Source organism: Pseudoxanthomonas sp. CF385 (assembly GCF_900104255.1).
GTDB lineage: Bacteria > Pseudomonadota > Gammaproteobacteria > Xanthomonadales > Xanthomonadaceae > Pseudoxanthomonas_A.
Map to the genome: position 1 here is coordinate 1,328,106 of NZ_FNKZ01000001.1, position 57,221 is coordinate 1,385,326.

Here is a 57,221-nt window from a genome sequence, read left to right on the forward strand (position 1 = left end):
CGAGCCCGCTGTCCTCCAGCGCACCGACGACGGTGTCGACCAGATCGTCCGTGTCGAAGTTCGCCGCGGCGATGTTGACCGATACCCGGATTGGTGGAAGCCCGGCCTGTTGCCAGATGCGGTTCTGCCGGCAGGCCGCGCGGATCGCCCACTGGTCGATGTCGACAATGAGGTTCGTCTCCTCCGCGATGGGCAGGAATTCGCCGGGCATGACGAGGCGATCGCCGCGCTGCCAGCGCGCGAGCCCTTCGACGCCGACGATGCGGCCGGTGAGGCAGTCGATCTGCGGCTGGTAGTGCAGGAAGAGGTCGCCGTTGCGCAGGCTGCGGCGCAGGCTGTTTTCCAGCTCGATGCGCGCGTCGACGCTGGAGGCGAGTTCGCGCGTGTAGAAGCGGGTGGCGTTGCGGCCGTTGCGCTTGGCCAGGTACATGGCGGCGTCGGCGCGCATCATCAACGTACCGGCGTCGTAACCGTCTTCCGGGAACAGGCTGATGCCGATGCTGAAGGCCTGGTGCAGTTCGTGCGAAGCGACGGTGTACGGCGTGCCGCCGAGCGCCAGCAGGCGGTCGGCGACCTGCAGCACGTGCTCGCGCGTCACCACGTTCGGCAGCAGCACCACGAATTCGTCGCCGCCGGTGCGGTAGACGGTGCCGAGGTTGCCGATGTTGCGCTGGATGCGGCGCGCGACCTGTTGCAGCAGCTCATCGCCGGTATGGTGGCCGAGCGCATCGTTGACGTGCTTGAACAGGTCCAGGTCCAGGAACAGCACCGCGATGCCGTTGCCGTGGTTGGTGGCATGGGTGATCGCCTGGCCCAGGCGTTCGTTGAGCTGCAGGCGGTTCGGCAGACCGGTCAGCGCGTCGTGGTGCGCCAGGTACGTCATGCGCGAACTGAGCGCACGCGGTTCGGTGATGTCGCGCAGGACCATGACGCTGCCCACCAGGCGTTCGTCGCGGTCGTGGATGGACGACAGCGAACGCTCCACCAGTATCCGTGAGCCGTCGCGGCGCGCCAGCTGCAGGTCGCCCGCCTGGGCGAGCGGGTGGGCGGCATCCTCATCGTCGGGCGCGTCCACATGGACCAGCGGCGCGATGCGGTCCAGCGGCTGGCCGAGCGCCTGCTCAAGGCCCCAGCCGCTCAGCGCTTCGGCGGCGGGGTTCATGTACGTGACGCGGCTCTGCACGTCCACCGTGATCACCGCTTCGCTGATCGAGGTCAGCGTCACTTCGGCCAGTTCGTTCGCGTTGTGCAGCGCGTGTTCCAGGCGAGCTTTCTCGGTGATGTCGATCGCCATCACGAAGAACCCGGACACCACGCCGTCCTCGTCGACGTCCGGCGTATAGAAGCTGTGCAGGCGGCGCACGCCGTCCACCATGCCGAAGCTGCTTTCGAAATCGCCGTCGTGCCCGGCGAGCGCGGCCTCGATGTGCGGCAGCCGGCGCGTGTAGGCCTCTTCGCCGAACAAGTCGCGCATGTGCGCGCCGACGCGCAGCGGGGCATGCCACCGGATCTGCTCGGCACAGGCGCGGTTGGTGAACACCAGCCGCTGCTGCGTATCGAACTGCGCGATGAGCGCGGGCAGGCGCTCGGTGACGCGCTTGAGGTGGTCGCGCGCCATCGCCAGTTCGCGGTGCGCCTGACGTTGTTCGCTGATGTCGTTGCCCATCAGGTACCAGCCCGCGATGCGCTGGTTGCGCTCGACATCGGGCACCAGATAGAGATGCACGGGGCGCGCGGGCTTGCCGATCTCGGCATCCCAGGCGATCCAGTGCTCGGATGTGCAGTCGTGCATCGCCTGCTTCAGCGAGGCCAGGAACGCCGGATCGTCCGCATGCACGTCATCCACCGGGCGATCGCTCCAGGCTTCGCGAGCGCCGGACCACGTGCGGCTCGCACGATTGGCGAAGCCGTAGCGGCCTTCCGCGTCGATGTAGGCGATCAGGGCCGGCAGGTGGTCGGCGACGGCGTCCAGCAACGCGCGGCTGCGGCGTTCCGTGCGCGCCAGGCTGCGCAGCAGAAGAAACAGCACCAGGCCCAGCCCGATGCCACACAGCGAGAGCAGTAGGATGGGCAATTGCCCGGGCAGGGCTTCGCGGATCGGCGGGGACTGCAGCACCAGCTGCCATTGGCTCCCCAGCAGGTGCAGGTCGCGTTGTGAGGTGAAGGCGGGCTTCCAGTCTTCGCCATGACCGTCGCGCAGCGCACGCGTCTGGTAGACCGGTTCGCCACCATGGTCGCGGGCGAGCAGTTGCAGGTCGAACTCGCCGCCATCCGTGCGCCCGATCGCGTCATCCATCACCTGCTGCCAGCCGAAGCCGGCCGTCGCGAAACCGCGCAACAGGGAACGCCGTGCTTCCACGCCTTCGCGCGCGGCCACGGAATCGGCATACACCGGTGCGTACAGCAGGAAGCCGGGCAGGCCGGTGCTGCCGCGGGAGGCGTCGCCGAGCGCGACCAGCGGCGCCGCCGCCAGTTCGCCCGTGTCGCGCGCGGATTCGATCGCGCCACGGCGCACGGTTTCCGCCATCACGTCCTTGCCGAGCAGTGGGCGCATGCCCGGCGCATCCGGGTACAGCAGGTCGATCACCACGTACTCGCTGCGGTCGCCGGCAGGGTGGATCGCGAAGGCGTCGCCGTAGCGCACGCGCCGCGCGGCCACATAGGCCTCGCGATCGGCGGCGCGCACGTAGCGCGCGAATCCCAATCCGTGCACGCCCGACTGGCGCGTGGGCACCTGAAGTTTCTCGACGAAGGCGTAGAAACTGTCCTGGTCGATGTCCTGGCGCCCTTCGAGCACCGCGGCGGCGGCGCGCACGGTGTCCTCGTAGGCATTCATGTGGGTCGCGACCGCGGTGGCGATGGCGTCGGCGCGCGCGTCGAACTGGGCATGCGCGTGATCGCGGGCCTGCCGCCAGGCGATCAGGCCGGTCCACAGCGACAGCAGGCAGGCCGCGACCAGGACGCCCCACGCCAGCGAGTTGAGGTTGCGCTCTCTACGGCGCGCCGCGGATCCGGATCCACCGAATGCACGCCGTTCCGCTCCCCGGTCCGCGCCAGACTCCACGCGTGTCGTCCCCACCTGCTGGTTGCCGACTATGACGCCACGAACCCGGGGCGCCTGCAAGCGGTCTCTTGCGCCGGATGACTCACACCGGGAAGGCGGTCAACGGCTTTCGGCGCGCGCCGGCAGGCTGGGCCAGTACTCGGGCGGCTTGCGCGCCCGCGTGCGTTGTTCATAGTCGTAGCCCAGCGCGATGAGGCGCGCCTCGCTCCAAGCCGGTCCCATGAAGGTCAGGCCGAGGGGCAGGCCGTCGCTGTGGCCCATCGGCACGGTGAGGCTGGGGTAGCCCGCGACGGCGGCGGCGCCGTAGCCGGCCCCCGGGAAATGGTCGCCCGCCTTGTGGTCGGTCAGCCACGCGGGGCCGGTGGTGGGCGCGATCAGCGCGTCCAGCTGCTGGGCCTTGAGCGCCGCGTCGATGCCTTCGGGCCCCGCAAGCCGCCGTGCGCGGCTGCGCGCGGTGATGTACTCCGCGTCGCCCAGACCGCCCTTCGCGTTGGCACGCTCGAACAGGTCCTGGCCGAAGTAGGGCATTTCGGACAGGCGGTACTGCTGGTTGTAGCCGATCAGCTGGGTCAGCGTGGTGAGCGGCGCCTTGCGGTCGGACAGGTACCGCTCCAGGCCGTGCTTGAACTCGTAGAGCATCAGGTCCAGCTCATCGGCGTTCCATTGGCCGTCGGTCGGGATTTCCGCATCGACAAGGGTGGCGCCGGCCTCGCGGAGCACGCGCAGGGCTCCTTCCAGGGCGGCAGCGGCATCAGGATGGATGTCCGCCTTGCTGCGCAGCACGCCGATGCGCGCGCCCTTCAGGGCGCCCGGCTTCAGTCGCGCGCCGTAGTCCAGCGTGGTGTTCCAGGCGGCGTTGGTGGTGGCGGCGTCGGCCGGGTCGCGCCCCGCCAGCACGCCCAGCAACAGCGCGGCGTCGGCCACGTTGCGGGTGATCGGGCCCGCGGTGTCCTGGCTGTGCGAGATCGGCAGGATGCCCTGACGGCTGACCAGGCCCACGGTGGGCTTCAGGCCGACCACGCCATTGACCGCGGCCGGGCACAGGATGCTGCCGTCGGTCTCGGTGCCGACGCTGATCGCCGCCAGGTTGGCGGACACCGCCACCGCGCTGCCGGAGCTCGAGCCGCAGGGGTTGCGATCCAGCGCGTACGGGTTGCGGGTCTGGCCGCCGCGCCCGCTCCAGCCGGAGGTCGAATGCATGGAACGGAAGTTGGCCCACTCGCTCAGGTTGGCCTTGCCCAGGATGACCGCACCGGCCTCGCGCAGGCGACGCACCAGGAAGGCGTCCTGGCCCGGGCGGAAGTCCTTCAGCGCCAGCGAGCCGGCGGAGGTGGCCATGGGCACGGCGTCGATGTTGTCCTTCAGCAGCACCGGGATGCCATGCAACGGGCCGCGCACGGCGTTGGCGCGGCGTTCGACGTCGCGCAGCGCCGCTTCCTTCAGAGCGTCGGGGTTCAACTCGATGACGGCGTTGAGCTGCGGTCCGGCCTTGTCGACGGCGGCGATGCGGTCCAGGTACGCCTGGGTCAGCCGCCGGCTGTCCAGTTCGCCCGACTGCATGCGGGCCTGCAGGTCGGCCACGTCGAGTTCGGCATAGATGAAATCCGTGGGCGCGGGCGGGGCAGCCGCCTGCGGCGGCGCCGGCTGGCAGGCCGCCAGGGCGAGCATCAGGCCGAGCAGCAGCAGGGATCGACGCATGCGGATACCTTCGCGGAGTTGCCGCAGGCTACGCAGCGCCCGCCCTGCGCGTCAAATCCGCTTGCGCCGGCGGATGTCGCGCCAGAGCACCCACACGATCACCAGGTTGACGATGAGCAGCGCCCACGTGTGCCAGCCGGGATGGTGGTAAAGCGCGTAGACGTCCAGCGGGAGGTAGGCGGCCGAGCCGATGCAGCCCAGCCACGAGGCCCAGGCGCGGGCCTGCCACAAGCCCCAGGCTTCCAACAGGCGCATGCCGGCGTACACGGCGATGATCAGCACCGCCACGTGGACCGATTCGGGATTGATGCGCTCCATCCACTGGCTGATCGCGCCGGGACCGGCGTCGGGGATGAGGCGCGTCACCACCGCCTGCACGGCGTCGCGCAGGCGATGCGGGCCGACCGCCAGCAGGCCGCCGGCGAAGGCCAGGGCCAGCACGCCCTTGGCGCCCTCGAACAGGGCGATGGCGTGCAGGCCGGGATGCGCCTTGGGGTCCGGGTTGTAGGCGGTCTCGTCCAAGGCGCAGGGCGCGGGGATCAGGCCGCGCGCGAGGCGCGCTTGCGATCGCTTTCGGTCAGGAACTTCTTGCGCAGGCGGATTTCCTTCGGCGTGATCTCGACCAGCTCGTCGTCGTCGATGAAGTCCAGCGCCTGTTCCAGCGAGAACTTGATCGCCGGCGTCAGCTGGATCGCATCGTCCTTGCCCGAAGCGCGCATGTTGGTCAGCGGCTTGGTCTTGATCGCGTTGACGGTCAGATCGTTGTCCTTGGAGTGGATGCCGATCAGCTGGCCTTCGTACACGTTGTCGCCTTCGGCGGCGAACAGCTTGCCGCGCTCCTGCAACGGGCCGAGCGAGTAGGCCGGCGTGGCGCCCGGCGCATTGGCGATCATCACGCCGTTGAGGCGCTTGGCGATGGCGCCCTGTTCCTTCGGACCGTAGTGGTCGAACACGTGGAACAGCAGGCCCGAACCCTGGGTCAGCGTCTTGAACTCGTTCTGGAAGCCGATCAGGCCCCGCGCCGGGATCTGGTAGTCCAGGCGCACGCGGCCCTTGCCGTCCGGCTCCATGTTCTTCAGCTGGCCCTTGCGGACGCCGAGCTTCTCCATCACGCCGCCCTGGTGGTTCTCTTCCACGTCGACGACGAGCTGCTCGATCGGCTCCATCTGCTGGCCGTCGATTTCCTTGATGATCACTTCAGGACGCGAAACGGCCAGCTCGTAGCCCTCGCGGCGCATGTTCTCGATCAGCACCGACAGGTGCAGCTCGCCACGGCCGGAGACCAGGAACTTGTCCGCGTCTTCCAGCTGCTCGACCTTCAGCGCCACGTTGTGCACGGTCTCGCGTTCCAGGCGTTCCTTCAGCTGGCGGCTGGTCAGGAACTTGCCGCCCGAAAGATCCTTGTTGCCGGCGAACGGCGAGTTGTTGACCTGGAAGGTCATCGAGATCGTCGGCTCGTCGACGGTCAGCGCCGGCAGCGCTTCCGGGGTGTCCAGCGCGCAGACGGTGTCGGAGATCGTCAGGTCCTGGATGCCGGAGATGGCGACGATGTCGCCGGCCTCGGCGCTGTCCTGCTCGATGCGCTCCAGGCCCAGGAAGCCCAGCACCTGCAGCACCTTGCCCTGGCGCTTCTTGCCTTCGCGGTCGATGACGGCGACCGGCATGTTCTTCTTCAGCGTGCCGCGCTGGATGCGGCCGATGCCGATGACGCCGACGAAGTTGTTGTAGTCCAGCTGGCTGATGCGCATCTGGAAGGCGCCTTCCGGATCGACTTCCGGCTTCGGCGCGTGCTTCATGATCGCTTCGTACAGCGGGGTCATGTCGCCGCCGCGCACGCTGTCTTCCAGGCCGGCATAACCGTTCAGCGCCGAGGCGTAGACGATCGGGAAATCCATCTGCTCGGGCGTGGCGCCCAGGCGGTCGAACAGGTCCCACACCTGCTCCACGACCCACTCCGGACGCGAGCCGGGGCGGTCGACCTTGTTGATCACCACGATCGGCTTGAAGCCCATCGCGAAGGCCTTCTGGGTGACGAAGCGCGTCTGCGGCATCGGGCCGTCCATCGCGTCGACCAAGATCAGCACGGTGTCCACCATCGACAGCACGCGCTCCACCTCGCCACCGAAGTCGGCGTGGCCGGGGGTGTCGACGATGTTGATGCGGTTGTCCTGCCAGGTGATGGCCGTGTTCTTGGCCAGGATCGTGATGCCACGTTCCTTTTCCTGGTCGTTGCTGTCCATCACGCGCTCGGCCAGCACGGTGCGCTCGGAGAGGGTGCCGGACTGCTTCAGCAGCTGGTCGACGAGGGTGGTCTTGCCATGGTCGACGTGCGCGACGATCGCGATATTGCGGAGGTTTTGGATGGACATGCCGAAGGGGCGCGAGCGGGCGCGCACAAAGTGGGGAAAGGAAGCGGCGTATTATAGCGGGCTCTTGTGCCCTAAGCACCTGATTTGGCGGAAAACGTCCAAGATGAACACGGCGAGCGCCGGCGTCCCCTTGAAATCCGTGGCCGGCGCCGTGATCTGGCAGCTGGCATGGACCTGCGTCCTCGGTTTCGGCCTGTTCCTGCACTACAACCCCGGTCACCCCCTGGCCGGGACGGTGGGGCCCTCCCTGGGCCTGCCCCTGGCGCTCGTGGCCGGCCTGATGCTCGGGCTGGGCATGGCCTGGGTGGTCTGGCTGGCGTGGCGCATCACCCGTTTCCTCATTTCACCCCGGAGAACCATCCCATGAGTCAGCTGACCGCCACCTTCGACACCTCCCGCGGCCCGATCACGATCGAGCTGTATCCCGACAAGGCCCCGCTGACGGTGGCCAACTTCGTCAACCTGGCCAAGCGGGGCTTCTACGACGGCCTGAACTTCCACCGCGTGATCGCCGACTTCATGGTCCAGGGCGGCTGCCCGGAAGGCTCCGGCCGCGGCGGCCCGGGCTACCGGTTCGAGGACGAGACCACCAACGGCGTGCGCCATGAGCGCGGCGTGCTGTCGATGGCCAACGCCGGCCCGAACACCAACGGCAGCCAGTTCTTCATCACCCACGTGCCCACCCCTTGGCTGGACGGCAAGCACACCGTGTTCGGCAAGGTCACCGAAGGCCTGGACGTGGTCGACGCGGTCAAGCAGGGCGACCTGATCACCAAGGTCACCATCGACGGCGACGCGGACGCCGTGCTGGCCGCGAAGGCCGAGCGCGTGGCCGAGTGGAACCGCTTCCTGTCGGCGTGATGGAATGAAGGGCCGGCCCACAGGGGTCGGCCCTTTCCCCGTCAGGAGCTCCAGATGAAGGATCGCCGCCGGCGCGCAACGCGCATGGCTCTGCTGCTCGCCACCGTCCTGGTGCTGAGCGCCTGCAAGAAAGACGACACCGTCCCGCTCACTGATCCGGCTGCAGCGACCGCCGTCGACGCATCGGCGGAGAGCTTCCAGCAGAGCCTGGAAGGCCTCTGGAGCACGGACCACAGTGAAGGCGACGATGCCGAGACCCTGTACGCCATCGCGTGGCAGCCCGACACGGGCCTGCGGATCGCGCGCGACGGTGCGTGGCTGAACGGCCAGGTCGAGGATGTCGACCTGGACAACGGCACGCTGGCCCTGCACCTGACGTCCGATACCGGGCCCAGCGAGACGGTGACCCTGCGCAAGGTGGCGGACCCCGGCGGAAATGGCTTCACCCTGCGCATCACCTGGGGCGCGGGTCAGACCGATGACCTGGGCTTCGTGCGCCGGCTGACCGGGCGCGATCGCAGCGAGCTCGCCGCGGCCGTGGAGGCCGCCCACGCGCCGGCCGCCGCGTGCGATACCGACGCCCCGGCGGGCAGCGTCCGCGCCGCGCTGGTCTGCGGGCACGAGGAGTTCGGTGCCCTAGACGCGGGCATGCGCCGGCAGTTCAAGGAACTGGCGGATCGCTACCCGGACGGTGACCGTACGGTCCAGGCCGCCACCCGCCAACTCGACGCCTGCCAGACCCCCGCCTGCCTGCGCGGCGCCTACGCGCAGTGGCAGGCCTATTTCGACGAGAACTACGACCTGGGCGACGTGGTCGATTATCAGTGACGCCACGGCGCTGACCGCGCCGACGTAGACCATGGGCTAGTCGGTCGAAGTGGGGTGGCGTGATACCATTTTGCGCCGCAAAAAAACGGCGGCGACGCTCCCTAACCGTTTCCACGCGAGGTTGTGCAATGCCCCTGCTTGCCCGGCGCATCGGTCGCGCCAAGCCAAGTGCGATCATGGCGGTGGCCGAGAAGGCCAAGAAGCTCAAGGCCGAAGGCCGCGACATCATCAGCTTCTCGATCGGCGTTCCCAATTTCCTGCCCGGCGACCATGTCTACCAGGCCGCGCGCGACGCGCTGGCTAAAGACTCCGGCCAGTACGGCAGCAACCGCGGCACCGACGCGCTGCTGGACGCCTTCCTGCAGCACATCGAGGCGCTGGGCCTGACCGGCTACACGCGCGCCAACGTGTCCACCGGCATCGGCGCCAAGCACATCCTGTACAACCTGGCCGAGTCGCTGCTGGACGAGGGCGACACCATCGTCTATCCGTCGCCGTACTGGACCACCTACGCCGACATCGCCGACATCGTCAACGCGAAGGCGGTGCCGCTGCCGTGCCCGGCCAGCCAGGACTACAAGCTCACGCCCGCGCAGCTCGACAAAGCCTTGGCGACGCACGCGCCGAAAGTCTTCCTGTTCAACAACCCGTCCAACCCGACGGGCATGGTCTACACCCGCGAGGAAGTCGCTGCGTTGGCCGACGTGCTGGTGAAGTATCCGGACACCTGGATCGTCACCGACGACATCTACAACCGCATGCTGTTCGACGGCCTGGCGTACACCAATTTCGTGCAGGCACGACCTGAGCTGCGCGACCGCACCGTGTTCGTCGATTCGTTGTCCAAGACCTACGGCATGCCGGGTTGGCGGGTGGGCTTCATGGCCGGTCCCGAGGTCGTCGCCAAGGCGCTGACCACGATGAACTCCAACCACATCACCAACGTGCCCGAAGTCGTCACCGCTGCGGCGATCGCCGCGCTGACCGGCCCGCAGGACGTGCCCGTCGCCAAGAACGCCGAGTTCCAGGCCAAGCGCGACCAGGTGCTGGCGGCGATGGAAGCGATCCCCGGCGTGATCTGCCCGCGTCCGCAGGGTGCGTTCTACGTGTTCCCGGACATCAGCTGCGCGTTCGGCAAATCGCACGACGGCACGACGATCGCCAACGATGTCGACTTCTGCAACGCGCTGCTCGACGCCAAGGGCGTGGCCTGCGTGCCTGGCTCGGCCTTCGGCGAGCCGCGCGCGCTGCGCATCAGCTACACCTGCCCGACGCCGCAACTGGCGCCGGGCCTGCAACGCTTTCAGGAATTTTTCTCCGAGTTGAAGTAAACGCACTGTGGGCCGCGGCCCACGCTGTCCCCACGCGGCGGGCCAAGGCCCGCCCTACGAAACCTTGAGGATCCGCACCATGAAAACCCCCGTCCGTGTAGCCGTCACCGGCGCTGCAGGCCAGATCGGCTACGCGCTGCTGTTCCGCATCGCCTCCGGCGAAATGCTGGGCAAGGACCAGCCGGTCATCCTGCAGCTGCTCGAGCTGCCACTGGAGAAGGCCCAGGCCGCGCTGAAGGGCGTGATCATGGAGCTGGAAGACTGCGCGTTCCCGCTGCTGGCCGGCATCGTCGGCACCGATGACCCGGAAGTGGCGTTCAAGGACGTCGACGTGGCCCTGCTGGTCGGCGCGCGTCCGCGCGGCCCGGGCATGGAGCGCAAGGACCTGCTGCTGGAGAACGCCAAGATCTTCACCGCCCAGGGCGCCGCGCTGAACAAGGTCGCTTCGCGCAACGTCAAGGTACTGGTGGTCGGCAACCCGGCCAACACCAACGCCTACATCGCGATGAAGTCCGCGCCGGACCTGCCGTCGAAGAACTTCACCGCCATGCTGCGCCTGGACCACAACCGCGCGCTGTCGCAGCTGGCCAACAAGGCCGGCGTGGCCGTGGGCGACATCGAGAAGCTGGTGGTGTGGGGCAACCACAGCCCGACGATGTACCCGGACTACCGCTTCGCCACCGTCAACGGCCAGTCGCTGAAGGACACCATCGGCGACGCCGACTGGAACGCCAATACCTTCATCCCGCAGGTCGGCAAGCGCGGTGCCGCGATCATCGAAGCACGTGGCCTGTCGTCGGCCGCCTCTGCCGCCAACGCCGCCATCGACCACGTGCGCGACTGGGTGCTGGGCAGCAACGGCAAGTGGGTGACGATGGGCATCCCATCCGACGGCAGCTACGGCATCCCGGAAGGCGTGATGTTCGGTTTTGCCGTCACCACCGAGAACGGCGAGTACACGATGGTGAAGGACCTGCCGGTCGACGACTTCAGCCAGAAGGCCATCGACAAGACCCTGGCCGAGCTGGAAGAAGAGCGCAGCGGCGTGGCGCACCTGCTCTGATACGGGCACTGCGCATGCGATGAAGAAGGGGTGGCGCGAGCCGCCCCTTTTTTTGTCGTGTTACTTTCCGGTTTTCCACACACAGGGGGTGCAGGATGCGGACAGGAAGATTGTTGTGGGCGATGGGGTTGGCCATGGCGATGCCGACGCTGGCCATGGCGCAGGAGGCGAAGTACCTGCAGCCACCGGAGCCGCTGTTGCAGGTGTTTCGCGCGCCGCTCAATCCGTCGCCGTCGCTGGATCCCACGGGCACGCGCGCGATCCTGATCCGGCAGTCGCAGTACCCGCCGATCGCCCGCGTTGCGGAGCCTTATCTGAAGCTGGCGGGCGTACGCGTCGAGCCGCGCAACCACAGCCGCCACGACCGTTCCAATGGCTACGGTATCCGCACGTGCCTGGAGAGCTTCAGCGTGCTGGAACTGGCCACCGGCAAGGAAACCGCTGTCGCGCTGCCTGCGGGCGCCTGCCCGGGCACGCCGTCGTGGTCGCCGGACGGCACCCGCTTCTCCTTCGACAATACGACCGATGCCGGCGTCGAACTGTGGGTGGGCCGCGCCGCCGACGGCCAGGTGCGCCGCGTGGAAGGCGTGAAGCTCAACACCATTCTCGGCGGCGCCGTGCAGTGGCTGGGCGACAGGCCCGCGCTGCTGGTGAAGCAGGTGCCCGTCGATCTCGGCGCCGCGCCGGCCCGTTCGGCCGTGCCCCCGGGCCCCGAGATCAAGGAGGCGATCGCCGGCAAGGGCGAGAGCAGCACGTACGAAGCGCGCGACACCCTGTCCGGGCCTGAGGACGAGGCCTTGTTCGACCACTACGCCACCTCGCAGCTGGCCGTGGTGGATGCCGACACGGGCGCGGTCTCGCCCGTAGGCGGCAAGGCCGTCTACGGCATGGTCGACGCCGCCCCGGATGGGCGCCACGTGCTGGTGGAGGCGCTGGCGCGTCCTTACTCGTACGTCACCACCTGGCAGCGCTTCGCCAAGGATCTGGGCGTCCTCGACCTGGGCAACGGGCGCGTGACCCCGCTGGCGAAACTGCCGGTGGCCGACCGCGTGCCCGTACGCGGCGTGCCCACTGGCCCGCGCAGCCATGCCTGGCGCGCGAACCAACCCGCGACGCTGGTATGGGCCGACGCGCTCGACGGCGGCGACTGGAAGAACGAGGTGCCGGCGCGCGACCGCCTGCTGATGCTGGCGGCGCCCTTCACCGGCAAGCCGAAGGAGATCGCGCGCCTGAAGCAGCGCTACGCCGGCATGGCCTGGTTCCGCGACGGTGGCCGTGCGCTGACGCACGAGTACGACGCGAACCGGAACTGGCAGACCACGACGCTGGTCGACGTGGACAAGCGCGTGCCCGCACGCGTGCTGTGGGACCTGTCCAGCGATGAGCTGTACGCCGACCCGGGCAATCCGGAATACGACCGCCTTCCCAATGGTGCGTGGGTGTTGCGCGAGGAAGCCGGCGCGCTGTTCCTGAGCGGGATGGGCGCCACGCCGCAGGGCAACCGGCCCTTCCTGGACCGCTACACGATCAAGGACGGCAGCACGCGCCGCCTGTTCCGCAGCGATGCGGCGGCGTACGAGGCGTTCGTCGGTTTCGAGGGAGACGACACCCGCCGCCTGCTCACCTGGTACCAGTCGCCCAAGGATCCGCCCAACCTGCAGCGCCGCGCGCTGGGCGATGCCATCGAAGGTGCGGGCCCGGCGGAAGCGACGGTGCGTTCGGAACCCGCACCGCTGACCCACTTTCCGGATCCCACGCCGCAGGTGCGCGACATCAAGAAGCGCCTGGTGACCTACAAGCGCAAGGATGGCGTGGACTTGTCCTTCACCCTGTACACGCCCCCGGGATACCAGGAAGGCCAGCGCGTGCCGGCGATCCTGTATGCGTATCCGATGGACTACGCCGATCCCTCGAAGGCCGGACAGGTGAGCGGTTCCGAACAGACGTTCACGCGCCTGTCGAACTACCGCCTGCTGCTGCTGGCCGGCTACGCGATCATCGACAACGCATCGTTCCCGATCGTCGGCGACCCGAAGACGGCCTACGACACCTACCTGGAACAGCTGGTGGCGAACGCGGAGGCCGCGGTCGATAAGGCGGTCGAGCTGGGCGTGGTCGACCGCGACCGCATCGGCGTCACCGGGCACAGCCACGGTGCGCTGATGGCGGCGAACCTGCTGGCGCACTCGGACCTGTTCCGCGCGGGCGTGGCCTCCAGCGGCGGCTACAACAAGACGCTGACGCCGTTCGGGTTCCAGAACGAACGCCGTTCGTTCTGGGCGGCGCCGAAGGTCTACGACCAGGCATCGACGTTCTTCCACGCCGACAAGGTCAACGAACCGCTGTTGATCGTGCATGGCAGCGACGATGCCAATCCGGGCACCGAGTCCCTGCAGTCGCCCCGTCTGTTCCAGGCCATCCGCGGCACGGGCGGCACGACCCGGCTGGTGATGCTGCCGTTCGAACCGCACTGGTACACGGCGCAGGAGTCCAACGAGCATTTCATCGCCGAGATGCTGGCCTGGTTCGACCGCTACGTGAAGCCGGCGCCGGCGGCGCGCAAGTAATCGCATCCGCGTGCGCGACACGGAACGCCGGGCGATGCCCGGCGTTCTTTTTTCGGGTGCGACCGACTGACCGATGCGACCAAGGTAGGAAGGTTGCGGAAGCAGCGAGGGACTATGCTGGTCGCGGCTGTCGGACCTGGGAGGATCGCATGGCATACGAAGACGTCTACCGGCGCTCGATCGAGCAGCCTGAGGCCTTCTGGGGCGAGGAAGCCAAGGCCATCCACTGGCATGTACCGCCGCGGCAGGTGCTGGAATACGCCCAACCGCCGTTCCGCCGCTGGTTCGTCGGCGGACAGACCAACCTCTGCTACAACGCGGTGGACCGCCATCTCGCCGAACGCGGCGACCAGCTGGCGCTGGTGGCGGTGTCGACCGAGACCGACGTCACTCGCGAGATCACCTACCGCGAGCTGTACCGCGAAGTGAACGCTTTCGCCGCCGTGCTCAAGCGGCTCGATGTCGGCCGCGGCGACCGCGTGGTCATCTACATGCCGAACATGGCCGAAGCGGTCTTCGCGATGCTCGCCTGCGCGCGCATCGGCGCCGTGCATTCGGTGGTGTTCGGCGGTTTCGCCGCGCACAACCTGGCGCTGCGCATCGACGATGCACAACCGAAGCTGTTGATTGCCGCCGATGCGGGCAGTCGCGGCGGCAAGGTCATTCCTTACAAGGCGCTGGTCGACGAGGCCTGCATGAAGGCCGCGACGCCGCCGGCCAAGGTGCTGATCGTCTCGCGCGGCCTGGATCCGGCCGAACCGAAGGTGCCCGGTCGCGACGAAGACTACGCCGCGCTGCGTGCGCAGGTGGGTGAGGCCGAGGTGCCGGTCGAATGGCTGGAATCGAACGAGCCCAGCTACCTGCTCTACACCTCCGGCACCACCGGCAAACCGAAGGGCGTGCAGCGCGACGTCGGCGGTTATGCGGTAGCGCTCGCGCTGTCGATGCGTACGGTGTTCGACGTGAGGCCGGGGCAGGTGATGTTCTCCACGTCCGACGTCGGCTGGGCGGTGGGGCACTCGTACAACGTCTACGGGCCGCTGATCGTCGGTGCCGTCTCGGTGCTCTACGAAGGACTGCCGACCGCACCGGACGCCGGTATCTGGTGGGCGCTGTGCGAGCAGTACGGCGTGCGAACGATGTTCTCCTCGCCCACGGCGGTGCGCGTGCTGAAGAAGCACGACATCGATTTCATCAGGCGCCACGACCTGTCCGAGCTGAAGTACCTGTTCCTCGCCGGCGAACCGCTGGACGAACCCACCGCCCACTGGATCACCGATGCGATCGGCAAGCCGGTCATCGACAACTACTGGCAGACCGAGACCGGCTGGCCCGCGTTGACGTTGTTGCCGGGCCTGGACATGAAGCCGGTACGTTTCGGTTCGCCGGGCTTCCCGAACCTCGGCTATCGCATGAAGGTGATCGACGAGAGCACCGGCGAGGAAGTCGGCCCCGGGCAGAAGGGCGTGCTGGTGATGCAGCCGCCGCTGCCGCCGGGCTGCATGACGACGATCTGGAAGGACGACGCGCGCTTTCTCTCCAGCTACTTCAGCCACTTCAAGGAGTTGCTCTACAGCTCGCTGGACTGGGCGATCCGCGACGAGGACGGCTATACCTTCATCCTCGGCCGCACCGACGACGTCATCAACGTCGCCGGACACCGCTTGGGCACGCGCGAGATCGAGGAGTCCGTCTCCGGGTTCCCGGCGGTCGCGGAAGCGGCCGTGATCGGCGTGGCGGACGAACTGAAAGGGCAGGTGCCGGTGGTGTTCGCCACGTTGCGCCAGGCCACCGACGAGCCGCACGAGCGCGTGCAGGCGGCCGACGGCATGCGCCGCACGGTGGAGCAGAGCCTGGGCGCGGTCGCGCGTCCGGCGCGCGTCTACATCGTCAACGCCTTGCCGAAGACGCGCTCGGGCAAGTTGCTGCGGCGCTCGCTGCAGGCGCTGGCGCAGGGCGCCGATCCCGGCGATCTCTCCACCCTGGACGATCCCAACGCGCTGGAAGAAGTGAAGCGCGCGCTGCTGCGCGGCCCTGAAGTCGGCAGCTGAGGGTCAGCGCGTCGGCGGCGAGGGGGTCGATGGATCCACGCTGCCGTCCAGCGTCCACACGATGTCGCGGCCCTGCGGATCGCGGCTCAGCACGAAGCGCGCGCTCGCGCCCGGCGTGAGCGGCAGTGGCGAGCGCGGCTCGTCGTTGTCGCCCTCTTCGTTGGCTTCGATCACCGTGCGCTCGCCTGCGTGTCCCGGCAGCGGGACGATGAAGAGTCCCTGTGCATCGATGCGGCGCCGCGCCTTCGTGCCGCCCAGGTCGCCGACGCCTGCGATCGCACCGTCGGTCTCCGCCAGCGGATCGCGGAAGTTGACCAGCAGGTCCGCCTTCATCGGCGGACGGTCGGGTACGGCCAGCGTGCCGCCACGCAGCAGCAGGTCCGGCCACACATCGCCGTTCTCGGGCAACTCGCGGTAGAGCGCGGGCGACACGCCCGCGTGGCTGCCCGTGGCGATGCTGTCCAGGGCGGCCACCAAGCCGAGGAAATAGAGCTTGCGCAGGCGCTGCTTCTGCACGTCGCCTTCGATGCCGCCGGCTTCGATCAACACGGTGCTGGCGCCCCATTGCGTGGTGAGGTCGCCGAATGCGCGCGGGTCGAAGGTCTCGTCCCAGCGGGCGATGTGGCCGGCGAGGTAGGGCTCCAGCGCGGTGCGGATGACACCGGCCACCTCGATGGCGCGCGTGCGCACGTCGTTGACGTCGGCGGCATGGTTGTACGGCGGCGACAGCAGTGCGATGGCGGTGCCGCGATCGGAGTCGCCGGCGCGGTAACCGACCCTCTGGTCGTGCAGGTTGAAGCCGTACTTGGGCTTCACCCGGTCGTACAACGCTTTCAGGGTGCGCGCTTCGGGGGTCGCCAGCATCCGCGCGTCGCGGTTGATGTCGATGCCCTGCACGTTGCGGCGCTGGAAACGCGCAGCGCCGTCCGGATTGAGGATGGGCAGGATGTGCAGCGTGGTGGCCGCGCGCAGCGCCTTCACCCGCGGATCGTCCGGGTGTTCGCCCAGAAAGCGGAACAGATCCGCCAGCACCATCGAAGCGGTGCTCTCGTCGCCATGCATCTGCGACCACAGCAGCACCCGGGTCGGGCCTTCGCCCCAACGCACGTGGCGCAGCGGACGGTCTTCCACGCTGCGTCCGATCTCCTCCACCTGGAAACCGTGCGCACGCGTCAGCAGCGGCGTGGCCACCGTCCACCAGTGCTCCGCGGTGAAGGCGCGGTCTTCCAGCCCCGGTGCGCGCAACTCGGCGTCGTACAGCGCATCAAGCGCAGGCAGCCACGCGGGCGGGGGTGGCACCGGCGTGGAGGCGACGGCCCGCGGGTGCGGGTTCGCGGCGTTTTGGGCGATGGTGGTGGGCGTCATCATCGTCAGCAGCAGGCACAGGACCAGAACGGGGCGCATTGCGGGCGAGGCGTTGGACGGGCGTCCGCAGGGTCCCCGCATGGGCGCGCGATGTCAAACCCGCGCGCGCTTCACGCCGGTGGCGTGATGCCGGTGTAGCTGGCGCGCGGGCGGATCAGGCGGCCCTGCGCCTGCTGTTCGAGCGCATGCGCCAGCCAGCCGGCCAGGCGGCCGGCGGCGAACATCACCTGCGCCGGCGTCGCCGGCAGGGCATTGAGATGGCAGATCGCGGCGAGCATGAAGTCGATGTTCGGGCGCAGGCCGCTGACGTCTTCGGTGGCGGCCACCAGCGTTTCCAGCGCGGCCATCTCGCGCTGGCCCGCATGGCGCGCGCGCGCGCGCGACAGCAGTTCCGCGCCGCGCGGATCGCCTTGCGGATACAGCGCATGACCGAAGCCGGGCAGGTCGTCGCCGCGCTGCCAGCGCTCGCTGATGAAGCGGCGCGCGCTGCCGGCTTCGCGCGCATCGGCGATCAGCGCATATGCGCGCGCTGTCGCGCCGCCGTGGCGGGGCCCCGACAGCGCGGCGAGGCCGCTGCAGACGGTGGCGTGCAGGTGGGCGCCGGTGGAGGCGACCACGCGTGCGGCAAACGCCGACACGTTGAGCTCGTGATCCGCACAGACCAGCAGCGCAGCGCGCACGAGATCGGCGAATCCGTCGTCGTCCGGATGCCAGGCCTGCGCGAGCACGCGATGCACCGGCGCGCCGGACGGCGGTCGCGCGACCAGCAGCGCCGCGTTGTGGCGCAGCAGCCCGGCGGCGATCTCGTGGCGCACGCGCGGCGCGGAATTGAAGGAGTGGCGCACGTCCAGCGCGAGCAGGGGGATGGCCGCCATCGCGCGCTCCAGCGGCGGCAAGGACGCATCGGACGCGAGCGGCGCGACCACGGCCGGCCAGTGGGCCAGCGAAGGCGCGGCGAACGGATCCTCTTCACCGCAGTCCCAGAGCTGCCGGGCGACGTCTTCCAGCGTCGCGCCGTCATGGACCATCCCGATCGCCGAACGGCCCCGGTAGTACGGGCCATCCGGGCGGATCAGGGAGATCTGCGTCTCCAGCACGGGCAGGCCGCGGTCCAGGCTCTGCGCCGCGCCCCGGGCCGCTCCGCGTCCCACCTGCTTGCGCTGGGCCAGCCGCTCGACGTCCTGGCGCAGGTACAGGCGGCTGCGGTGGTCCTTGCCCGGACGCGACTCCAGCAGGCCGCGGCTGACGTAGGCGTACAGCGTGGCCTGGCTGATGCCCAGCAGGCGGCAGGTATCGCGGGCGGAGAGCAGATCGGTCGCGGAAGCCACGGAGAAATATTGATTCGTTCGATCAAGATTGATCAACCCTGCGGATGGTGCCAGATTTGCGTCCCGAAGAGGGGCGTACCCTTCACGCACCTCCGGCACCCGGCCCCATGCCGGGTCCGCTCGCTGACCGAGAGGAGTCACGTCGCATGAGTACCCCGTCCGCAGGCGCGCAGTTCCGCGCCGCGCTCGCCGCCGAATCGCCGCTGCAGGTGATCGGCGCCATCAACGCCAACCACGCGCTGCTCGCCAAGCGCGCCGGCTACAAGGCGATCTACCTGTCCGGCGGCGGCGTCGCCGCGGGGTCGCTGGGCCTGCCCGACCTGGGCATCAACACGCTGGAAGACGTGCTGATCGACGTGCGCCGCATCACCGATGTCTGCGATCTGCCGCTGATGGTCGACATCGATACCGGCTTCGGCCCCAGCGCGTTCAACATCGAGCGCACGGTGAAGTCGCTGATCAAGGCCGGCGCCGCCGCCTGCCACATCGAGGACCAGGTCGGCGCCAAGCGCTGCGGCCATCGTCCGGGCAAGGAAATCGTTTCTGCCGGTGAGATGACCGACCGCGTGAAGGCCGCCGCCGATGCGAAGACCGACGCGGACTTCTTCCTGATCGCGCGCACCGACGCCATCCAGGTCGAAGGCGTGGACGCCGCCATCGAGCGCGCGATCGCCTGCGTCGAGGCCGGCGCCGACGGCATCTTCGCCGAGGCCGCCTACGACCTGCCCACCTACCGGCGCTTCGTCGACGCGGTGAAGGTGCCGGTGCTGGCCAACATCACCGAGTTCGGCAAGACGCCGCTGTTCACCCGCGAGGAACTCGCCTCGGTCGGCGTGGCGATCCAGCTGTATCCGCTCTCGGCGTTCCGTGCCATGAACAAGGCCGCCGAGAACGTGTACGAAGCGATCCGCCGCGACGGCCACCAGAAGAACGTGGTCGACAGCATGCAGACCCGCGAGGAGCTGTACGACCGCATCGGTTACCACGCCTTCGAGCAGAAGCTCGATACCCTGTTTTCCGCAAAGAAGTGACGTAGGGAGTCCACCATGAGCGAATCCACACCTGCCCCCGGCTTCAAGCCCAAGAAATCCGTCGCCCTGTCGGGCACTGCCGCCGGCAACACCGCGCTGTGCACGGTCGGCCGCAGCGGCAACGACCTGCACTACCGCGGCTACGACATCCTCGACATCGCCACCACCAGCGAGTTCGAAGAGATCGCGCACCTGCTGGTGCATGGCAAGCTGCCCAACCGCGCCGAACTGGCCGCGTACAAGGCGAAACTGAAGGCGCTGCGCGGCATTCCGGCCGCGGTGAAGGCCGCGCTGGAGGAGCTGCCGCCGTCCGCGCACCCGATGGACGTGATGCGCACCGCCGTATCCGTGCTGGGCTGCGTGTCGCCGGAGAAGGACGACCACAATCACCCCGGCGCGCGCGACATCGCCGACAAGCTGATGGCCTCGCTGGGTTCGATGCTGCTGTACTGGTACCACTGGAGCCACAACGGCCGCGCCATCGACGTGGAGACCGACGACGACTCCATCGGCGGTCATTTCCTGCACCTGCTGCACGGCGAGGCGCCGCGCGAGTCGTGGGTGCGGGCGATGCACACCTCGCTGATCCTGTACGCCGAGCACGAATTCAACGCGTCGACCTTCACCTGCCGCGTCATCGCCGGCACCGGCAGCGACATGCATTCGGCCATCGCCGGCGGCATCGGCGCGCTGCGCGGCCCGAAGCACGGCGGCGCGAACGAAGTGGCGTTCGAAGTGCAGAAGCGCTACGAGTCGCCGGACGAAGCGGAAGCCGATATCAAGGCGCGCGTGGAGCGCAAGGAAGTGGTGATCGGCTTCGGACATCCCGTGTACACCGTCGGCGATCCGCGCAACGAGGTCATCAAGCAGGTGGCGAAGGACCTGTCGGCCGAGCAGTCGAACATGAAGATGTACGATATCGCCGAGCGCCTGGAGTCGGTGATGTGGGACATCAAGAAGATGTTCCCGAACCTCGACTGGTTCAGCGCCGTGAGCTACCACATGATGGGCGTGCCGACGGCGATGTTCACCCCGTTGTTCGTGATCGCCCGCACCAGTGGCTGGAGCGCGCACGTCATCGAGCAGCGGATCGACGGCAAGATCATCCGGCCGAGCGCCAATTACACGGGGCCAGAGGATCTGGAATTCGTGCCGATCGACCAGCGCTGAGGTCGCTGCACCGTCCCGCGGGGCCGTTTCGACGAAGGTCGGGCGGCCCCGTGTCGTTTGTGTGACCCGCGTGGCAGCCGCGGGTGGCCGCGGCGGGGTACTACTGGCGGTCAGGGGAACGCCGTAGCCGTGGGAGGGGCCCACCGCGCGGCGTGGGGGGATGCCATGCAGACCAGATGGTGCAAGACCGAAGCCGGCCGCAACGAGATCCAGCAGCGCACGCGCAAGCTGCCCGCGGGGTTGCGTTCGATCCTGTTGCTGGTGGACGGACAGCGCAGCGACGACGAACTGCAGGCGATGATGAGCGGGCTGCATGCACCCGACGACGCCCTGGGCCAACTGGCCACGGACGGCTTGATCGAACGCCGTTCCGGCGCGGCCTCGATGCTGGCCGCGGTGGCCGCCACGAAATCGGGCGAGGGCGCGTCCGTCCTGGCGATGACCTCCGCCGAGCGCTACAACCTGCTGTACTCGCGCATCACCGACGACATCCGCGCGCACATCGGCTTGAAGGGCTACTTCCTGCAGCTCAAGGTCGAGCGGTGCGCCAATGCGGACGACCTGGAGGCCTTGCTGCCCGATGTCGCCACCGCGATGACGAAGGCGCGCGACCACACCTTCGCCACGCGCTGGCTGGAGGACGTGCGCGCGTCGTTGGCCTGACGCGCGCGGTTCGCGATCAGCTCAGGCCTTCGGCCTTCAGTGCGGCCCGCACGCCGGCATCGGCGTCCATGCGCTGCTTGAACGCGGCGATGTTCGCCAGGCCCGAGAGATCCACGCCGGTGCGGTTGGCCCAGCGCAGGGTGATGTAGAAGTAGGGATCGGCGAAGCTGCGGAAGCCGGCCAGCCAGTCGCGGCCCTGGAGCTGCCTGTCCGCCTGTTCGAACAAACCGCGGAGGCGCTTCCGCGCGGCATCCTTGACGGCATCGAACTGCGCTTCGTCGCCGATGAAGCGCGCCGGCCCGAACAGCGGATGGAACGCCGGGTGCACGTCGGAATTGACGAAGGACAACCACTTCGCCGCCTGCGCGCGTTGCTGCGGAGAGCCGTCGCCGGCGAGATGCGCCTGCGGATGCGTGTCGGCGATGTAGCCCATGATCGCGGCGTTCTGGGTCAGCACGAAGTCGCCGTCGACGATGGCGGGCACCGCACCGGTGGGATTGATCGCCAGGTACGCCGGCTCCTTCATCTCGGCGGCGGTCATCACCTGCACGTCGAAGGGCTCGCCGGTCCACTGCAGCGCGATGTGGTCGGCGGTCGAGCACGCGCCGGGCTTGGTGTAGAGCTTCATGGTGTCCCCGTGGAAAAAGAAAGGCCCGCGATTATCGCGGGCCTCGAATGTTTCCGGCGTGATGCGCGGCGCAACGGATCGTGTCATGCACGAGCGCAGGCATCGCGGTGGTGTGCCCCTCACCCCTTGCCCTCTCCCGGTAGGAGAGGGGGAGTAGGCGCCATGCGGGTTCGGCTTCGGCGAGCGGATCGCCGCATTGGCTTTAGGCGCTTAGAGAGCGCCTGTTTTCTTAGGAACGCGGCTTGAGCTTCTGCACGCGCAGGAACGTGTGATCGCCGATCGTCGCCACGTGGTAGGCGTTGCGCCAGCTCGGGCTGGCGATCTGGTGCGCCATAAAGTGGCTCGCGCCCGGGACAATCTCCTTGCGCTGGCCGGGCGGGAGGGCCCAGTTGCGTTCGGCGTTCAGGGCGACGCTCACCGACTTGGCCCAGGCGTCCGGGTTCTTCAGGCGGGTGTTCGGTCCGACGATGGTCGGGGCGAACTGCTTGCGGGCGGTGACCACGGAGCAGACGGAGTCGCCCCACAGGCCGCTGTCACGGCGACGCAGGGCCACTTCGGCGACGGCCTGCTGGCCGCGGAGAGTCTGGTCGCGGGCTTCCAGGTAAACGGTGGTGCTGAGGCAAAGCGAATCGGCGGCCGGCTGCGGCAACATCTGCGACAGCCATAGGATCCAGGCCAGTTTCATGGGAACTCCTTGCTCCGTCTTTCCCGCGCCCCTGCCTCTCCCAATACGCAGGGAAGGACATCGATGGGACGCGGCAGGGCGTTATGGGGAGGCAGCCGTCACACGGGCTGCCCGGGGACCGGCAAGGCCGGATCGAGAAGGGATCCGAGCGCCGGGCTCAGCCCGCCTGAACTGGGCGGCGGGCCGGAAAGTGCGCGCAAGGTAGGGGGGGGCGGCCCAACTCGGCCTGAACGGGTCGGCTTGACGCGGGACCCTCGGGTCTGGCTGGAAATTGTGAAGGATGTCGCAGGATGCGGCATCGTAGAGCGGAGCTTGCTCCGCTGCTCTTGCCGGGATTTCCCGGATTCCAGGCGTTCGGAGTCGAGCAAGCTCGACTCTACGGCGGGAGGACTTACAGGCTGGCCGCGAGCCGGCTGCCCTGGTCGATGGCGCGCTTGGCGTCCAGTTCGGCGGCCACGTCGGCGCCGCCGATCAGGTGCGGGGTGCGACCGGCGGCAAGCAGGTCGGCCTGCAGGTCGCGGCGCGGTTCCTGGCCGGCGCAGACCACCACGTGGTCGACCGGCAGCAGCTGCTCGGCCCCGTCCACGCGGATGCGAAGCCCGGCATCGTCGACGCCCAGGTAGTCCACGCCTCCGAGCATCTTCACCTGCTTGGCCTTCAGCGTGGCCCGGTGCACCCAACCGCTGGTCTTGCCGAGGCGGGCGCCGGGCTTGCCGGGGCTGCGCTGCAGCAGCCAGACCTCGCGGGCCGGTGGCTCCGGCTGCGGCCGGGCCAGGCTGCCGCGGGCCTCGAAGGTCGGGTCCACGCCCCATTCCGCCATCCAGCGGGCCGGGTCCAGCGAGGGCGAATGGCCTTGATGGGTCAGGTACTCGGCCACGTCGAAGCCGATGCCGCCGGCGCCGATCAGGGCCGCGCGGGCGCCAACGGTCACCCGGCCCGAGAGCACGTCCACGTAGCTGACGACCTTGGCGTGGTCGGCGCCGGGGAAAGCGACCTTGCGCGGGGAAATGCCGGTGGCTAGCACCACCTCGTCGAAGCCGGCCAGGTCGGCCGCCGCGACGGGCGAGGCGAGTTTCACCTCCACCCGCGTTTCCTCCAGCCGATGGCGGAAGTAGCGCAGGGTCTCGTGGAACTCCTCCTTGCCCGGGATCCGCTTGGCGTAGTTGAACTGGCCGCCGATCTCCTCCGCCGCGTCGAACAGGGTGACGCGGTGGCCGCGCTCGGCCGCGACCGTCGCGCAGGCCAGGCCCGCCGGGCCCGCGCCGACCACCGCGACGGTCTTCGGCGAGAAGGTCTTCTTATAGGTGAGGTCGGTCTCGTGGCAGGCGCGCGGGTTGACCAGGCAGCTGGCCAGCTTGTTCTCGAACACGTGATCCAGGCAGGCCTGGTTGCAGGCGATGCAGGTGTTGATGGCCTGCGGCGTGCCGCGGCGAGCCTTGTCCGCCCACTGCGGATCGGCCAGCAGCGGGCGTGCCAGCGAGACCATGTCCGCCTTGCCGGCCGCGAGGATGCCTTCGGCCACCTCCGGCATGTTGATGCGGTTGGTCGCCACCAGCGGCACGCGCACGTGCGGCTTGAGCTTGGCGGTCACGTCCACGAAGGCTGCGCGCGGCACCGAGGTGACGATGGTCGGCACGCGCGCTTCGTGCCAGCCGATGCCGGAATTGATGATCGTGGCGCCGGCCGCTTCGACGGCCCGGGCCTGCTGGACGATCTCCTCCCACTGGTTGCCGTCCTCGACCAGGTCCAGCAGCGACAGGCGGTAGATGATGATGAAGTCGGGTCCCACCGCTTCCCGTACGCGCCGCACGATCTCCACCGCGAAGCGCATGCGCTTCTCCGGCGTGCCGCCCCAGGCGTCGTTGCGCTTGTTGGTCCGCGGTGCGGTGAATTCGTTGATGAAATAGCCTTCCGAACCCATGATTTCCACGCCGTCGTAGCCGGCGTCGCGCGCCAGCTTGGCCGCGTTGGCATAGGCGCTGACCTGGCGCTCGACGCCCCGTGCCGACAGGGCGCGGGGGGTGAACGGATTGATCGGCGCCTTCAGCTTCGACGGCGCCACCGTCAGCGGGTGGTAGCCGTAGCGGCCGGCATGCAGCAACTGGGCGCAGATCTTCGCGCCGTGCTCGTGCACGGCTTTCGTCACGAACTTGTGCGGCCGCGCCTCCCACGGCCAGGACAGCTTGCCGCCGAACGGCTTCAGCCAGCCCACCAGGTTGGGCGAGAAGCCGCCGGTGACGATCAGGCCTACGCCGCCGGCGGCGCGCTCGGCGAAATACGCGGCCAGGCGCGGGAAATCCCTCGCCCGGTCCTCCAGTCCGGTGTGCATCGACCCCATCAGCACGCGGTTGCGGACCGTGGTGAACCCCAGGTCCAGCGGGGTGAACAGATGGGGGTAGGGCGTGGAGTCGGTGGCGGCGGCGGTCGACGTCATGCGGGCGATGGATACGCGTGCGTATGGAAGGAGCGAACGATGCCGCGCCAGCGCGTCCGGCGCAAGCGGCATCCGCGGCGCGAAGCAGGGCACAGACCCGGCCGGCTTGCAAGAGTTGTCCGCCGTCGGCGGCTCGGGGACCATGGGCTACCCAGGTTCCCGGCCCTTCATGGATACCGCCTCACCGCCCCTGCACGACTACCTGCGCGCCGGCATCGCCGCCGCGGACCTGCCGGACCTCCACCCCCTGCTCAACGCCCGCGACTTGCTGCGGGCCTTCTCGACGCTGTTCCACGGCGGCGAGGAGAGCGTCATGGTCCGCCTGCTGGTCCTGCGCACCATCGGCGAGCGCGGACAGGCCCCGGACTGGTCGCCGCAGGAACTGCGCGAGCAGTTCGCCTACCTGGATGCGGTCAAATTCGACACCGTGCTCGGCCGCCTGCGTGAGAACGGCCTGCTGCTGTGGGACGCCCCCAGCCAGCGTTACCGCATCAGCCCGGTGGGCCGCCAGGCGCTGGCGTCGATCGGCCTGCTGCTGCAGTTCAACCGCGAAGGCGATGAATTGGCCTACGTCACCGCCCAGCTCGCCGCGGGCCAGGCGATGGGCCGCGTCGGTGCCGACGATCTGCAGCATCTGCTGTCGCGCCTCAACGAACTGCGCGAAGACTTCGACCAGGCCGTGCTCAGCGGATCCGAACACCGCATCCAGCGCGCCGCCGACACCCTGCAGTCGGTCTGGCAATGGGTGGAGAAGGGCACGGCGTTGATCCGCGACATCGCCGCCGATGGCGAGCTCGACACCGCAACCCACCGGGTCGCCCAGCAGATCGGGCGCGCGCAGAGCGCGCTGCTGCGGCAGGCGTCGGTGTTCCAGCGCGCCCTCAACCAGCTCGATCGCCATCGCGTCCATCTCGGCGCGAGCGGCCTGTCGTCCTCCGACGTCAACCGCTACCTGCGTGCGCTCGATGCGTCCGCCCTGGCGGATCTGGCGGACGACGTGCTCGCGCGGCTGCCGCAACCCGCGTTCGCGCTGGGCCCGATCGCACTGGACGTGGCCGAGTACGAACTGGTCGAGCGCGAACGCGCGGCGCAGGACGATGCCTCGCTGCCGCCGGCCCAGGTAGCACCCGTCGATACGCAGGCGCCGGTGGTGCAGAACGACTACGGCCACGCCGAGCAATGGTTCGACCAGCTGGCGGCGCTGGACGCCGAAGCGCCGCTGTCGGACTGGGTGCCGCAGGACGGCTTCGCGCTCAGTGCCTACCGCCTGTCGTTGCTCGGCCTGATCGGCGATGCCGGTGCCGAGAACCGGCACGGCGTCGCGGCCTCGCTGGCGCAGCTGCCGATGCAGTGGCATGTCGATGCCGAATTCGAGCCCGTGCAGCGCGCCGGCGTGGCCTATATGAGCCGCGGCCGCCTGTTGCCGCAAAGCCCCGAGGCGCCGGCCGAGCCGGCGCCCTCCCGCAAGAAGAAAACCCGTACCGCATGAACGATTCCATCGCTTCCCTGATCGCCCGGCTGTTGGCCGAACGCTGGCTGCCGCGCGAAGACCGCGCCGTGCGCCAGGTGCTCGTCGATGCCGACCTGCGCGACGACCTGGATCGTCGCCTCGCCGCCGCCGGCTTGCGCCTGCTCGAACATCCTTACGCCGCGCATGTCGCCGTCGGCATCGCGCGCCCGCAGGAGAGCGACGTCTTCGGCCATGGCGATGCGTGGGCGGCCAGCAACCTCTCGCTCGGCCGCGACGCCATCGCGCTGCTGGTGGTGCTGTGGGCCCTGCTGGTGCTGCCCAAGCGCCAGCGCCAGATCGCGCGGCAGGAAGGCGAGCGCCAGCACGAGCAGGAACAGATGTTCGCCGAACTGAAGCCGGTGCCGGTCGGCGGCGACATGGTCGAGCCGCTCAACGAGCGCACGCTGCTGGCGGATTTCGCCGACCGCCTGGGCGGCAAGGGCCGCCTGCAGATGAGCCTGGGCACCCTGCAGCGGCACGGCTTCATCGTGCGCCGTCGCGAGCGCATCCACGAAGGCCCGCTGCTGGACCTGGCGTTCGACTACGAGCGCATCGCCAGCCGCGTGATGGACGGCGCGCTCGCGCACGTGATCGAGGAAGCGCGCGCCTCGCAGGCGAATGCGCCGGAGACTCCAATCGACGAAAGCATGGATGAAGTGAACGAGGAGCAGGCCGATGTTTGAGTTCCGCAGCCTGGAAGTCGTGCACTGGGACTACTGGCAGCGCTACACGCTGCCGCTGGACGCATCGATCATCACCGTCGTGGGGCCGAACGGCTCCGGCAAGACCACGCTGCTCGATGCGTTGCGCACGTTGCTGGCCATCGACGATCGCGACATGGCGCGCGACTACAAGACCTACCTGCGCCACAACGGCAAGCCGTATGCCTGGCTGCGCGCGGTGGTCAGCAATCCGGTCGATCGCCGCGGCAAGCGCGCGTTCTTCCCCCACATGGACGAACAGGTGACCATCGCCTGCCGCATCCGCAAGCGGGGCGGCGACTGGTCGCGCGACTACCAGATCGTCGCCGGCGACGTGCCGGTGGAGACGCTGGACCAGGGCGGCGACTGGCTGGGCGTGCGCGACTACCGCGTGCGCCTGGCGGGTGCCGGCCTGAGCCGCGCGATCTGCCGCGTGCTGACCCTGGAGCAGGGTGCCACCGACAAGCTATGCCAGCTGTCGCCGCGCGAACTGCTGCAACTGGTCTTCGACGTGTTCGAAGACAAGGCGGTGCTCGACGACTATCAGCGCGCCCGCAACGAGCAGTTCGACGTGGAGAAGGAGATCGCCCAGCTCCAGCAAGGGCTGGCCGAACTGCACGTCAGGCTGGAATCGTCGCGCGCCGACGTGCGCTCGTTCGAGGACGGCCTGTCGTTGCGGTCGCAGCGCAATCGGCTGCAGACCGAGATCGCGCCGAAGGTGGAACTGGCCGACCAGCGCGCCACCATCGAGGGCGCACGCCCGCGCCTGACCGGCCTGCGGCGCGCGCTGCGCGAGCGGCAGCGCACGCATGCGGCCCTGCTGGCGCTGGAAGTGAGCGCGCAGCTGCAGCGCGATCGCGCCGGTTCCGATCTGGCCGACACGCGCGCCCAGCTCAAGCAGGCGGAAGCCGCCTTCACCCAGGCCCGCGACCACGCGCGCGATGCCGAGTCGCTGGTCCGTCGCCATGACGAACTGGCCAGGCTGCAGGCCGAACGCGGCGGTGCCGATGTCGATGCCCTGAGCCGCGAACTGGAAGACGGTCGGCGACGTCAGGCCGAATTGAAGCTGGAAGCCGAGCGCGACCGCCAGCGGACCGGCGAGATCGCCGCGCAGGTGGCGGCTATCAGCGGCGGTGGCCGGGTGGTCGAACCGTTCGAGCGCGACTTCCGCGCCGCACTGGATCGCCAGGGCATCGCCCACCGCGTGCTGACCGAACTGATCGACGTCGTCGATCCCGAGTGGGCGACGGCGGTCGAGGCCGTGCTGGCGCCCTATCGGCACCTGGTGCTGCTGGAGCAGCCGAAGGATGCGCGCGAGGCCTGGCGCCTGGGCGAACAGCTGCAGTACCGGCACTTCGTCGTCGCCGACCGCACGCCGGTGGAGCAGGCAACGAAGGGCTCGTTGCTGGAAGTCGTGCGCTTCTCCGACGATCCGCCTGCTTGGTTGCCGCGCCATCTCGACCGCCTGCAGCGCGTGGCCGATGTCGAAGCCGGCCATCGCCTGCCGAAGGGGCAGGACTGGATCACCGCCAAGGGCTACCTGCGCGAACAGCGCGGCGGCCGCCACATCGGCGGCGGTGCGCATCACTTCGGTACCGGTGCGCGCCAGGCGCAGCTGGTGTCGTTGCGCGCGGAGCACGCCGCGTTGCAGGACCGCGCGCAGGTGCGCGAGGACGCACTGGCATCGCTGCGCCGCCAGCTCGATGCCGCCCAGTCGCGCCTACTCGGCCTCGATGCCGGACAGGAGCTGGTGACGCGCGCGGCCGAGTTCGCCGACGCGGCAGAGCGGTTGCCGGCTTTGGCCGAGGCCGCCGCCGGGGCCGGCGCCGCATTGGCGGAGGCACGCCAGCAACTCGACGCACTCGAAGCGCAGGACAAGGCCGAAGGCATCGCAGCGGCCAGCCGCGCCGGCGAGATCAAGGCCCTCACGGGCGAGTTGCACGAGCGTGGCCAGCAGATCGGCCAGGAACGCCTGGCGCTCGCGCAGCGGATCGTCGACTTCCGCAAGCGCCGCGCGCAGATGCCGGCGGCCTGGCGTAGCGCATCGGTGCTGCGGGCGACACGCGAGGACTACGAAAGCGCCAGCGCGGTGCGGCGTGAGCTCGAACGCATCGACGAGCGCATCGCGCGCGGCGGCTACGTCGAGGACGACGGCTGCGTCGCGCTGCGGGACAAATTCGCGGCCGATCACGCGGGGCTGGAAGCCGCCATCGGCAAGCGCGAAACCCACCTGCACCGGGCGCGCCGGCTGACCGAAGAGGCACGCGGCGCCTATATCAACGTGTTGCGTGCCACCGTGCGTCGCTACAAGCGGAACCTGGCCTCGCTCGGCGAACTGGCGGGCATCGGCGTGGATGCCGAACTGCCCGACCTGGTGAACGAGGACACCGCGCTGGCGCAGGCCGGCCTGACCGTGCGTTTCGATTTCGACCGCAAGGGCTGGATCGGCCTGGACGACGGCGAAGCGTCGGGCGGCCAGCAGGTGATGAAATCGTTGCTGCTGCTGGTGGCGTTGCTGCGCGACGAAGAACAGCCGGGCGGCTTCGTCTTCATCGACGAACCGTTCGCGCACCTGGACGTGGCCAACATCGAGAAGGTCGGCCGTTTCCTGCGCTCGACCGATGCGCAGTACATCCTGACCACGCCGATCACGCACAACGTCAACGTGTTCGAACCGTCCGACCTGGTGCTGGCGACGAGCAAGCGGCGCACCGCGAGCACTTGGGCCGAGCCGGTCGCCGTGCTCAAGCGCGACCGCAGCGGAGACGCCGCGGCCGCGTAAGAAGCATCATCCTGTGGGAGCGACGTAAGTCGCGATGGGGCTGTCAGGAGATGCAGGTATCTCCATCCTCCAGTCGCGACTTACGTCGCTCCCACAGGCCGGCCTTCTTTACCAGCCGGCGACCACCAGCTTGCCGATGGTGGCGCCCGATTCCAGCCGGCGATGCGCCTCGCGCAGGTTCGCGGCATTGATCGGTGAGAGCGTGTCGGTCAGCGTGCCGCGCAGCGCGCCGGCGTCGATCAGGTCGGCGACGCGATCCAGCAACGCGCCCTGTTCGCCGATGTCGGCGGTGCGGAAACGCGGCCGCGCGAACATCATTTCCCAGTGGATGCCGAGGCTCTTGGCCTTGTAGGGGTCGCCGATGCGCAGCTCGCCGCGCGGTTCGACGATCAGGCCGACATGCCCCAGCGGCGCGAGCAGTTCGCCCAGTTCGGTCCAATAGCGGTCGGTGTCCGCGAGGTTCAGCGCGGCATCTACGGTATCGAAGCCCAGTGCCTTCAGCTGCGGGCCGAGCGGCTCGCGATGGTTGATCACGTGGTCGGCACCCAGCGCCTTGCACCAGTCGATCGTGTCCTGGCGTGATGCCGTCGCGATGACGGTGAAGCCGGCGCGCTTGGCGAGCTGGATGGCGATCGAGCCGACGCCGCCGGCTCCGGCGATCACCAGCAGCGTCTTTCCGTTGCCACCGCCGTCGATGGCGTACGGCATGCGGTCGAACAACAACTCCCACGCGGTGATCGTGGTCAGCGGCAATGCCGCGGCCTGCGCGAAATCCAGCGACGCGGGTTTGCGGCCAACGATGCGCTCGTCGACCAGCTGGAACTGGGCGTTGCTGCCGGAGCGGGTGATGTCGCCGGCGTAGTAGACGGTGTCGCCGGGCTTGAAGCGCGTCACCGCCTCGCCGACGGCTTCGACCACGCCCGCAGCGTCGTAGCCCAGCACTTTCGGCTGCGCTTCGACCTGCGACTTGGGCGAGCGCACTTTCGTATCGACGGGATTCACCGACACGGCCTCCACGCGCACGAGGAGGTCGTGGCCGGTGGCGGTGGGGGTCTCGAGTTCGACGTCCAGCAGCGATTGCGGATCGTCGATAGGCAGGTAACGGGTCAGGGCGACGGCTTTCATGGCGGGTCCTCGTGGGGAATCAGGGCGCGTGCCACGATGATGCGGCGCGCGGGACAAAGAGGCGATGCGACAAAGGGAGGATCAGGCGCAGTCAGCGGCGAGCGCGAAGCGCTGGCGGCGCTCCAGCGCGAGCGCCCACAGGGCGACCGCGAAGGCGGAGGCCGGCACCAGGGCAGCGACCCAGGGCAGTGCGGACAGGCCCAGGCCCTGCGAGATCACCACGCCGCCGAGCCACGCGCCGAGCGCGTTGCCCAGATTGAAGGCACCGATGTTGAGGCTGGACGCCAGGCTCTGCGCATCGCTGGCCTTCTGCAGCACCCACAGTTGCAGCGGCGAGACGGTCGCGAAGGCGGCAGCGCCCAGCAGGCCGGTGAAGAGGATCATCGCCCAGCGGCTGTGCAGCGCGAAGCTCATCACGCCCATCACCAGCGCCAGCAACGCCAGCGTGCCGAGCAGGGCCGTCGCCAGCCGGCGATCGGCGAAGCGCCCGCCCAGCAGGTTGCCGACGATCATGCCCACGCCGAAGACCAACAGGATCGGCGACACCGCGGCATCGGCGAAGCCCGTCACCTGGGTCAGCAGCGGCTGGATGTAGGTGTAGACGGTGAACATGCCGCCGAAGCCGAGCACGGTCATTAGCAGGCCCAGCAACACCTGCGGACGCGTCACCACGCGCAGTTCCTCACGGAACGACAGCGGCGTCGGCGCGCTGTGGTCGGCCGGCACCAGCGTGGCGATGATGACGGTGGCGAACACGCCGATCGCGGTCACCGCCCAGAACGTGGCGCGCCAGCCGTACTCGAGGCCCAGCCAGGCACCCGCGGGCACGCCGAGCAGCGTGGCCACGGTCAGGCCGGTGAACATGATGGAGATGGCGGACGCCTTGCGGTCTTCGCTGACCAGCCCGGTCGCCACGACCGCACCCACACCGAAGAACGTGCCGTGCGCCAGCGAGGTGACCACGCGCGCCGCCATCAGCAGCTCATAGCTGGGCGCCAGCGCACAGGCCAGGTTGCCGAGCGTGAACACGATCATCAGCGCGACGAGCACCGCCTTGCGCGGCATCCGGTTGGTGGCGGCGGTCAGCAGCGGTGCGCCAACGAACACGCCCAGCGCGTAGCCGGAAATCAGCAGGCCAGCCGCGGCGATGGAGACATGAAGGTCGGCGGCGACCTGCATTAGCAGGCCCATGATGACGAACTCGGTGGTGCCGATGCCGAACGCGCCGGCCGTCAGCGCGTACAGGCCGAGTGGCAGCCGGGAGGGAGAGGGAGTGGGGGTCATGGCAGCGACGGGCAGGGGAACGTGGCGCGCAGCTTGCGCCTTCCCTTCCTGACGAGAAACGGTGAATATGTCGAATCACTATCAATGGATTATTGATAATGGACCGTGTCGGCGACTTGGCCCTGTTCCTGCGCGTGCTCGACCTCGGGTCGATCACGGCGGCGGCCCACAGTCTGGACCTCTCGGTCGCGGTGGCCAGTCAGCGCCTGAAGCGACTGGAGAAGGAGCTGGGGGTGCGCCTGCTGCACCGGACCACCCGTCGGCTGCATCCCACGCCGGAAGGCGCTGCACTCGCCGAGCAGGGTCGCGTGCTGGTGGAGGAACTCGAGACGCTCGGCACCGGCTTGCGCGAGGCGGCCCGCGAAGTCGCCGGCACCTTGCGGGTGACGACCTCCGCGTCGTTCGGACGCCAGTACGTTTCGCCGCTGCTGCCGGCCTTCCTCGCACGCCACCCGAAGCTGCGCCTGAGCATCCACCTCAGCGACAACGTGGTGGACCTGGTCAGCGAAGGCTTCGACCTGGCGATCCGCATCGGGGCACTGGACGACTCGCGCCTGGTGGCGCGGCGGATCGCGCCCAACCGGCGCGTGCTGTGCGCCTCGCCCGATTATCTGCGCCGACGCGGTCGCCCGCGTGCCCCCGAGGATCTCACCCAACACGACTGCCTGCTGCTGTTCGGTAGCGGCGGTCGCCAGGATGTGTGGCGCCTGGGCACGCCGGCGGGTGGCGAGGTCGCCGTGCGCGTGCAGGGCCGCTTCGAAAGCAATTTCGGCGAAGTCCTGCGCGATGCGTCGCTGGCGGGCGAGGGCATCGTCATCCACTCGCTGTGGCACGTGGCCGACGATCTGCGCGCCGGGCGGCTGGAGGTGGTGTTGCCGGACTACCCGCTGGCCACGACGGCGATCAGCGCGGTGATGCCGCAACGCCGCCTCGTACCGCCGCGCGTGCGGGCGTTCACCGACTTCCTGATCGAGCAGTTCGGCGACCACCCGCCCTGGGAGCGCGGGCTGCAGGCCTGATCAGGCGGGCTCGAACGCGAAGGCGTCCAGGGCCAGGCCGCCCATCTCGACGTCGCGGTGGAGCAGCCGGCCCCTGGCGCCATCGCCGCCAGCGCCGAGGGCGACGTACAGCGGAAACAGGTGTTCGGTGGTGGGATGGTTGCGATGGGCGTCCGGCAGGGCGGTCCAGTCCAGCGCGCCCGCGATGTCGCCGGCCAGCAGCCGCTCGCGCAAGGCATCGGTGAACGCCGCGACCCAGTCGTACGGGGCCGCCTGCGCGTGTTGCCAGTCCAGGGCACGCAGGTTGTGCGAAAACCCGCCGGACCCGACCACCAGCACGCCCTGCGCGCGCAGTGGCGCCAGCGCCTGTCCCAGTCGGTAATGCCACTCCGCCGTCTGCGCCGGGTTCACCGACAGCGCGATTACCGGGATGTCGGCGTCGGGATACATCCTTCGCAGCGGCACCCACACCCCATGATCGAGTCCGTGCCGCGCATCGACCTGGGCCGGGAAACCAGCGTCCTGGAGATGCGCGGCGACCTGTTCCGCCAGCGCAGGCGCACCCATGGCGGGGTACTGGATGCGGTAGAGCGCCTCGGGGAAACCGCCGAAATCGTGGATCGTGCCGGGCGAGGGCGTCGCCGTGACGGTGGGGCGCGCATGGATGAAGTGGGCGGACGCCACGACGATGGCCCGCGGTCGCGGCAGTCGCTCGCCGAGGTGGTCCAGGAAGCGGCCGGTAGGCGAATCCTCCACCGCCAGCATCGGCGAGCCATGCGAAAGGAAGAGGCTGGGCAGGGAGTGGGAAGGCAGTGCGTCCATGTCGCCAGCATTGCGGCAGGCCGGGTGCTTACCAAGCCATGCCGGTGCATCAGTGTGTTGCCCTGTTGGCGCTGGGTGCTTCGATCAGGCCCCGGGCGGCGGTTGGAGGCACGTTCTGGTGCCGGTTCTCGGGAAGAGTGTTAACCTTGCCCAACTTGTTATGGTACCGTTAACACAGTCTTCACGTGTCGACGCATAATCTGTTCAGCAAGGCGACGGGAGTCTGTCGCCTCGAATAACAAAAAGAATCACCGGAACCACGAACACAGTATTTCGGTTTCTCTACACCTGACCTTTCCAAGGAGCTGCAAATGAACAAGAAGATTCTCTGCGCCGCGCTGCTGGGCGGCCTGAGCCTCGCAAACACCGCGATGGCGCAGGAATTCGACGACCGTTGGTACCTGACGGGTTCGGTGGGCTGGAACCTGCAGGATACGGATCGCCGCACCGATGACACCCAGTTCGGTACGCTGGGCCTGGGTAAGTTCATCAGCCCGAACTGGTCGATCGACGGTGAGCTGAACTACCAGAACCCGAGCTTCAACTTCAACGACGACCTCAACTGGAGCCAGTACGGCATCTCGCTGGATCTGCGTCGCCACTTCATCCAGGACGGCCGTAGCTGGAACCCGTACATCGTGACGGGCCTGGGCATGCAGCGCTCGGAAGAAGAGTACGTGATCAACAGCCCGGACTCGCCGGCGCAGCGTCGTGACAACAACCTGGCCGCCAAGCTGGGTATCGGTCTGCAGGGTACCTTCGACAAGCGCGTCGCCGTGCGTGCCGAAGTGGCCTACCGCGCCGACTTCGACGACCAGAGCTACACCGCCGAAGGCGGCATCCACCAGCAGGAAGAGAGCTGGTTCGGTGACGTGCTGGCGTCGGTCGGCGTCGTGATCCCGCTGGGCCCGAAGGCGGAAGCCGCCCCGGCGCCGGCCCCGGCTCCGACCACCACCTGTGCGGACCTGGACGACGACGGTGACGGCGTCAACAACTGCGACGACAAGTGCCCCGGTTCGCAGGCTGGCCAGACCATCGGTCCGGACGGCTGCCCGGTGCAGGTCTCGATCGACCTGAAGGGCGTGAACTTCGACTTCGACAAGTCGACCCTGCGTCCGGACGCGATCGCGATCCTGAGCGAAGCCGCCGAGATCCTGAAGCGCTACCCCGACCTGCGCGTCGAAGTGGCCGGCCACACCGACCTGTGCGGTGCGGACGCCTACAACCAGTCGCTGTCGCAGCGTCGTTCGCAGACCGTGTACGACTACCTGACGAAGAACGGCGTCGACGCTTCGCGTCTGGTGGGCCCGGTCGGTTACGGCGAAAGCCGTCCGCTGGAGCCGACCGCGCAGACCCTGCCGGGCTGCAAGAGCGAGCGTAACCGTCGTACGGAACTGAACGTCCAGAACTGATCGGACGCTCTTCCCGCAGTACCGAAGCCCGGCCTTGTGCCGGGCTTCTTTTTGGGTGCGGTTCGCGCGGCTTGCGTGATCCAGCGCCGTCTTTTCGCATCGCTGCGCGTTGCGACCTGCATTTTCTTGCCATGCCCGTATGCGCTGCCTACACTCGCGGCACGTAGAAGACTCAGGAGTTGCCGATGCGCCGTCATGTCCTCGCCAGCCTGCTGTGCGTCGCCGCCGTTCCTGCGGCTCACGCGGCGCCGGATTGCACGAGCGGCCTGGCACCGGCACCGCTCAAGGCGCCCGCCACGGTGATCGCGCCGGTGGCGCCGGAGTTCGCCGCCACCGCCACGCAACTCGGCGCGCCGTCGGGGGTGCTCGCTTCGCATGCATTCGATGAAGCCCAGTCGGTCGACCGCGTCCTGTTGCGCCTGCGCATCGAAGGGTGCCGCAACGTCGCCAAGGCGCTGCCCGCGCCGACCGGTGCACCCGCCGCCGCGGTCGCCAACAGCCCGGCCGCGTACCAGCCGAAGACCGCGCACGACAACACGCCGTGGCGCTTCGACATGAGCCAGAACGGCAAGCGCATGACCGCCGACGAATTCGATGCCTGGATGAAGTCCCGCGGCGTGCGCGTCGTGAAGGCGCCGGGCACGCCGGCGGCCGCGCCCGCACCGGCGCCGGCCGAACCGGCGAAGAAGAACTGATCCCCAACGGCCGGTATCCCGGCCGTTTCTTTCTGCAGCCACGCAATGCCTGCGCCGCGACTGCCCCGTGACCCGCGAGGGCGCGTTCGTGCGCGCGCCCGCGCCGATGCGACGCCCGCCGTGCGCCATGGCCTGGCGCGCGTCCTGTCCAAGCAGGGCGTGTGCTCGCGCAGCGAAGCCGCGCGCTGGATCGGGGAAGGGCGCGTTTCCGTCGACGGACGCATCGTCCGCGATCCCGAGTTTCCCGTCGTCGCCGGCCGCCATGTCGTGCGGGTGGATGGCAGCGCGCCTGCGGCCACGCCCCGTCACTACCTGATGCTCAACAAGCCGCGCGGCCTGGTCACGACCACCCGCGACGAACAGGGGCGCGACACGGTCTATCGCTGCCTGGAAGATGCGGGCCTGCCGTGGCTCGCGCCGGTCGGGCGCCTGGACAAGGCCAGCGAAGGGCTGCTGTTGTTCACCAACGATCCGGAGTGGGCCGCGCGCATCACCGATCCGGCGCACGGTCCCGACAAGACCTACCACGTGCAGGTTGATCGGGTGCCGGATGCCATGCTGATCGAGGCCCTGCAGGCCGGCGTGGACGTGGGCGGCGAGCGCCTGGCGGCACGGCATGCACGGTTGCTGCGCGCGGGCGAGCGCAATGCGTGGCTGGAGATCGTCCTCGACGAAGGACGCAACCGGCAGATCCGCCGGCTGCTCGAGGCGTTCGATGTCCGCGTGCTGCGCCTGGTGCGGGTGGCGATCGGTTCCATCGAACTGGGTCCGCTCGCCAAGGGTGCCTGGCGTCTGCTCGATGCGCAGGAGCGCGAGACGCTCGCGCCGACGACCGGACATTGATTGCGCGACCACCGTCCGGGTTCCGCGCCCGGCGGCTGCCTACACTCGCTCTCGCCAGACCAATGGGGAAAAGACATGTTGAACCTGATTGCGCGCCCGTCGGCGCGCTATGCGCTGCTGCTTGCTTTCGGCCTGCTGGCGGGGTGCGCCAGCCACGCGCCGGGCACCGCCGGCAAGAGCGCGCCCAAGGATGACGTCGTGACCGTCGCGCCTGGGCCGCATGGCCACCGCTTCGACATGCAGCAGAACGGCCGCAGCATGACGGCTGAAGAATTCGACGCCTGGATGAAGGCGCGCGGCATCCGTGTCGCCAAGGGTGCGCCGGCCAAGCCGAAAGGCTCGACCGGCTCGAGCAAGCGCGCCCGTTGAAACGGGACGGGGGTGCCGGTTACGCCGGCACCACGCCCAGTTCGCGCCCGATCCGGATGAAGGCATCGATGGCGCGGTCCAGGTGCTCACGCGTGTGCGCGGCGCTGATCTGCGTGCGGATGCGCGCCTGGCCCTTCGGCACGACGGGGAAGAAGAAGCCGATCGCGTAGATGCCTTCTTCGAGCAGGCGTTCGGCGAAGCGTTGCGCGAGCGGCGCGTCGTACAGCATCACCGGACTGATCGGATGCACGCCTGGCTTGATGTCGAAGCCCGCAGCCGTCATGCGCTCGCGGAAGTACGCCGTGTTCTCGCGCAGTCGCTCGCGCAGGTCGCCGGCCGAAGCCAGCATCTCGAACGCCTTGATGCCGGCCGCCACGACGTGCGGCGGCAATGAGTTGGAGAACAAATAGGGGCGCGAGCGCTGGCGCAGCAGCTCGATGACTTCGCGGCGCGCCGTGGTGAAGCCGCCGAGCGCGCCTCCCATCGCCTTGCCCAGTGTGCCGGTGACGATGTCGATCTTGTCCAGCACGCCCTTCACCTCCGCCGAGCCGCGTCCCGTCGCGCCGAGGAAGCCGGTCGCATGGCACTCGTCGATGTGGACCAGCGCGCCGTACTTCTTCGCCAGCGCGGTGATCTCGTCCAGTGGCGCGATGAAGCCATCCATCGAGAACACGCCATCGGTGGTGATCAGCTTGGTCTTGCAGCCGGCCGCATCGGCCGCCTGCAGCTGCGCTTCCAGATCGGCCATGTCGCAGTTGGCGTAGCGGAAGCGCTTGGCCTTGCACAAACGCACGCCGTCGATGATCGAGGCGTGGTTCAGCGCATCGGAGATGATCGCGTCGTCTTCGCCGAGCAGGGGTTCGAACAACCCGCCGTTCGCATCGAAGCAGGCCGCGTAGAGGATGGTGTCCTCGGTGCCGAAGAAGTCGGCGATCGTCTTCTCGAGCTGCTTGTGCAGGTCTTGCGTGCCGCAGATGAACCGCACCGACGCCATCCCGAACCCGTGCGTGTCCAGTGCCTCCTTCGCCGCCTGGATGATGTCCGGATGGTCGGCCAGGCCCAGGTAGTTGTTGGCGCAGAAGTTCAGCACCGTGCGGCCGTCTTCCAGGGTGATCTCGGCCGACTGCGGCCCGGTGATGATGCGTTCGGACTTGAACAGGCCCTGGGCGCGGATCTCGTCCAGGGTGGCGGCGTAGTGGGCGGTCAGCGGATTGGACATGGGGCAGGGAGGGAATGGGCAGGCCACCATTCTACCCGGGCCCTTCCGCCACCCCGGTCGCGTCATGCGGTTACGGCATAAGCGGTCGCCCTTTCGTCATTTCCCCGGTGGCATGTGCACACGCAGCATCGCATTTCCGGCCGATCAAGGCCTTCACGCGGGGACAAGCAGACATGCGGACACACTCGGGCTCAGGCAGGCACGCAGGCAAGGGCACTACCCTCCTGGGCGCGCTGGCCTGTTGCCTCGCCCTGCCCGTGTCCGCACAGAGCCAGCCCACCGTGGAACAGCTGCTGCAACGCCTGCAAGCCCTGGAACGACGCGTCGGCGAGGCGCCGCCCGCCGTCGCGGACGAACAGGGCGAAAGCGCACCCTCGACGCTGGGCGAACTCGATCAGCGCCTGCGGGTACTGGAGCGCCGGCTGGAACTGCAGCAGGAAGAAGCCGCGGCCAAGGCGAAAGAGGCTCCCGTGGTCGCCGTGAACGACAAGGGCGCGTCGCTGAAGTCGGCCAACGGCGACTACGAGATCAAGATCCGTGGCCTGCTGCAGGGCGACGGCCGGTTCTTCAGCAGCGGCGTGCCGTCGGGTACGTACGACACGTTCCTGCTGCGCACCGCGCGGCCGACCATCGAAGGCACGTTGGGCAAGTGGGTCGGGTTCCGGTTCACGCCGGAGTTCGCGGGCGACAGCGCCAGCATCGTCGATGCGTACGCCGACCTGAAGTTCTCGCCCGCCGCGACGGTGCGCCTCGGCAAGTTCACGTCGCCGGTCGGGCTGGAGCGCCTGCAGTCGTCGTCGGCGCTGTCGGACATCGAACGCGCGCTGCCCAGCGAACTGGCGCCGAACCGCGACATCGGTGTGCAGCTGCAGGGCGAACTGGCGGGCAGCAAGGTCAGCTATGCCATCGGCGTGTTCAATGGCACGGTCGACGGCCGCGACGCGGTGACGACCAATCCCGATGACGAATTCGAATTCGCCGGCCGGGTGTTCGTCGAACCTTTCAAGGATGGCGCCGGGTTCTGGTCCGGGCTGGGCTTCGGCCTCGGCGGCAGCGTCGGCGACACGGTGGGCACCGGCAACAACATCCTGCCGCGCTACCGCACGCCGGGGCAGGTGCAATTCTTCAACTACCGCAGCGCCGTGGCGGCCGACGGACGCCGTACGCGCTGGTCGCCGCAGGGCTACTTCTACCGCAACCGATTCGGGCTGCTTGCCGAATACATCGCGTCCAAGCAGGAACTGCAGGTCGGCGCGACCGCGGCCGAGCTGGAGAACACCGCCTGGCAGGCCACCGCCAGCTACGTGCTCACCGGTGAGGACGCAAGCTATCGCGGCGTCGTGAAGCCCTCGCATCCCTTCAGCCCCGGCAAGGGCGGATGGGGTGCTTGGGAACTGGTGGGCCGCTACGGCGTCCTGGAGATCGACGACCGTGCGTTCCCGGTGTTCGCCGACGCCGCGGTGTCCGCGCGTCGCGCGAAGTCCTGGACGGTGGGCGTGAACTGGTACCTCAACAGTAACCTGAAGCTGGTACTCAACTACCTCGACACGCAGTTCGAAGGCGGCGCCGTCGCTGGCGCCGACCGCGAGGACGAGAAAGCCGTGTTCTCGCGACTGCAGGTCGCATTCTGATTCCGGAGACGACGCCATGACGCAATCCTTCCTCCGCCGCCATGCCCGCACCGCGCTGCTGGCGTTCGGCTTCACCCTCGCCGTCGCGGCAAGTGCCAAGGACGTCGAGCTGCTCAATGTCTCGTACGATCCCACGCGTGAGTTCTATCGTGAATTCAACGCGGCCTTCGCCGCGGAATGGCAGAAGACCAAGCAGCAGAAGGTCAGCATCGAGACCTCGCACGGCGGTTCCGGCAAGCAGGCCCGTTCGGTGATCGACGGCCTGGAGGCCGACGTCGTCACGCTGGCGCTGGCCTACGACGTGGATTCGATCTCCCAGCGCGCCAAGCTGTTCCCGGCGAACTGGCAGTCGCGCCTGCCCGAGAACAGTGCCCCCTATACCTCGACCATCGTGTTCCTGGTGCGCAAGGGCAACCCGAAGAAGATCCGCGACTGGCACGACCTGCTGAAGCCCGGTGTGGCGGTGATCACGCCGAATCCGAAGACCTCGGGCGGCGCGCGCTGGAACTACCTCGCGGCGTGGGCCTACGGCCTGAAGATCTTCAAGGGCGACGAGGCCAAGACGCGCAACTTCGTGCGCGCGCTGTTCCGCAACGTGCCGGTGCTGGATACCGGTGCGCGCGGATCGACCACCACCTTCGTGCAGCGCGGCATCGGCGACGTGCTGCTGGCCTGGGAGAACGAGGCGTTCCTGTCGATCGAGGAACTCGGCCCCGACAAGTTCGACATCGTCGTGCCGTCGCTGTCGATCCTGGCCGAGCCGCCGGTGGCGCTGGTGGACCGCAACGTGGACAAGCACGGCACCCGTGACGTCGCGCAGGCCTACCTGAAGTACCTGTACTCGCCGACCGGCCAGCGGCTCGCCGCCAAGCACTACTACCGTCCGCGCTATCCGCAGTACGCCGCGCCCGAGGACGTGGCCCGTTTCCCGAAGCTGGAGCTGGTCACCATCGACGGCGTGTTCGGTTCCTGGGCCAAGGCGCAGGCGACGCATTTCGCTGATGGCGGCGTGTTCGACCAGATCCAGGCGAAGTAGGCATGGCGGTAGCGCCCTCCGCATGGCCGGGAAGGACGCGCACGCGACGCGTCATTCCCGGTTTCGGCCTCAGCCTCGGCTACACGTTGTTGTGGCTGGGGCTGATCGTGCTTGTTCCGCTGGTAGGGGTGTTCGTCAAGGCCAGCGGTCTGGGGATCGCGGGATTGTGGTCGATCTGGACCGAGCCCCGCGTGCTGGCCGCGTTGCGCATCAGCTTCGGGACCGCGCTCGCGGCGGCCGCGTTCAATGCGGTGATGGGTACGCTGGTGGCGTGGGTATTCGTGCGCTACCGGTTTCCGGGTAAGCGCCTGTTCGACGCGATGATCGACCTGCCGTTCGCGCTGCCGACCGCAGTGGCGGGCATCGCATTGACCGCGCTGTACGGTCCGACCGGCTGGATCGGGCAATGGCTGGAGGCGGCGGGCATCAAGGTGGCCTACACGCCGCTGGGCATCACGGTGGCACTGGTCTTCATCGGCCTGCCGTTCGTCGTGCGCGTGGTGCAGCCGGTGCTGGCGGAAGTGGAAGTGGAGCTCGAGGAAGCGGCGGCGACGCTCGGTGCCAGCCGCTGGCAGACCGTGCGGCGCGTGGTGCTGCCGACCCTGTGGCCCGCCGTGCTGGCGGGCTTCGCATTGGCATTCGCGCGCGGCGTGGGCGAGTACGGCTCGGTGATCTTCATCGCCGGCAACCTGCCTGGCGTGTCCGAGATCGCGCCGCTGCTGATCACGATCAAACTGGAGGAATTCGACTACGAAGGCGCGACGGCGATCGCCGCCGCGATGCTGCTGTTGTCCTTCGCGCTGCTGCTGGTGATCAACACGCTGCAGGCGCGGCTGCAGCGCACCGGCAAGCGGGCAGGGGGGTAACATGGGCGACACGATCTCGGCCGTGATCGCCTTGCCACCGGAGTCCTTATCCGTGGAGCCCCGCGCGTCCGCCCCATCGCGCCATCGCGCCGCGACCAGCGAGCCCGTCTGGGTGCAGGTGCTGCTGGTCCTGGGGGCGTTGGGCTTCCTGCTGTCCTTCCTGGTGCTGCCGCTGGCGCTGGTGTTCGTGGAAGCGTTGCGCGGCGGCCTGGCGGCCTTCGTCGCGGCGGTCAGCGAGGCCGACGCACTGGCCGCCGTGAAGCTGACGTTGCTGGTGACCTCGATCGTCGTGCCGCTGAACCTGCTGTTCGGCGTGGCGGCGGCGTGGGCGGTCAGCAAGCACGAATTCCGCGGCAAGCGCTGGCTGGTGACCCTGATCGACCTGCCGTTCGCGGTATCGCCCGTGGTGGCCGGCCTGATCTACGTGCTGATCTTCGGCGCGCAGGGCTGGGCGTACGCGCTGGTGGACGAGGGCTGGCGCCTGTCGTTGCCGCTGCTGGGCGAGCTGCACCTGCAACTGCCGAAGATCATCTTCGCGCTACCGGGCATCGTGCTGGCCACGATCTTCGTGACCTTCCCGTTCATCGCCCGCGAGCTGATGCCGCTGATGGAACAGCAGGGCACGGACGAAGAGCTCGCCGCGCTCAGCCTGGGCGCCAGCGGATGGCAGACGTTCTGGCGCGTCACCGTGCCCAACATCCGATGGGCGCTCCTGTACGGCGTGTTGTTGTGCAGCGCGCGCGCGCTCGGCGAGTTCGGCGCGGTCTCCGTGGTGTCCGGCCATATCCGCGGGCGCACCAACACGCTGCCGCTTCACGTCGAGATCCTCTACAACGAATACGCCTACAGCGCGGCCTTCGCGGCGGCTTCGCTGCTGGCGCTCACCGCGCTGGTGACGCTGGCGCTGAAGACCTGGCTCGAATGGCGGCACGGCGAAGCGCTCGCCGCCAACCACCGGCACTGAGACGACACATGAGCATCAAGATCGAGCACCTGCAGAAGCGGTTCGGCACCTTCACCGCGCTGGACGATGTCACCCTCGACATCCGCCAAGGCGAACTGTTGGCGCTGCTGGGCCCTTCCGGTTCCGGCAAGACCACGTTGTTGCGCGTGATCGCGGGGCTGGAGCAGGCCGATGGCGGACGCGTGCTGTTCGACGGCGAGGATGCCGGCTCACTGAGCGTGCAGGCCCGTCGCGCGGGCTTCGTCTTCCAGCATTACGCGCTGTTCCGCCACCTCACCGTGGAAGAGAACATCGGCTTCGGCCTGCGCGTGCGTCGCGGCAAGCAGCGGGTGGCCGATGCGGCGATCCGCGCCCGCGTCGCCGAACTGCTGTCGCTGGTGCAACTCGATGGACTGGGCGGCCGCTATCCGTCGCAGTTGTCCGGCGGGCAGCGCCAGCGTGTCGCACTCGCCCGGGCGCTCGCCATCGAGCCGCGGGTGCTGCTGCTTGACGAGCCGTTCGGCGCGCTCGATGCGCAGGTGCGCCGCGATCTGCGCCGCTGGCTGCGCGAACTGCACGACCGCACCGGACTGACCACCATCTTCGTGACCCACGACCAGGAAGAGGCGCTGGAACTGGCGGATCGCGTCGCCATCCTCAATCGCGGCCGGATTGAGCAGCTGGGCAGTCCGGCGGATGCGTACGACGCGCCCGCATCAGCGTTCGTCTATTCCTTCGTGGGCGCCGTCAACCGCTTGCCGGCACGCTGGGAGGCGGGGGCGCTGCATGCCGCAGGCCTGCCGCTGGCGGTCCGGGATGCAGGCGGGCAGGGCGATGCGGAGGTGTTCGTGCGGCCGGAGGATCTGCGCATGGTCGATGACGGGACGGGATGGCCGGCGACGATCGTCGCGGCGCAACGCAACGGGCCCCGGCTCCGCCTGCGCGCGCGGCTGGAGGCGGGCGATGAAGTGGATATCGAACTGGCATCGGACCAGGAAGGCACGACGACCCGTCCGGGGCAGGCTATCCACTTGGCACCAAAGCGGTACGGCTGGTTTCCCCTCGGTGGTGCAACGGCACCAGTGTGATGCGGCGTAAGCTGCTGAATTAATTAGAAAAGAAACCAATTCTCCGCTCATCCGGCGGGCACTTGACGTGAGCGATTGCTGCGGCGCACTATCGGGGCGTAGTTAAAAAATAGTGAAGCCGTGATGACGGTTGTACGACGTTCCACGGCTCGCTGACCCGCCACGATCCACACCGCCACAGGAGAATCCGGATGAAGCCCGTCAAGCTCTGCACCGCCCTCGCCACCGCCCTGCTGTTGGCGCTGCCGATGTCCGCCTTCGCGCAGGAGGCCGAGGAAGAAGAATCCCCGATCAGCTGGTCACTGGCCGTGACGTCCGACTATGTGTTCCGCGGCGTGTCGCAGAACGATGAGAAGCCGGCGGGCCAGGCAGGCGTTACCTACACGGCCCCGTTCGGTCTATACGCGGGCACGTGGGCGTCGCAGGTGGACTTCAACACCAGCAAGCCCGACTTCGAAGTCGACTTCTTCGTGGGTTACAACGTCGATATCACCGATTCGGTCAACTTCGACGTGATGGTCAACCGCTACGTGTATCCCGAAGCCGCCGCGAGCAGCTACACCGAGTTGATCACCAAGACCAGCTTCCTGGAAAACTACAGCGCGACGATCGCCTATACCGATGACGTGTACGGCCTCGACGAAGAGAGCTGGTACTACGCGCTCGGCGCAAGCTACGACCTGCCGAAGGATTTCTCGATCGCTTTCAACGTGGGCCACACCACGTTCGATAGCACGTTGCCGTACGACGATTACACCGACTATGGTGTCAGCCTCAGCAAGTCGTTTGGTGCTGTCACGACGTCGCTCGGCTACGTCGGTACGGACAGTCATGGCAACGTGAACTCCGGCGAGTGGGCCGATGATCGCTTGGTGTTCACGGTCAGCGTCGGCAACTGAGCCTCGCAGGAACGACAGAAAAGGGCGCCGCGAGGCGCCCTTTTTCTTTGCCTTGTAGACGCCGAGCCGTCAGTTCCAGCTCAGCACGACCTTGCCGGCCTTGCCCTGTTCCATCAGGTCGAAGCCCTTCTGGAACTCGTCGATCGGCAACTGGTGCGTCAGCACCTTGCCCAGCGGGAAACCGCTCAGCACGAGCTGCGTCATCTTGTACCAGGTCTCGTACATCTTGCGGCCGTAGATGCCCTGCACGGTGAGGCCCTTGAAGATGATGCGGTCCCAGTCCACGCCGGCGCCCTTGGGCAGGATGCCGAGCAGCGCGATCTTGCCACCGTGGTACATGCAGTCGAGCATGTCGTTGAAGGCGCGCGGATTGCCGCTCATCTCCAGGCCCACGTCGAAGCCTTCCATGTGCAGGTCGGCCATCACGTCCTTGAGCGACTGGTTGGCCACGTTGACGACGCGGGTGGCGCCCATGTCGGCGGCCAGCTTCAGGCGGAAGTCGTTGACGTCGGTGACCACCACGTTGCGCGCGCCGATGTGCTTGCAGATGCCGGCGGCGATGATGCCGATGGGGCCCGCGCCGGTGATCAGCACGTCCTCGCCGACCACGTCGAATTCCAGCGCGCAGTGCGCCGCGTTGCCGTAGGGGTCGAAGAACGCGGCCAGCTCGCTGGGGATCTGGTCCGGGATCGGCCACAGGTTGCTGGCCGGCATCACCATGTATTCGGCGAAGGCGCCATTGCGGTTGACGCCGATGCCCACGGTGTTCGGGCACAGGTGCTGGCGGCCGCCACGGCAGTTGCGGCAGTGGCCGCAGACGATGTGGCCCTCGGCCGATACGCGCTGGCCGACCTCGTAACCGGTGACGGCGGAGCCAAGCTGGGCGATGCGGCCGACGAACTCATGACCGATGGTCAGGCCGGGCTTGATCGTGCGCTGGCTCCACTCGTCCCACAGGTAAATGTGCAGGTCGGTACCGCAGATGGCGGTCTTCTCCAGCTTGATCAGCACCTCGTTGGGGCCGGGCTGCGGGACGGGGAGTTCCTCCATCCAGATGCCCTTGCCGGCCTCGCGCTTCACCAGCGCCTTCATCGTCTGTGCCATCGGACGTCGATCCAGGTAAATGAGGGCGCGGATTATACGCCCCGGCTGCGTGCCGCCCTGTTGCAGGGCGCCTTGACAGCCCGGGGCGCCCGGGAGGCAGGGGTGCCGTAGGACGAAAGTCATGGGACGGCCGCGGTGACAGGTTCATTACAATCGGAACTTTCCTGCCAGTCCCGGGGTTTCCATGCGTCCGAACCTGCTCGCCACCGCCATCGCGGTCCCGCTGTCCCTGCTCGCCGCCCAGGTCGCCCAGGCGGGCGAGGGCATGTGGGTGCCGCAGCAACTGCCCGAAATCGCCGGGCCGCTGAAGAAGGCCGGGCTGAAACTGTCGCCCAAGCAGATCTCCGACCTGACCGGCGACCCGATGGGCGCGGTGGTGGCACTGGGCGGCTGCACCGCCAGCTTCGTGTCGCCGAACGGGCTGGTGGTCACCAACCACCACTGCGCGTACGGTGCCATCCAGCTGAACTCCACGGCCGAGAACAACCTGATCAAGAACGGCTTCAACGCTCCGGCCACGAGCGATGAGGTCAGCGCGGGACCGAACGCACGGGTGTTCGTGCTGGATGAGATCACCGACGTGACCAAGGACGCGAAGGCGGCCATCGCCGCCGCCGGGGATGACGCGCTGGCGCGCACCAAGGCGCTGGAGACCTTCGAGAAGAAGCTGATCGCCGACTGCGAGGCCGACGCCGGCTTCCGCTGCCGCCTCTACAGCTTCTCCGGCGGCAACACCTACCGCCTGTTCAAGAACCTGGAGATCAAGGACGTGCGCCTGGCGTACGCGCCTCCGGGCAGCGTGGGCAAGTACGGCGGCGACATCGACAACTGGATGTGGCCGCGCCACACCGGCGACTTCGCCTTCTACCGCGCCTACGTGGGCAAGGACGGCAAGCCGGCGGCGTTCTCCAAGGACAACGTGCCGTACCGGCCCAAGCACTGGCTGAAGTTCGCCGACAAGCCGCTGGGCGCGGGCGACTTCGTCATGGTCGCCGGCTATCCGGGCTCGACCAACCGTTATGCGCTGGCCGCCGAGTTCGACAACACGGCCGCGTGGACGTACCCGACCATCGCGCGCCACTACAAGAACCAGATCGCGATGGTGCAGGACGCCGGCAAGAAGAACGCCGACATCCAGGTGAAGTACGCCGCCACGATGGCGGGCTGGAACAACACCAGCAAGAACTACGACGGCCAGCTGGAAGGCTTCAAGCGCATCGATGCCGCCGGCCAGAAGCAGCATGAGGAAGCCGCCGTGCTCGCCTGGCTGAAGGGCCAGGGCGCCAAGGGCCAGCCGGCGCTGGAGGCGCACGCCCGGCTGCTCGCCCTGCTGGAGCAGAACAAGGCCACGCGCGAACGCGACCTCACCCTGTCGATGTTCAACAACACGGCGATGGTCGGTTCCGCCACCCAGCTGTATCGCCTGTCGCTGGAACGCGAGAAGCCCAATGCCGAGCGCGAATCCGGTTACCAGGAGCGCGACCTGCCCTCCATCGAAGGGGCGCAGAAGCAGCTCGAGCGCCGCTACGTCGCGGCGATGGACCGCCGGCTGCAGGAGTACTGGCTGGGCGAATACCTGAAGCTGCCGGCCGACCAGCGCGTCGCCGCCGTGGACGCGTGGCTCGGCGGCAACAACGCCGCGGCCGTGAAGCGCGCGCTCGACCGTCTGGCCGGCACGAAGCTGGGCACCACCGAGGAGCGCCTGAAGTGGTTCGCCGCCGATCGCAAGGCGTTCGAGGCCAGCAAGGATCCGGCCATCCAGTACGCGGTGGCGGTGATGCCGACGCTGTTGAAACTGGAACAGGAGCGCAAGACGCGTGCCGGCGAAAACCTTGCGGCGCGCCCGGTCTATCTGCAGGCGCTGGCCGACTACAAGAAGAGCCAGGGCGAGTTCGTCTATCCGGACGCCAATCTGTCGCTGCGCATCACCTTCGGCAACGTGATGGGCTACACGCCGAAGGATGGCGTGGCGTACACCCCGTTCACCACGCTGGAAGGCGTGGTGGCCAAGGAGACCGGCCAGGATCCGTTCGATTCGCCGAAGGCGCTGCTCGATGCCGTGGCCGCCAAGCGTTACGGCGGGCTGGAAGACAAGCGCCTCGGCTCGGTGCCGGTGAACTACCTGTCCGACCTGGACATCACCGGCGGCAATTCCGGCTCGCCGGTGCTGGATGCGCACGGCAAGCTGATCGGCCTGGCCTTCGACGGCAACTGGGAGTCGGTGAGCTCCAACTGGGTGTTCGATCCGAAGATGACCCGCATGATCGCCGTGGACGGCCGCTACCTGCGCTGGATCATGCAGGAGGTCTACCCTGCGCCGCAGTTGCTGAAGGAAATGGGCGTCGGCAAGTAACACCTGCAACTTAGCGGCAGGCGCGGGACGGGAGCGGGTATGATCCGCTCCCGTCTTCGCTTCCGCTTCCGGAAGCGGGACCGCTTTCCTCGAATGGACACACCGACGCATGCGCATCCTGCTTGCCCGCCACGGCGAAACGCCGTGGAACGCCGAAGGCCGTTATCAGGGCCAGATCGATATCCCGCTGTCGCCGGTCGGCGAAGGCCAGGCCACGGCATTGGGCCAGCGCCTGAAGGACGTACGCATCGATCGCGCGGTCGCCTCGCCGCTGTCGCGCGCGCAGCTCACCGCGAAGCTCGCCTTGGGCGATGCACGCGCCGAGCTGCTGCAGACCGATGCGGATCTGCAGGAAATCGCCCACGGCGAGTGGGAGGGCCTGCTGGCCAGTGAGATCCAGGACAAGGACCCGGCGCGCCTGCTGGCGTGGCGCGAGGAGCCCGACACCGTGCTGATGCCGGGCGGCGAATCGCTGCGCCAGGTGCTGGATCGTTCGTGGCGGGGCCTCGCACGCGCCGCCGAGGGGCTGGGCGACGACGACACCCTGTTGATCGTGGCGCACGACGCCGTCAACCGCGTCCTGCTGTGCCGGATCCTCGGCCTGCCGATCGCCAAGCTGTGGACCTTCCGCCAGGCGCCGACCACGCTCAATCTGCTGGAGGGTCCGAGCGTCGATCAGCTGGAAGTCGTGCGCCTCAACGACTGTGCGCACCACACGCCGTTCTTCGGCGAAGCGAAGCACCGCGCGCTCTGACGCATCCGCAGGCCTGCATGGCGCGTACCGATCTCCCGCAGTGGCTCGCCTACATCGAGCAACAACACCCCAAGTCGATCGACATGGGCCTGGAGCGCGTGCGCGAGGTCGCCACGCGGATGGCGCTCGGCAAGCCCGCCGCGCGCGTCATCACGGTGGGCGGTACCAACGGCAAGGGTTCCACCGTGGCCTTCGTCGAGGCCATCGCGCGTGCCGCGGGATGGCGCGTGGGCGCCTACACGTCGCCACACCTGCTGCGCTACAACGAGCGCGTGCGGATCGATGGCGTCGACGCCGATGACGCGTCGCTGGTCGCCGCGTTCGAGGTCGTCGACGCCGCGCGCGGTGATACGCCGCTGACCTATTTCGAATTCGGCACGCTGGCCGCGTTGTGGTTGTTCGAGCGCGCCGGCCTGGATCTGGTGGTGCTGGAAGTCGGCCTGGGCGGTCGCCTGGATGCGGTGAACCTCGTCGATCCCGACGTCGCGGTGATCACCACGGTCGATATCGACCATACCGACTGGCTCGGCGAGGATCGCGAGGCCATCGGCCGCGAGAAGGCCGGCATCGCCCGCGCCTGGAAGCCGCTGGTGCTGGGCGAAGTCGATTCGCCCGCCAGCGTGCTGCGCCATGCGTACGCCATCGGTGCGAACGCCTTGCGGCTGGGCAGCGACTTCTTCCACGAACCCGTCGACAGCCGGCAGTGGCGCTGGCGGGAAGTGGGGGCCGAGCTGGTATTGCCCGTGCCCGCGCTGACGGCGCCGGCCCAGCGGGCGAATGCCGCCAGTGCGATCGCCGCGCTTCGCGCGCTGCCGGGCGAGGCGATCCCCGACGCGGCCTTCGCGCAAGGCGTGGCGAACGCCGCGCTGCCCGGACGCCTGCAGCGCATGCCGCAGGGCGACGTGGACGTGGCGCTCGACGTCGGCCACAACCCGCAGGCGGCACGCGAACTGGCGGCGTGGTTGCAGGCGCATCCTGTCGCGGGCGAAACCCATGCCGTGTTCGCGGCGCTGGCCGACAAGGACGTGAAGTCCGTGGTGGAGGCTTTCGCGGGCGCGTCGCTGCGGTGGCACCTGGCAGGGCTCGATGCCGGGCCGCGCGCGCAGTCCGCCGACCAGCTTGCTGCGCGGCTCACCGATACCGCAGCGGCGGAGGCGACCCGACATGCGCGCGTCGCCGATGCGCTGCAGACCGTCCTGGCCGTCGCGCATCCCGGCGACCGCGTGCTGGTGTTCGGTTCCTTCCATACCGTCGCCGACGCGATGCAGGCGCTGCATTCAGGTCGATGACGGGGAGCGGCCGGAACCGCGCCGTATAATCGCCTCGGCATTCCCGCCGCTGCTGCCCTGGACCTGGATGGATACCGCCCTGAAACAGCGCCTGATCGGCGCCGTCGTGCTGGTCGCACTGGCCGTCATCTTCCTTCCCATGCTGGTCAAGGGGCCGGCGCCCGACAGCGGCGTGTCGGACGTGCCGCTGGAGGTGCCCGCCGCGCCCGATGGCGAGTACGAAACGCGCGAACTTCCGCTGGTCACCCCCGGCAACGCACCGGCCAACGGCGCCGTGGGGCTGGACGGGCAAGTGGCCGCGCCCGCCGCCGAGCCGGCGCCCGCCGAAGGCGCGCTGCAGCCTCCGGCCACCGCAGGCGGTGATTTCGCGGTCAGCTTCGGCGCCTACGCCACGCAGGCCGACGCCGACGCGGTGCTGGTCCGCGTGAAGCAGGCCAAGCTGCCGGGCTTCGTGGAGCCGGCCACCATCAATGGCAAGCAGGCCTTCCGCGTGCGTGTCGGACCGTACGCCGAACGCGCGCAGGCCGAAGCCGCACGCTTGGATGCGATCAAGGTGCGCGGTGACGTCAACGCCCAGGTGGTGACGTTGGACGCCGTGCCTGCCCCGGCGCCCGCCGCGCCCGCGCCTGCGCCTTCGGTCGCCAGCGCCGCGCCCTCGACTTCGGCCGTGACCACACAGGCCCTGCCGCCCGAGCCGGCCAAGCCGGTCGCCAAGCCCGTGCCGGCGGAGACCAAGCCGGTCGCGACCGAGACCAAGCCCGCGCCCGCACCCGTCGCCAAGCCTGCCGCACCGGCGCCCAAGCCGGCAGAACCGGCCAAGCCCGCCGCGTCCGGCGTCGGCTACGCCGTGCAGCTTGGTGCGTTCTCCAACGCCGCCGATGCGAACAAGCTGCGCGACCGCGTGCGCGCCGCCGGTTTCAGTGCCTTCGTCGAACAGGTGCGCACCGACAAGGGCGCGCTGAGCCGCGTGCGCGTGGGCCCGGTGGCCGACCGCGCCGAAGCCGACCGCCTGAAGGCGCAGGTCGCCGCGAAGGTGGGCATCGACGGCATGGTGCGCCCGCACCCCTGATGCCGACACGCCTCTTCGCGACCGCAGGGCGCGCCGCGTGAGCGTGCTCGACCTGACCTTGGTCGCCATCATCGGCGTGTCGACGCTGTTCGGCGCGATGCGCGGCTTCATCGGCGTGCTCGCCTCGGTGATCGCCTGGGTGCTGGCAGGGTGGGTCGCGTTCCATCACGGTGCCGATGTGGCGACTTGGTTGTCAGACGACGGTCCGCCAGGGTCCGCCGACCTGCTGGGGGGCTACGCACTCAGCTTCATCGGGGTGATGGTGGTGGTCGGCCTGACCAGTTGGTGCGTCAGGAAGATGGTCAAGTCGGTCGGACTGTCCGGCGTGGACCGGGTGCTGGGGCTGGTGCTGGGGCTGTTGCGGGGCGCGTTCGTGGCCTGCATCGTGCTGCTGCTGGCGGCGTTCACCGATTTGCCGCGCGAACCTGAATGGCAACGTTCATCCGTCGTGCCGGTGTTGCTGCCCGGTGCGCAGTGGCTTTCACGCTGGTTGCCGGAATGGACCGTGCAGGAACTGGACTTTGGCAACGGGGGGCCGGCGGGCGATAATGCGCGCCTGCAACCCTTGCCCCTGCCGCTGGATGACGCCAGCGTCCCGCAGGAGCGCGCCCCCCCGCCAGCTTCGCCCGAGTCGAAACCGGAGTAGGTCACCATGTGCGGCATCGTCGGAATCGTCGGCAACCAGAACGTTGCCGGCCAGCTTTATGACGGGCTGACCGTCCTCCAGCATCGCGGCCAGGATGCGGCCGGCATTGCCACCGCCGATGGCACGCGCCTGCGCGTGCACAAGGACAACGGGCTGGTGCGGGACGTCTTCAACGCCAAGGCGATGAGCGTGCTGGAAGGCCGTGTGGGCATCGCCCACTGCCGCTATCCCACCGCCGGCTCCGAAGGCATGGACGAGGCGCAGCCGTTCTACGTGAATTCGCCGTACGGCATCGCGTTGGCGCACAACGGCAACCTGATCAACACCGATGCGCTGCGCCAGGACGTGTTCGCGCAGGACCGCCGCAACATCAACACCGACTCGGACAGCGAAGTGCTGCTGAACGTGTTCGCGCACGAACTGGACCTGCAACGTACGCTGACGCCCGAAGCGGCGATCCGCGCCGTCGCCGGCGTGCATCGTCGGGTGAAAGGCGGCTATGCCGTGGTCAGCGTGGTGCTCGGCCTGGGCCTGGTGGCCTTCCGCGACCCGCACGGCATCCGACCGCTGGTGCTCGGCAAGCGCGAGCACAACGAGGGCGTCGAATACATCGTGGCGTCCGAGTCCGCAGCGCTGGACATCCTCGGTTTCGCCCGCGTGCGCGACGTGCAGCCCGGCGAGGCCATCGTCATCACCGCGCGCGGCGAACTGTTCAGCGAGATCGTCGCCGAGCCGCAGGAGCACGCGCCCTGCATCTTCGAGTACGTCTACTTCGCGCGACCGGACTCGATGATCGACAACGTGTCGGTCCACAAGGCGCGCATGCGCATGGGCGTGAAGCTGGGCGAGAAGATCCTGCGCCTGCGTCCCGACCACGACATCGACACGATCATCCCCATCCCGGATACTTCGCGCGATGCCGCGCTGGAGATCTCCAACGTGCTGGGCGTGAAGTACCGCGAAGGGTTCATCAAGAACCGCTACGTGGGTCGCACGTTCATCATGCCGGGGCAGGGCGAGCGGGTGAAGTCGGTGCGCCGCAAGCTCAACCCGATCAACCTGGAATTCCGCAACCGCGTGGTGCTGCTGGTGGACGATTCCATCGTCCGCGGCACGACGTCCAAGCAGATCGTGCAGATGGCGCGCGACGCCGGCGCGCGCAAGGTCTACCTGGCCAGCGCCGCGCCGCCGGTGCGCCACCCGAACATCTACGGCATCGACATGCCGGCAGCGGACGAACTGGTCGCGCATGGCCGTAGCGTCGAGGAAATCGAAAAGCTGCTCGGCTGCGACTGGCTGATCTACCAGGACCTGGACGATCTCGAGGCCGCCGTGCGCGAGGGCAATCCGAACCTGCCGCGTTTCGACTCCTCCTGCTTCGACGGCAACTACGTCACCGGCATCGAGACCGGTTATTTCGAGCGCATCGAGCAGATGCGTTCGGACGAGGCCAAGCGCAAGCGCCGCGTCGGCTGAGCCGACGCCCACCACATGGGCACGCTGTTCGAGGCCGCACGCGCCTGTCTGGCGGCGGCCGATGTCGATGAGAAAGTCGGACTGACCCAGCGCTACGCCGACGCCTTTCTGCGCGGTGAACTGGCGGCGCCCGACGACGCACCGGCGCCCGATCCGATCCGGATGCCAGGTCGGCCGGCCAGGCCGGTGCTGGTCCATCCGCGCGAGCTGCCACGCCGCGGCCTCGGCAGCCCGCAGGGGCGCGCGGCCTTCATCCACGCCATCGCGCACATCGAGCTCAACGCCATCGACCTGGCGTGGGATGCGGTCTACCGCTTCCGCGGCCTGCCCGCGGCCTTCTATGCCGACTGGGTGCAGGTCGCGCATGACGAATCACGCCACTTCGTGCTGTTGCGCGATCGCTTGCGCGAACTCGGCTACGCGTACGGCGACTTCGATGCCCATAACGGTCTGTGGGAGATGACCGAGAAGACCGCCCACGATGGCCTGGCGCGGATGGCGCTGGTGCCGCGCGTGCTCGAGGCGCGGGGTCTGGACGTCACGCCGGGGATGATCGTGAAGCTGCGCGAGCTCGGCGACGATGCGACGGTCGAGATCCTCGATCTGATCCTGCGCGAAGAGGTCGCGCATGTGGCCGCCGGATCGCGCTGGTACCGCTGGTACTGCGCGCAGCGTGGCATCGAACCACGTGCTCGCTTTCGCGAGCTACTGAAGGAATACGCCGGCGGTTATCTGCACGGTCCGTTCAATATCGAAGCGCGCCTGTTGGCCGGCTTCGACGAGGATGAGCTGGCGGCGTTGGAAGCGCCCTAGGCCGACAAACGTTCCAGCGTCGTCATCCCGTCCGGTTCTACGCGCAACACCGAACCCTGTTCGTACCAGTCGCCCAACACGATACGGCGGCAGGCACGATCACCGACCATGACGTCGTGGATCGCGGGGCGGTGCGTATGGCCATGGATCAGCGTGTCGATGCCGAACTGGGCCAGCGTGGCGTCCACGGTCGCGGGCGTCACGTCGGTCAACGTCTCGAACTGCGCCTTGTCGTTCTGCTTCATGCCGCCCTGGTGCGCGGCGCTGGCGGCCCGCGCCTGCGCGGCGAAGGCGAGGCGCGCGGCCAACGGCTGTGCGAGGAACTGCGCCTGCCAGGCCGGGTTGCGCGTCTGCGCTCGGAACGCCTGGTAAGCCACATCGCTGGTGCACAGCAGATCGCCGTGCATGAGGATCGCCGGCTTGCCGTACAGCATGACGACCGCCGGGTCGGGCAGGATCCGCATGCCCGCACGTCGGGCGAAGGCGTCGCCGACCAGGAAATCGCGGTTGCCGCGGATGAAGAAGACGGGCACGCCGGCATCGGCCACCTCGCGGATGCGGGCGGCGACATAGGCGCCGGTCTCCGAGGGGTCATCGTCGCCCACCCAGGCTTCGAACAGGTCGCCCAGCAGGTAAAGCGCGTCGGCGCGCCGGGCTTCGCCCTGCATGAACGCCCCGAACAGCGCGGTCACGGCGGGGCGTTCGGCGTCCAGGTGCAGGTCCGAGATGAAGAGCGTGGTCATGCGGCGATTCTAAGCCTTCCGCCTGAACGAGCAGGGGAAACGCGGCGCGCGCGGGTTAAAATCGGCGGCATTCCGTTCCCCGAGTTCCCCATGGCCTGCCGTACCCGCTTCGCCCCCAGTCCCACCGGCTACCTGCACATCGGCGGCGCCCGCACGGCGCTGTACTGCTGGCTGGAAGCGCGCCACCGCGGCGGCGAGTTCATTCTGCGCATCGAGGACACCGACCGCGAGCGCAGCACGCAGGCGGCGATCGACGCGATCCTGGAGGCGATGGACTGGCTGGGCCTGGGCTACGACGAAGGCCCGATCTACCAGACCCACCGCATCGACCGCTATCGCGAAGTGGCCGAACAGCTCGTGGCGGCCGGCAAGGCCTACTACGCCTACGAAACGCGCGAAGAGCTCGACGCGATGCGCGAGGCCGCCATGGCGAAGCAGGAGAAGCCGCGCTACAACGGCGCCGCACGCGAGCAGAACCTGCCGCACCGCGACGATCCGAACCGCGTCATCCGCTTCAAGAATCCGCTCGATGGCGTCGTCGCCTTCGACGACCTGATCAAGGGCCGGATCGAGATCGCCAACAGCGAACTCGACGACATGGTGATCTTCCGCCCGGACGGCTACCCCACGTACAACTTCGCCGTGGTGGTGGACGACTGGGACATGGGCATCACCGAGGTCATCCGCGGCGACGACCACATCAACAACACGCCGCGGCAGATCAACATCTACGAAGCGCTCGGCGCGCCGGTGCCGAAGTTCGCCCACATGCCGATGATTCTGGACGAGCAGGGCGCCAAGCTGTCCAAGCGCACCGGCGCGGCCGACGTGATGCAGTACAAGGACGCCGGCTACCTGCCGCACGCGCTGATCAACTACCTGGCGCGGCTGGGCTGGTCGCACGGCGACCAGGAGCTGTTCTCGCGCCAGGAGCTGATCGACCTGTTCGACGTGAAGGACGTGAATTCCAAGGCCGCGCGCCTGGACATGGCCAAGCTCGGTTGGGTGAACCAGCATTACCTGAAGACGGATGCGCCGGCGGACATCGCCCCGCACCTGGTCTACCAGTTGGAAAGGCTCGACGTGGACCTGGCTCGCGGCCCCGCGCCGGCCGACGTGGTGATCGCCCTGCGCGACCGCGTGCAGACGCTGAAGGACATGGCCGAGAAAGCGTTGGTCTGGTATCAGCCGTTGGAGGCCTATGACGAGGCGGCCGTGGCCAAGCACCTGGTCGCCGCCGCGCATGCACCGCTGGCCAAGGCGCGTGAGCTACTGGCGGCCGTGGGCGAGTGGACCGCCGACGCCGTGGGCGTGGCGCTGCACGACGTCGCGGGCGCGCTCGGCATCGGCATGGGCAAGGTCGCCCAGCCGCTGCGCGTGGCCATCACCGGCACCCAGGTCAGCCCGGATATTTCCCACACGGTCTACCTGGCCGGGCGGGACGAAGCCTTGAAACGCATCGACGCCGCACTTATCAAGACCGGTGTGACCGCCTGATTCCGGAGCGCCCATGCCGCACGCCCACGCCTGCACCGACCCGAAACACCACGTCCACGACGCCCGCGCGTTCGTGGCCGCGGTGGAGCGTGCGTGCCAGGAGCGCGGCCTGCGCCTA

Annotated in this window: 48 protein-coding genes (2 of these 48 cut by a window edge); 33 read left to right on the top strand and 15 right to left on the bottom strand. The window is 68.5% G+C overall.

What is annotated here, in order from left to right; all coding sequences use genetic code 11:
• The 4 genes from BLT45_RS05995 to typA all read right to left on the bottom strand — a co-directional run.
• Positions 1 to 3,064: the 5' portion of a bifunctional diguanylate cyclase/phosphodiesterase gene (locus BLT45_RS05995; RefSeq protein WP_093296376.1), read on the bottom strand. It extends 455 nt beyond the left edge of the window; only the first 3,064 of its 3,519 coding nucleotides appear in the window; its start codon is at positions 3,062 to 3,064; its stop codon lies off the left edge, out of view.
• Positions 3,065 to 3,163: 99 nt separating this feature from the next.
• The gene (locus BLT45_RS06000) at positions 3,164 to 4,762 is read right to left on the bottom strand and encodes an amidase (RefSeq protein WP_139187936.1); all 1,599 of its coding nucleotides are present in this window, start codon (positions 4,760 to 4,762) and stop codon (positions 3,164 to 3,166) included.
• Between the two features lie 51 nt (positions 4,763 to 4,813).
• Positions 4,814 to 5,284, bottom strand: coding sequence for a DUF2127 domain-containing protein (locus BLT45_RS06005; RefSeq protein WP_093296379.1), 471 nt, complete (start codon positions 5,282 to 5,284; stop codon positions 4,814 to 4,816).
• 17 nt (positions 5,285 to 5,301) lie between these two features.
• The gene (gene typA, locus BLT45_RS06010) at positions 5,302 to 7,131 is read right to left on the bottom strand and encodes a translational GTPase TypA (RefSeq protein WP_093296382.1); all 1,830 of its coding nucleotides are present in this window, start codon (positions 7,129 to 7,131) and stop codon (positions 5,302 to 5,304) included.
• Between typA and BLT45_RS06015 the strand changes: the two genes are divergently transcribed.
• From BLT45_RS06015 to prpE, 7 genes are all read left to right on the top strand, one after another.
• On the top strand, positions 7,124 to 7,498 hold the full coding sequence (locus BLT45_RS06015) for a hypothetical protein (protein ID WP_139187938.1): 375 nt from the start codon (positions 7,124 to 7,126) through the stop codon (positions 7,496 to 7,498). The two genes, typA and BLT45_RS06015, sit on opposite strands and share 8 nt — an antisense overlap.
• Entirely contained in the window at positions 7,495 to 7,992 is a 498-nt protein-coding gene (locus BLT45_RS06020; RefSeq protein WP_093296388.1) for a peptidylprolyl isomerase, read from the top strand. Before BLT45_RS06015 ends, BLT45_RS06020 begins: the two co-directional genes overlap by 4 nt.
• Before the next feature lie 54 nt (positions 7,993 to 8,046).
• The gene (locus tag BLT45_RS06025) at positions 8,047 to 8,820 is read left to right on the top strand and encodes a lysozyme inhibitor LprI family protein (RefSeq protein WP_093296392.1); all 774 of its coding nucleotides are present in this window, start codon (positions 8,047 to 8,049) and stop codon (positions 8,818 to 8,820) included.
• A 128-nt stretch (positions 8,821 to 8,948) separates the two neighbouring features.
• Positions 8,949 to 10,151 carry a pyridoxal phosphate-dependent aminotransferase gene (locus tag BLT45_RS06030; RefSeq protein ID WP_093296395.1) on the top strand — a complete coding sequence of 401 codons (1,203 nt, stop codon included), beginning with the start codon at positions 8,949 to 8,951 and terminating at the stop codon, positions 10,149 to 10,151.
• A 79-nt stretch (positions 10,152 to 10,230) separates the two neighbouring features.
• Positions 10,231 to 11,214, top strand: coding sequence for a malate dehydrogenase (locus BLT45_RS06035; RefSeq protein ID WP_093296398.1), 984 nt, complete (start codon positions 10,231 to 10,233; stop codon positions 11,212 to 11,214).
• A gap of 134 nt (positions 11,215 to 11,348) precedes the next feature.
• Positions 11,349 to 13,781 carry a S9 family peptidase gene (locus BLT45_RS06040; RefSeq protein ID WP_254771793.1) on the top strand — a complete coding sequence of 811 codons (2,433 nt, stop codon included), beginning with the start codon at positions 11,349 to 11,351 and terminating at the stop codon, positions 13,779 to 13,781.
• Positions 13,782 to 13,930: 149 nt separating this feature from the next.
• Entirely contained in the window at positions 13,931 to 15,832 is a 1,902-nt protein-coding gene (prpE, locus tag BLT45_RS06045; RefSeq protein WP_093296404.1) for a propionate--CoA ligase, read from the top strand.
• Between the two features lie 3 nt (positions 15,833 to 15,835).
• Here prpE and BLT45_RS06050 read toward each other — a convergent pair whose 3' ends face one another.
• A complete protein-coding gene (locus BLT45_RS06050) occupies positions 15,836 to 17,236 on the bottom strand; it encodes a M14 family zinc carboxypeptidase (RefSeq protein WP_175455738.1) in 1,401 nt (466 codons plus the stop codon).
• A gap of 71 nt (positions 17,237 to 17,307) precedes the next feature.
• Complete coding sequence (locus tag BLT45_RS06055) at positions 17,308 to 18,525, bottom strand: citrate synthase family protein (protein WP_093296410.1); 1,218 nt, start codon at positions 18,523 to 18,525, stop codon at positions 17,308 to 17,310.
• Between the two features lie 146 nt (positions 18,526 to 18,671).
• On the opposite strand from BLT45_RS06055, the gene prpB reads away from it, so the two are divergent.
• The 3 genes from prpB (at position 18,672) to BLT45_RS06070 (ending at position 21,389) form a co-directional block, all read left to right on the top strand.
• Positions 18,672 to 19,556, top strand: a complete 885-nt coding sequence (prpB, locus tag BLT45_RS06060; protein ID WP_093296413.1) for a methylisocitrate lyase — start codon at positions 18,672 to 18,674, stop codon at positions 19,554 to 19,556.
• 15 nt (positions 19,557 to 19,571) lie between these two features.
• The gene (prpC, locus tag BLT45_RS06065) at positions 19,572 to 20,726 is read left to right on the top strand and encodes a bifunctional 2-methylcitrate synthase/citrate synthase (protein ID WP_093296416.1); all 1,155 of its coding nucleotides are present in this window, start codon (positions 19,572 to 19,574) and stop codon (positions 20,724 to 20,726) included.
• A 165-nt stretch (positions 20,727 to 20,891) separates the two neighbouring features.
• A complete protein-coding gene (locus BLT45_RS06070) occupies positions 20,892 to 21,389 on the top strand; it encodes a hypothetical protein (protein ID WP_093296419.1) in 498 nt (165 codons plus the stop codon).
• Positions 21,390 to 21,405: 16 nt separating this feature from the next.
• Here BLT45_RS06070 and BLT45_RS06075 read toward each other — a convergent pair whose 3' ends face one another.
• From BLT45_RS06075 to BLT45_RS06085, 3 genes are all read right to left on the bottom strand, one after another.
• Positions 21,406 to 22,017, bottom strand: coding sequence for a glutathione S-transferase N-terminal domain-containing protein (locus tag BLT45_RS06075; protein WP_093296424.1), 612 nt, complete (start codon positions 22,015 to 22,017; stop codon positions 21,406 to 21,408).
• 229 nt (positions 22,018 to 22,246) lie between these two features.
• Complete coding sequence (locus BLT45_RS06080) at positions 22,247 to 22,702, bottom strand: cell wall hydrolase (protein WP_093296426.1); 456 nt, start codon at positions 22,700 to 22,702, stop codon at positions 22,247 to 22,249.
• Positions 22,703 to 23,093: 391 nt separating this feature from the next.
• Positions 23,094 to 25,136, bottom strand: coding sequence for an NADPH-dependent 2,4-dienoyl-CoA reductase (locus tag BLT45_RS06085; protein ID WP_093298598.1), 2,043 nt, complete (start codon positions 25,134 to 25,136; stop codon positions 23,094 to 23,096).
• Between the two features lie 169 nt (positions 25,137 to 25,305).
• On the opposite strand from BLT45_RS06085, the gene BLT45_RS06090 reads away from it, so the two are divergent.
• From BLT45_RS06090 to BLT45_RS06100, 3 genes are read left to right on the top strand one after another with little or no spacing between them, the layout of a single operon-like run.
• A complete protein-coding gene (locus tag BLT45_RS06090; RefSeq protein WP_093296429.1) occupies positions 25,306 to 26,625 on the top strand; it encodes a hypothetical protein in 1,320 nt (439 codons plus the stop codon).
• Positions 26,622 to 27,329, top strand: a complete 708-nt coding sequence (locus tag BLT45_RS06095) for a hypothetical protein (RefSeq protein ID WP_093296435.1) — start codon at positions 26,622 to 26,624, stop codon at positions 27,327 to 27,329. The genes BLT45_RS06090 and BLT45_RS06095 overlap by 4 nt, the downstream gene beginning before the upstream one ends.
• The gene (locus tag BLT45_RS06100; RefSeq protein ID WP_093296438.1) at positions 27,322 to 30,129 is read left to right on the top strand and encodes an AAA family ATPase; all 2,808 of its coding nucleotides are present in this window, start codon (positions 27,322 to 27,324) and stop codon (positions 30,127 to 30,129) included. The genes BLT45_RS06095 and BLT45_RS06100 overlap by 8 nt, the downstream gene beginning before the upstream one ends.
• A gap of 108 nt (positions 30,130 to 30,237) precedes the next feature.
• Here BLT45_RS06100 and BLT45_RS06105 read toward each other — a convergent pair whose 3' ends face one another.
• Positions 30,238 to 31,254 carry a zinc-binding alcohol dehydrogenase family protein gene (locus BLT45_RS06105; RefSeq protein WP_093296440.1) on the bottom strand — a complete coding sequence of 339 codons (1,017 nt, stop codon included), beginning with the start codon at positions 31,252 to 31,254 and terminating at the stop codon, positions 30,238 to 30,240.
• A gap of 81 nt (positions 31,255 to 31,335) precedes the next feature.
• Positions 31,336 to 32,538, bottom strand: a complete 1,203-nt coding sequence (locus BLT45_RS06110) for an MFS transporter (protein WP_093296442.1) — start codon at positions 32,536 to 32,538, stop codon at positions 31,336 to 31,338.
• A gap of 98 nt (positions 32,539 to 32,636) precedes the next feature.
• Between BLT45_RS06110 and BLT45_RS06115 the strand changes: the two genes are divergently transcribed.
• Positions 32,637 to 33,557, top strand: coding sequence for a LysR family transcriptional regulator (locus BLT45_RS06115; RefSeq protein WP_093296445.1), 921 nt, complete (start codon positions 32,637 to 32,639; stop codon positions 33,555 to 33,557).
• Here BLT45_RS06115 and BLT45_RS06120 read toward each other — a convergent pair whose 3' ends face one another.
• Positions 33,558 to 34,358, bottom strand: a complete 801-nt coding sequence (locus BLT45_RS06120; protein WP_093296447.1) for a dioxygenase family protein — start codon at positions 34,356 to 34,358, stop codon at positions 33,558 to 33,560.
• Positions 34,359 to 34,669: 311 nt separating this feature from the next.
• Here BLT45_RS06120 and BLT45_RS06125 point away from each other — a divergent pair, with 311 nt between their 5' ends.
• The 4 genes from BLT45_RS06125 (at position 34,670) to BLT45_RS06140 (ending at position 37,677) form a co-directional block, all read left to right on the top strand.
• A complete protein-coding gene (locus BLT45_RS06125) occupies positions 34,670 to 35,770 on the top strand; it encodes an OmpA family protein (protein ID WP_093296449.1) in 1,101 nt (366 codons plus the stop codon).
• Between the two features lie 185 nt (positions 35,771 to 35,955).
• Entirely contained in the window at positions 35,956 to 36,465 is a 510-nt protein-coding gene (locus BLT45_RS06130) for a hypothetical protein (protein ID WP_093296452.1), read from the top strand.
• 45 nt (positions 36,466 to 36,510) lie between these two features.
• A complete protein-coding gene (locus BLT45_RS06135; RefSeq protein WP_093296455.1) occupies positions 36,511 to 37,308 on the top strand; it encodes a pseudouridine synthase in 798 nt (265 codons plus the stop codon).
• A gap of 75 nt (positions 37,309 to 37,383) precedes the next feature.
• Positions 37,384 to 37,677: a hypothetical protein gene (locus BLT45_RS06140; protein WP_093296458.1), complete on the top strand. Its 294-nt coding sequence runs from the start codon at positions 37,384 to 37,386 to the stop codon at positions 37,675 to 37,677.
• A gap of 19 nt (positions 37,678 to 37,696) precedes the next feature.
• On the opposite strand, the gene kbl is transcribed toward BLT45_RS06140, so the two are convergent.
• Positions 37,697 to 38,896, bottom strand: a complete 1,200-nt coding sequence (gene kbl / locus BLT45_RS06145) for a glycine C-acetyltransferase (RefSeq protein WP_093296460.1) — start codon at positions 38,894 to 38,896, stop codon at positions 37,697 to 37,699.
• A 173-nt stretch (positions 38,897 to 39,069) separates the two neighbouring features.
• Here kbl and BLT45_RS06150 point away from each other — a divergent pair, with 173 nt between their 5' ends.
• The 6 genes from BLT45_RS06150 (at position 39,070) to BLT45_RS06175 (ending at position 45,359) form a co-directional block, all read left to right on the top strand.
• On the top strand, positions 39,070 to 40,527 hold the full coding sequence (locus BLT45_RS06150) for an OprO/OprP family phosphate-selective porin (protein ID WP_093296462.1): 1,458 nt from the start codon (positions 39,070 to 39,072) through the stop codon (positions 40,525 to 40,527).
• 16 nt (positions 40,528 to 40,543) lie between these two features.
• Entirely contained in the window at positions 40,544 to 41,563 is a 1,020-nt protein-coding gene (locus tag BLT45_RS06155) for a sulfate ABC transporter substrate-binding protein (protein ID WP_093296464.1), read from the top strand.
• 2 nt (positions 41,564 to 41,565) lie between these two features.
• On the top strand, positions 41,566 to 42,429 hold the full coding sequence (gene cysT, locus BLT45_RS06160) for a sulfate ABC transporter permease subunit CysT (protein ID WP_093296466.1): 864 nt from the start codon (positions 41,566 to 41,568) through the stop codon (positions 42,427 to 42,429).
• A gap of 1 nt (position 42,430) precedes the next feature.
• The gene (gene cysW, locus BLT45_RS06165) at positions 42,431 to 43,393 is read left to right on the top strand and encodes a sulfate ABC transporter permease subunit CysW (RefSeq protein WP_093296469.1); all 963 of its coding nucleotides are present in this window, start codon (positions 42,431 to 42,433) and stop codon (positions 43,391 to 43,393) included.
• An 8-nt stretch (positions 43,394 to 43,401) separates the two neighbouring features.
• Positions 43,402 to 44,460, top strand: coding sequence for a sulfate/molybdate ABC transporter ATP-binding protein (locus BLT45_RS06170; protein WP_093296472.1), 1,059 nt, complete (start codon positions 43,402 to 43,404; stop codon positions 44,458 to 44,460).
• 191 nt (positions 44,461 to 44,651) lie between these two features.
• Positions 44,652 to 45,359, top strand: a complete 708-nt coding sequence (locus tag BLT45_RS06175) for a TorF family putative porin (protein WP_093296475.1) — start codon at positions 44,652 to 44,654, stop codon at positions 45,357 to 45,359.
• A 69-nt stretch (positions 45,360 to 45,428) separates the two neighbouring features.
• On the opposite strand, the gene tdh is transcribed toward BLT45_RS06175, so the two are convergent.
• Entirely contained in the window at positions 45,429 to 46,463 is a 1,035-nt protein-coding gene (gene tdh, locus BLT45_RS06180) for an L-threonine 3-dehydrogenase (RefSeq protein WP_175455739.1), read from the bottom strand.
• A gap of 184 nt (positions 46,464 to 46,647) precedes the next feature.
• Between tdh and BLT45_RS06185 the strand changes: the two genes are divergently transcribed.
• From BLT45_RS06185 to BLT45_RS06215, 7 genes are all read left to right on the top strand, one after another.
• Positions 46,648 to 48,816, top strand: a complete 2,169-nt coding sequence (locus BLT45_RS06185) for a S46 family peptidase (RefSeq protein ID WP_093296478.1) — start codon at positions 46,648 to 46,650, stop codon at positions 48,814 to 48,816.
• A gap of 109 nt (positions 48,817 to 48,925) precedes the next feature.
• Entirely contained in the window at positions 48,926 to 49,570 is a 645-nt protein-coding gene (locus BLT45_RS06190) for a histidine phosphatase family protein (RefSeq protein ID WP_093296480.1), read from the top strand.
• Positions 49,571 to 49,587: 17 nt separating this feature from the next.
• The gene (gene folC / locus BLT45_RS06195; protein WP_093296483.1) at positions 49,588 to 50,859 is read left to right on the top strand and encodes a bifunctional tetrahydrofolate synthase/dihydrofolate synthase; all 1,272 of its coding nucleotides are present in this window, start codon (positions 49,588 to 49,590) and stop codon (positions 50,857 to 50,859) included.
• A gap of 67 nt (positions 50,860 to 50,926) precedes the next feature.
• Positions 50,927 to 51,928, top strand: a complete 1,002-nt coding sequence (locus BLT45_RS06200; protein WP_093296485.1) for an SPOR domain-containing protein — start codon at positions 50,927 to 50,929, stop codon at positions 51,926 to 51,928.
• A gap of 37 nt (positions 51,929 to 51,965) precedes the next feature.
• Positions 51,966 to 52,574 carry a CvpA family protein gene (locus tag BLT45_RS06205; RefSeq protein ID WP_093296488.1) on the top strand — a complete coding sequence of 203 codons (609 nt, stop codon included), beginning with the start codon at positions 51,966 to 51,968 and terminating at the stop codon, positions 52,572 to 52,574.
• Positions 52,575 to 52,580: 6 nt separating this feature from the next.
• A complete protein-coding gene (purF, locus tag BLT45_RS06210; protein ID WP_093296490.1) occupies positions 52,581 to 54,050 on the top strand; it encodes an amidophosphoribosyltransferase in 1,470 nt (489 codons plus the stop codon).
• 15 nt (positions 54,051 to 54,065) lie between these two features.
• On the top strand, positions 54,066 to 54,863 hold the full coding sequence (locus tag BLT45_RS06215; RefSeq protein WP_093296493.1) for a ferritin-like domain-containing protein: 798 nt from the start codon (positions 54,066 to 54,068) through the stop codon (positions 54,861 to 54,863).
• Here the strand turns inward: BLT45_RS06215 and lpxH are convergent.
• Positions 54,860 to 55,606, bottom strand: coding sequence for a UDP-2,3-diacylglucosamine diphosphatase (gene lpxH, locus BLT45_RS06220; protein WP_093296495.1), 747 nt, complete (start codon positions 55,604 to 55,606; stop codon positions 54,860 to 54,862). The two genes, BLT45_RS06215 and lpxH, sit on opposite strands and share 4 nt — an antisense overlap.
• Positions 55,607 to 55,696: 90 nt before the next feature.
• On the opposite strand from lpxH, the gene gltX reads away from it, so the two are divergent.
• Positions 55,697 to 57,103, top strand: a complete 1,407-nt coding sequence (gene gltX / locus BLT45_RS06225; RefSeq protein ID WP_093296498.1) for a glutamate--tRNA ligase — start codon at positions 55,697 to 55,699, stop codon at positions 57,101 to 57,103.
• Positions 57,104 to 57,116: 13 nt separating this feature from the next.
• On the top strand, positions 57,117 to 57,221 hold the start of the coding sequence (locus tag BLT45_RS06230) for a transcriptional repressor (protein ID WP_093296501.1). 384 nt of this gene lie beyond the right edge of the window; the window shows 105 of its 489 coding nt (coding positions 1-105); the start codon lies at positions 57,117 to 57,119; the stop codon falls past the right edge of the window.

Excerpts from the sequence above, each read along its gene's own strand:
- prpE (WP_093296404.1), top strand. The coding sequence starts at position 13,931 with ATGGCATACGAAGACGTCTACCGGCGCTCGATCGAGCAGCCTGAGGCC.
- gltX (WP_093296498.1), top strand. The coding sequence starts at position 55,697 with ATGGCCTGCCGTACCCGCTTCGCCCCCAGTCCCACCGGCTACCTGCAC.
- BLT45_RS06025 (WP_093296392.1), top strand. The coding sequence starts at position 8,047 with ATGAAGGATCGCCGCCGGCGCGCAACGCGCATGGCTCTGCTGCTCGCC.
- BLT45_RS06070 (WP_093296419.1), top strand. The coding sequence starts at position 20,892 with ATGCAGACCAGATGGTGCAAGACCGAAGCCGGCCGCAACGAGATCCAG.
- BLT45_RS06135 (WP_093296455.1), top strand. The coding sequence starts at position 36,511 with ATGCCTGCGCCGCGACTGCCCCGTGACCCGCGAGGGCGCGTTCGTGCG.
- BLT45_RS06105 (WP_093296440.1), bottom strand. The coding sequence starts at position 31,254 with ATGAAAGCCGTCGCCCTGACCCGTTACCTGCCTATCGACGATCCGCAA.
- BLT45_RS06130 (WP_093296452.1), top strand. The coding sequence starts at position 35,956 with ATGCGCCGTCATGTCCTCGCCAGCCTGCTGTGCGTCGCCGCCGTTCCT.
- BLT45_RS06155 (WP_093296464.1), top strand. The coding sequence starts at position 40,544 with ATGACGCAATCCTTCCTCCGCCGCCATGCCCGCACCGCGCTGCTGGCG.
- BLT45_RS06080 (WP_093296426.1), bottom strand. The coding sequence starts at position 22,702 with ATGAAACTGGCCTGGATCCTATGGCTGTCGCAGATGTTGCCGCAGCCG.
- BLT45_RS06215 (WP_093296493.1), top strand. The coding sequence starts at position 54,066 with ATGGGCACGCTGTTCGAGGCCGCACGCGCCTGTCTGGCGGCGGCCGAT.
- purF (WP_093296490.1), top strand. The coding sequence starts at position 52,581 with ATGTGCGGCATCGTCGGAATCGTCGGCAACCAGAACGTTGCCGGCCAG.
- BLT45_RS06095 (WP_093296435.1), top strand. The coding sequence starts at position 26,622 with ATGAACGATTCCATCGCTTCCCTGATCGCCCGGCTGTTGGCCGAACGC.
- cysW (WP_093296469.1), top strand. The coding sequence starts at position 42,431 with ATGGGCGACACGATCTCGGCCGTGATCGCCTTGCCACCGGAGTCCTTA.
- BLT45_RS06035 (WP_093296398.1), top strand. The coding sequence starts at position 10,231 with ATGAAAACCCCCGTCCGTGTAGCCGTCACCGGCGCTGCAGGCCAGATC.
- BLT45_RS06200 (WP_093296485.1), top strand. The coding sequence starts at position 50,927 with ATGGATACCGCCCTGAAACAGCGCCTGATCGGCGCCGTCGTGCTGGTC.
- kbl (WP_093296460.1), bottom strand. The coding sequence starts at position 38,896 with ATGTCCAATCCGCTGACCGCCCACTACGCCGCCACCCTGGACGAGATC.
- folC (WP_093296483.1), top strand. The coding sequence starts at position 49,588 with ATGGCGCGTACCGATCTCCCGCAGTGGCTCGCCTACATCGAGCAACAA.
- prpB (WP_093296413.1), top strand. The coding sequence starts at position 18,672 with ATGAGTACCCCGTCCGCAGGCGCGCAGTTCCGCGCCGCGCTCGCCGCC.
- BLT45_RS06120 (WP_093296447.1), bottom strand. The coding sequence starts at position 34,358 with ATGGACGCACTGCCTTCCCACTCCCTGCCCAGCCTCTTCCTTTCGCAT.
- BLT45_RS06050 (WP_175455738.1), bottom strand. The coding sequence starts at position 17,236 with ATGCGCCCCGTTCTGGTCCTGTGCCTGCTGCTGACGATGATGACGCCC.
- BLT45_RS06040 (WP_254771793.1), top strand. The coding sequence starts at position 11,349 with ATGGCGATGCCGACGCTGGCCATGGCGCAGGAGGCGAAGTACCTGCAG.
- BLT45_RS06125 (WP_093296449.1), top strand. The coding sequence starts at position 34,670 with ATGAACAAGAAGATTCTCTGCGCCGCGCTGCTGGGCGGCCTGAGCCTC.
- BLT45_RS06150 (WP_093296462.1), top strand. The coding sequence starts at position 39,070 with ATGCGGACACACTCGGGCTCAGGCAGGCACGCAGGCAAGGGCACTACC.
- BLT45_RS06085 (WP_093298598.1), bottom strand. The coding sequence starts at position 25,136 with ATGACGTCGACCGCCGCCGCCACCGACTCCACGCCCTACCCCCATCTG.
- BLT45_RS06115 (WP_093296445.1), top strand. The coding sequence starts at position 32,637 with ATGGACCGTGTCGGCGACTTGGCCCTGTTCCTGCGCGTGCTCGACCTC.
- BLT45_RS06075 (WP_093296424.1), bottom strand. The coding sequence starts at position 22,017 with ATGAAGCTCTACACCAAGCCCGGCGCGTGCTCGACCGCCGACCACATC.
- BLT45_RS06170 (WP_093296472.1), top strand. The coding sequence starts at position 43,402 with ATGAGCATCAAGATCGAGCACCTGCAGAAGCGGTTCGGCACCTTCACC.
- BLT45_RS06190 (WP_093296480.1), top strand. The coding sequence starts at position 48,926 with ATGCGCATCCTGCTTGCCCGCCACGGCGAAACGCCGTGGAACGCCGAA.
- BLT45_RS06140 (WP_093296458.1), top strand. The coding sequence starts at position 37,384 with ATGTTGAACCTGATTGCGCGCCCGTCGGCGCGCTATGCGCTGCTGCTT.
- cysT (WP_093296466.1), top strand. The coding sequence starts at position 41,566 with ATGGCGGTAGCGCCCTCCGCATGGCCGGGAAGGACGCGCACGCGACGC.
- typA (WP_093296382.1), bottom strand. The coding sequence starts at position 7,131 with ATGTCCATCCAAAACCTCCGCAATATCGCGATCGTCGCGCACGTCGAC.
- BLT45_RS06015 (WP_139187938.1), top strand. The coding sequence starts at position 7,124 with ATGGACATGCCGAAGGGGCGCGAGCGGGCGCGCACAAAGTGGGGAAAG.
- BLT45_RS06000 (WP_139187936.1), bottom strand. The coding sequence starts at position 4,762 with ATGCGTCGATCCCTGCTGCTGCTCGGCCTGATGCTCGCCCTGGCGGCC.
- lpxH (WP_093296495.1), bottom strand. The coding sequence starts at position 55,606 with ATGACCACGCTCTTCATCTCGGACCTGCACCTGGACGCCGAACGCCCC.
- BLT45_RS06185 (WP_093296478.1), top strand. The coding sequence starts at position 46,648 with ATGCGTCCGAACCTGCTCGCCACCGCCATCGCGGTCCCGCTGTCCCTG.
- tdh (WP_175455739.1), bottom strand. The coding sequence starts at position 46,463 with ATGGCACAGACGATGAAGGCGCTGGTGAAGCGCGAGGCCGGCAAGGGC.
- BLT45_RS06110 (WP_093296442.1), bottom strand. The coding sequence starts at position 32,538 with ATGACCCCCACTCCCTCTCCCTCCCGGCTGCCACTCGGCCTGTACGCG.
- BLT45_RS06030 (WP_093296395.1), top strand. The coding sequence starts at position 8,949 with ATGCCCCTGCTTGCCCGGCGCATCGGTCGCGCCAAGCCAAGTGCGATC.
- BLT45_RS06175 (WP_093296475.1), top strand. The coding sequence starts at position 44,652 with ATGAAGCCCGTCAAGCTCTGCACCGCCCTCGCCACCGCCCTGCTGTTG.
- BLT45_RS06100 (WP_093296438.1), top strand. The coding sequence starts at position 27,322 with ATGTTTGAGTTCCGCAGCCTGGAAGTCGTGCACTGGGACTACTGGCAG.
- BLT45_RS06090 (WP_093296429.1), top strand. The coding sequence starts at position 25,306 with ATGGATACCGCCTCACCGCCCCTGCACGACTACCTGCGCGCCGGCATC.
- BLT45_RS06020 (WP_093296388.1), top strand. The coding sequence starts at position 7,495 with ATGAGTCAGCTGACCGCCACCTTCGACACCTCCCGCGGCCCGATCACG.
- prpC (WP_093296416.1), top strand. The coding sequence starts at position 19,572 with ATGAGCGAATCCACACCTGCCCCCGGCTTCAAGCCCAAGAAATCCGTC.